The 50,338-nt window shown below is 40.7% G+C and carries 48 protein-coding genes; 39 read left to right on the forward strand and 9 right to left on the reverse strand.

All coding sequences use genetic code 11. The features are described 5' to 3' along the window. The 19 genes from HMPREF2758_RS07525 to HMPREF2758_RS07615 all read left to right on the forward strand — a co-directional run. Nucleotides 1-381, forward strand: a 381-nt coding sequence (locus HMPREF2758_RS07525; RefSeq protein ID WP_148128896.1) for an LPXTG cell wall anchor domain-containing protein, incomplete at its 5' end; no start/stop codon positions are given. 333 nt (nucleotides 382-714) lie between these two features. Beyond that, the gene (locus HMPREF2758_RS07530; RefSeq protein WP_246823288.1) at nucleotides 715-1,713 is read left to right on the forward strand and encodes a transglutaminase-like domain-containing protein; all 999 of its coding nucleotides are present in this window, start codon (nucleotides 715-717) and stop codon (nucleotides 1,711-1,713) included. A 216-nt stretch (nucleotides 1,714-1,929) separates the two neighbouring features. Beyond that, entirely contained in the window at nucleotides 1,930-3,141 is a 1,212-nt protein-coding gene (locus HMPREF2758_RS07535) for a DUF819 family protein (RefSeq protein ID WP_070609813.1), read from the forward strand. Between the two features lie 139 nt (nucleotides 3,142-3,280). Further along, nucleotides 3,281-7,603 carry a Spy0128 family protein gene (locus HMPREF2758_RS07540; RefSeq protein WP_070609814.1) on the forward strand — a complete coding sequence of 1,441 codons (4,323 nt, stop codon included), beginning with the start codon at nucleotides 3,281-3,283 and terminating at the stop codon, nucleotides 7,601-7,603. Between the two features lie 146 nt (nucleotides 7,604-7,749). Next, nucleotides 7,750-9,096, forward strand: coding sequence for an NADP-specific glutamate dehydrogenase (gene gdhA / locus HMPREF2758_RS07545; protein WP_371440329.1), 1,347 nt, complete (start codon nucleotides 7,750-7,752; stop codon nucleotides 9,094-9,096). Nucleotides 9,097-9,112: 16 nt separating this feature from the next. Then, nucleotides 9,113-9,748, forward strand: coding sequence for a hypothetical protein (locus tag HMPREF2758_RS07550; RefSeq protein ID WP_070609816.1), 636 nt, complete (start codon nucleotides 9,113-9,115; stop codon nucleotides 9,746-9,748). Nucleotides 9,749-9,892: 144 nt separating this feature from the next. Continuing rightward, entirely contained in the window at nucleotides 9,893-10,438 is a 546-nt protein-coding gene (locus tag HMPREF2758_RS07555; RefSeq protein ID WP_070609817.1) for a LemA family protein, read from the forward strand. Then, the gene (locus HMPREF2758_RS07560) at nucleotides 10,432-12,246 is read left to right on the forward strand and encodes a DUF2207 family protein (protein ID WP_070609818.1); all 1,815 of its coding nucleotides are present in this window, start codon (nucleotides 10,432-10,434) and stop codon (nucleotides 12,244-12,246) included. The genes HMPREF2758_RS07555 and HMPREF2758_RS07560 overlap by 7 nt, the downstream gene beginning before the upstream one ends. A gap of 153 nt (nucleotides 12,247-12,399) precedes the next feature. Next, nucleotides 12,400-13,008 carry a 50S ribosomal protein L25 gene (locus tag HMPREF2758_RS07565; RefSeq protein ID WP_070609819.1) on the forward strand — a complete coding sequence of 203 codons (609 nt, stop codon included), beginning with the start codon at nucleotides 12,400-12,402 and terminating at the stop codon, nucleotides 13,006-13,008. A gap of 83 nt (nucleotides 13,009-13,091) precedes the next feature. After that, on the forward strand, nucleotides 13,092-14,249 hold the full coding sequence (queG, locus tag HMPREF2758_RS07570; protein ID WP_070609820.1) for a tRNA epoxyqueuosine(34) reductase QueG: 1,158 nt from the start codon (nucleotides 13,092-13,094) through the stop codon (nucleotides 14,247-14,249). Between the two features lie 17 nt (nucleotides 14,250-14,266). Next, the gene (locus HMPREF2758_RS07575; protein WP_070609822.1) at nucleotides 14,267-14,794 is read left to right on the forward strand and encodes a tRNA (cytidine(34)-2'-O)-methyltransferase; all 528 of its coding nucleotides are present in this window, start codon (nucleotides 14,267-14,269) and stop codon (nucleotides 14,792-14,794) included. Between the two features lie 310 nt (nucleotides 14,795-15,104). Continuing rightward, nucleotides 15,105-16,385: a serine--tRNA ligase gene (serS, locus tag HMPREF2758_RS07580; protein ID WP_070609824.1), complete on the forward strand. Its 1,281-nt coding sequence runs from the start codon at nucleotides 15,105-15,107 to the stop codon at nucleotides 16,383-16,385. Between the two features lie 281 nt (nucleotides 16,386-16,666). Next, nucleotides 16,667-18,154, forward strand: coding sequence for an ABC transporter substrate-binding protein (locus tag HMPREF2758_RS07585; RefSeq protein WP_371440330.1), 1,488 nt, complete (start codon nucleotides 16,667-16,669; stop codon nucleotides 18,152-18,154). Nucleotides 18,155-18,221: 67 nt separating this feature from the next. Next, on the forward strand, nucleotides 18,222-19,184 hold the full coding sequence (locus HMPREF2758_RS07590; protein WP_016648202.1) for an ABC transporter permease: 963 nt from the start codon (nucleotides 18,222-18,224) through the stop codon (nucleotides 19,182-19,184). Then, nucleotides 19,181-20,023, forward strand: coding sequence for an ABC transporter permease (locus HMPREF2758_RS07595; RefSeq protein ID WP_016648201.1), 843 nt, complete (start codon nucleotides 19,181-19,183; stop codon nucleotides 20,021-20,023). Before HMPREF2758_RS07590 ends, HMPREF2758_RS07595 begins: the two co-directional genes overlap by 4 nt. Then, entirely contained in the window at nucleotides 20,007-20,882 is an 876-nt protein-coding gene (locus HMPREF2758_RS07600) for an ABC transporter ATP-binding protein (RefSeq protein WP_070609826.1), read from the forward strand. The genes HMPREF2758_RS07595 and HMPREF2758_RS07600 overlap by 17 nt, the downstream gene beginning before the upstream one ends. A 1-nt stretch (nucleotide 20,883) precedes the next feature. Continuing rightward, nucleotides 20,884-21,759, forward strand: coding sequence for an ATP-binding cassette domain-containing protein (locus tag HMPREF2758_RS07605; RefSeq protein ID WP_016648200.1), 876 nt, complete (start codon nucleotides 20,884-20,886; stop codon nucleotides 21,757-21,759). Nucleotides 21,760-21,867: 108 nt separating this feature from the next. After that, entirely contained in the window at nucleotides 21,868-22,788 is a 921-nt protein-coding gene (locus tag HMPREF2758_RS07610; RefSeq protein ID WP_016648199.1) for a peptidase U32 family protein, read from the forward strand. A gap of 23 nt (nucleotides 22,789-22,811) precedes the next feature. Further along, nucleotides 22,812-24,047 (forward strand): peptidase U32 family protein, encoded by a 1,236-nt coding sequence (locus tag HMPREF2758_RS07615; protein ID WP_016648198.1) that lies wholly within the window; start codon nucleotides 22,812-22,814, stop codon nucleotides 24,045-24,047. Nucleotides 24,048-24,173: 126 nt separating this feature from the next. Here the strand turns inward: HMPREF2758_RS07615 and HMPREF2758_RS07620 are convergent, their stop codons facing one another. After that, complete coding sequence (locus HMPREF2758_RS07620) at nucleotides 24,174-24,446, reverse strand: chorismate mutase (RefSeq protein WP_016648197.1); 273 nt, start codon at nucleotides 24,444-24,446, stop codon at nucleotides 24,174-24,176. 15 nt (nucleotides 24,447-24,461) lie between these two features. After that, the gene (locus tag HMPREF2758_RS07625) at nucleotides 24,462-25,940 is read right to left on the reverse strand and encodes an SLC13 family permease (protein WP_070609829.1); all 1,479 of its coding nucleotides are present in this window, start codon (nucleotides 25,938-25,940) and stop codon (nucleotides 24,462-24,464) included. A gap of 197 nt (nucleotides 25,941-26,137) precedes the next feature. On the opposite strand from HMPREF2758_RS07625, the gene secG reads away from it, so the two are divergent. From secG to smpB, 4 genes are all read left to right on the forward strand, one after another. Beyond that, a complete protein-coding gene (gene secG / locus HMPREF2758_RS07630) occupies nucleotides 26,138-26,371 on the forward strand; it encodes a preprotein translocase subunit SecG (RefSeq protein WP_006908971.1) in 234 nt (77 codons plus the stop codon). A gap of 99 nt (nucleotides 26,372-26,470) precedes the next feature. Next, nucleotides 26,471-27,238 (forward strand): alpha/beta hydrolase, encoded by a 768-nt coding sequence (locus tag HMPREF2758_RS07635; RefSeq protein WP_070609830.1) that lies wholly within the window; start codon nucleotides 26,471-26,473, stop codon nucleotides 27,236-27,238. 29 nt (nucleotides 27,239-27,267) lie between these two features. Then, nucleotides 27,268-29,655, forward strand: coding sequence for a ribonuclease R (gene rnr / locus HMPREF2758_RS07640; RefSeq protein WP_070609832.1), 2,388 nt, complete (start codon nucleotides 27,268-27,270; stop codon nucleotides 29,653-29,655). A 17-nt stretch (nucleotides 29,656-29,672) separates the two neighbouring features. Next, nucleotides 29,673-30,143, forward strand: coding sequence for an SsrA-binding protein SmpB (gene smpB, locus HMPREF2758_RS07645; protein ID WP_070609834.1), 471 nt, complete (start codon nucleotides 29,673-29,675; stop codon nucleotides 30,141-30,143). A gap of 184 nt (nucleotides 30,144-30,327) precedes the next feature. On the opposite strand, the gene HMPREF2758_RS07650 is transcribed toward smpB, so the two are convergent. From HMPREF2758_RS07650 to comGA, 7 genes are read right to left on the reverse strand one after another with little or no spacing between them, the layout of a single operon-like run. After that, the gene (locus HMPREF2758_RS07650; RefSeq protein WP_070609836.1) at nucleotides 30,328-31,089 is read right to left on the reverse strand and encodes a hypothetical protein; all 762 of its coding nucleotides are present in this window, start codon (nucleotides 31,087-31,089) and stop codon (nucleotides 30,328-30,330) included. Further along, on the reverse strand, nucleotides 31,086-31,547 hold the full coding sequence (locus HMPREF2758_RS07655) for a competence type IV pilus minor pilin ComGF (RefSeq protein ID WP_070609838.1): 462 nt from the start codon (nucleotides 31,545-31,547) through the stop codon (nucleotides 31,086-31,088). Before HMPREF2758_RS07655 ends, HMPREF2758_RS07650 begins: the two co-directional genes overlap by 4 nt. Continuing rightward, on the reverse strand, nucleotides 31,510-31,827 hold the full coding sequence (locus HMPREF2758_RS07660; RefSeq protein WP_070609871.1) for a hypothetical protein: 318 nt from the start codon (nucleotides 31,825-31,827) through the stop codon (nucleotides 31,510-31,512). Before HMPREF2758_RS07660 ends, HMPREF2758_RS07655 begins: the two co-directional genes overlap by 38 nt. Nucleotides 31,828-31,843: 16 nt before the next feature. Next, nucleotides 31,844-32,275, reverse strand: a complete 432-nt coding sequence (gene comGD, locus HMPREF2758_RS07665; protein WP_016648189.1) for a competence type IV pilus minor pilin ComGD — start codon at nucleotides 32,273-32,275, stop codon at nucleotides 31,844-31,846. After that, entirely contained in the window at nucleotides 32,265-32,636 is a 372-nt protein-coding gene (gene comGC / locus HMPREF2758_RS07670; RefSeq protein ID WP_006908979.1) for a competence type IV pilus major pilin ComGC, read from the reverse strand. Before comGC ends, comGD begins: the two co-directional genes overlap by 11 nt. Before the next feature lie 10 nt (nucleotides 32,637-32,646). Further along, the gene (comGB, locus tag HMPREF2758_RS07675) at nucleotides 32,647-33,717 is read right to left on the reverse strand and encodes a competence type IV pilus assembly protein ComGB (RefSeq protein ID WP_070609841.1); all 1,071 of its coding nucleotides are present in this window, start codon (nucleotides 33,715-33,717) and stop codon (nucleotides 32,647-32,649) included. After that, nucleotides 33,671-34,744: a competence type IV pilus ATPase ComGA gene (gene comGA / locus HMPREF2758_RS07680; RefSeq protein ID WP_070609843.1), complete on the reverse strand. Its 1,074-nt coding sequence runs from the start codon at nucleotides 34,742-34,744 to the stop codon at nucleotides 33,671-33,673. Before comGA ends, comGB begins: the two co-directional genes overlap by 47 nt. Before the next feature lie 177 nt (nucleotides 34,745-34,921). On the opposite strand from comGA, the gene HMPREF2758_RS07685 reads away from it, so the two are divergent. The 16 genes from HMPREF2758_RS07685 (at nucleotide 34,922) to efp (ending at nucleotide 50,148) form a co-directional block, all read left to right on the forward strand. Further along, nucleotides 34,922-35,137, forward strand: a complete 216-nt coding sequence (locus HMPREF2758_RS07685) for a DNA-directed RNA polymerase subunit epsilon (protein WP_006908982.1) — start codon at nucleotides 34,922-34,924, stop codon at nucleotides 35,135-35,137. A gap of 2 nt (nucleotides 35,138-35,139) precedes the next feature. Further along, nucleotides 35,140-36,855: a ribonuclease J1 gene (gene rnjA, locus HMPREF2758_RS07690; protein ID WP_070609845.1), complete on the forward strand. Its 1,716-nt coding sequence runs from the start codon at nucleotides 35,140-35,142 to the stop codon at nucleotides 36,853-36,855. 11 nt (nucleotides 36,856-36,866) lie between these two features. After that, nucleotides 36,867-37,928 carry a M24 family metallopeptidase gene (locus HMPREF2758_RS07695; protein WP_070609846.1) on the forward strand — a complete coding sequence of 354 codons (1,062 nt, stop codon included), beginning with the start codon at nucleotides 36,867-36,869 and terminating at the stop codon, nucleotides 37,926-37,928. A gap of 14 nt (nucleotides 37,929-37,942) precedes the next feature. Further along, nucleotides 37,943-38,380 (forward strand): Asp23/Gls24 family envelope stress response protein, encoded by a 438-nt coding sequence (locus tag HMPREF2758_RS07700; protein WP_070609848.1) that lies wholly within the window; start codon nucleotides 37,943-37,945, stop codon nucleotides 38,378-38,380. A gap of 1 nt (nucleotide 38,381) precedes the next feature. Next, nucleotides 38,382-38,831 (forward strand): transcription antitermination factor NusB, encoded by a 450-nt coding sequence (gene nusB, locus HMPREF2758_RS07705; RefSeq protein ID WP_070609850.1) that lies wholly within the window; start codon nucleotides 38,382-38,384, stop codon nucleotides 38,829-38,831. A gap of 195 nt (nucleotides 38,832-39,026) precedes the next feature. Next, nucleotides 39,027-40,694 (forward strand): DUF1002 domain-containing protein, encoded by a 1,668-nt coding sequence (locus tag HMPREF2758_RS07710; protein WP_070609853.1) that lies wholly within the window; start codon nucleotides 39,027-39,029, stop codon nucleotides 40,692-40,694. Nucleotides 40,695-40,857: 163 nt separating this feature from the next. Next, nucleotides 40,858-42,210 (forward strand): exodeoxyribonuclease VII large subunit, encoded by a 1,353-nt coding sequence (gene xseA / locus HMPREF2758_RS07715; protein WP_070609854.1) that lies wholly within the window; start codon nucleotides 40,858-40,860, stop codon nucleotides 42,208-42,210. A gap of 2 nt (nucleotides 42,211-42,212) precedes the next feature. Then, entirely contained in the window at nucleotides 42,213-42,449 is a 237-nt protein-coding gene (xseB, locus tag HMPREF2758_RS07720; RefSeq protein WP_070609856.1) for an exodeoxyribonuclease VII small subunit, read from the forward strand. Beyond that, a complete protein-coding gene (locus HMPREF2758_RS07725) occupies nucleotides 42,449-43,336 on the forward strand; it encodes a polyprenyl synthetase family protein (RefSeq protein ID WP_070609859.1) in 888 nt (295 codons plus the stop codon). The genes xseB and HMPREF2758_RS07725 overlap by 1 nt, the downstream gene beginning before the upstream one ends. A 10-nt stretch (nucleotides 43,337-43,346) precedes the next feature. After that, nucleotides 43,347-44,168, forward strand: coding sequence for a TlyA family RNA methyltransferase (locus HMPREF2758_RS07730; RefSeq protein WP_070609861.1), 822 nt, complete (start codon nucleotides 43,347-43,349; stop codon nucleotides 44,166-44,168). 10 nt (nucleotides 44,169-44,178) lie between these two features. After that, a complete protein-coding gene (recN, locus tag HMPREF2758_RS07735) occupies nucleotides 44,179-45,906 on the forward strand; it encodes a DNA repair protein RecN (protein WP_070609863.1) in 1,728 nt (575 codons plus the stop codon). 8 nt (nucleotides 45,907-45,914) lie between these two features. Further along, entirely contained in the window at nucleotides 45,915-46,859 is a 945-nt protein-coding gene (gene miaA, locus HMPREF2758_RS07740) for a tRNA (adenosine(37)-N6)-dimethylallyltransferase MiaA (RefSeq protein ID WP_070609864.1), read from the forward strand. Between the two features lie 9 nt (nucleotides 46,860-46,868). Then, nucleotides 46,869-48,107 (forward strand): GTPase HflX, encoded by a 1,239-nt coding sequence (gene hflX / locus HMPREF2758_RS07745; protein WP_070609866.1) that lies wholly within the window; start codon nucleotides 46,869-46,871, stop codon nucleotides 48,105-48,107. Between the two features lie 12 nt (nucleotides 48,108-48,119). Next, nucleotides 48,120-48,686 (forward strand): peptide deformylase, encoded by a 567-nt coding sequence (def, locus tag HMPREF2758_RS07750; RefSeq protein ID WP_070609868.1) that lies wholly within the window; start codon nucleotides 48,120-48,122, stop codon nucleotides 48,684-48,686. A gap of 7 nt (nucleotides 48,687-48,693) precedes the next feature. Continuing rightward, a complete protein-coding gene (locus HMPREF2758_RS07755) occupies nucleotides 48,694-49,515 on the forward strand; it encodes a pyridoxamine kinase (RefSeq protein WP_070609869.1) in 822 nt (273 codons plus the stop codon). A gap of 69 nt (nucleotides 49,516-49,584) precedes the next feature. Next, a complete protein-coding gene (gene efp / locus HMPREF2758_RS07760; protein ID WP_016648179.1) occupies nucleotides 49,585-50,148 on the forward strand; it encodes an elongation factor P in 564 nt (187 codons plus the stop codon). Nucleotides 50,149-50,338 lie beyond the last annotated feature (190 nt).

The raw sequence follows: 50,338 nt of genomic DNA on the forward strand, positions 1-50,338 counted from the left end.
AAACCGGAAGATCCGAAGCCAGAAGATCCGAAGCCAGAAGATCCAAAACCGAAAGATCCGAAACCAGAGGATCCAAAACCGGAAGATCCAAAACCGGAAGATCCAAAACCGGAAGATCCAGAAAAACCAGGTAAACCAAGCGAACCAGGTACTCCAGGAGAAACTCCTGAAAAACCAGAAGATCCAGGAAAACCAGGTGAAGAAGATCCAAAAGCTCCAACCAATCCCGCTAATGATCCATCAACAGGAGAAGTTGAAAAAGCAACGACATTGCCTCAAACTGGTGAGGTATCTGGTCATCTCTTTGGAGCGGCTGCCCTATCCATTCTTTCTGGATTAGGTCTTATCGCAAGTCAACGCCGTAAAAAAGAAGAAGAATAATTGTCGGATTAAAATGGACTAACAATGGGTCTAGCAATGAGCTAAGCAACAATGGTTGCTTGGCTCATTTTTTTGTTCAAGTAAAGTGATGAATTATAGGGGATCATCAGACTATCTAATAAAGGGAGATGTTTTTTATTAATTTCTAATATTTATAGTATTAAATTCAAACGAATGTTAGACTAACTATATACATTATTATTAAAGGAGCGGACTATGAAGAAAAAATTAATGACCTCAATCTTAATTGCCAGCTTATTGATGACGGGAGCATCCAATCCCTTAATCTATGGATAAGAAGAATCGTCCAACGAAGCAGAATCTAGCCAAGAGATGTCAACCGAATCGGCAGAGGCGGATACAGCTTCCCTAGTGGATTTCCCGGAAGAACATTCTGGACATTTTGTGCAAGAGTTTGATCTGTCCCATCATGAAGCTAAGGATAAGGTGCGTCTATGGATTCCTTATGCAGAATCGAATGATTATCAAGAAATCTCTAATGTGAAGATCGAAGTATCGGATGAATCCGTTGAATATCAAGTGACGGAAGATGAGTTAGGCAATAAGATGATCTATGTGGAATGGCCAGCCGACCAAAAAGATCGTAAGTTAACTTACTCTTTCGATGTTACTCGCAAACGCGTAGACAAGCCTGAATTTAATGAAGAAGAAGCGATTGATAAGGATGAGTTCGCTCAATATCTAACGGGATCTAAATTAGTTCCAATTGGCGATGAAATGAAAGAATTATCCGACGAAATCTCTCAAGAGGATGCCACAGTAGAAGATAAGGTAAGAGCTATCTACAAATGGATCTTTGACAATATGGTCCGTAACGACGATGTAGTGGGTTGTGGTACAGGAGATGCCCTTGATTCGATTGCTAGTTTAGATGGTAAATGTACCGATATTCACTCTGTCTTTATTGGTTTAACGAGAGCTCAAGGAATTCCTTCACGGGAAGTCTTCGGCGTTCGGATGAAGGATGAAGATGGCGATGTAACGGGAAGCCAACACTGTTGGGTAGAATACTATCAACCAGGCACAGGATGGGTAGCAATTGACGTTGCCGATGTGCTTAAGATGGTCCTAAATAAAGAATTAGATAAGTCTAGTCCAGAAGCTCAGACTTACTATGATTATTATTATGGTAACTTAGATCCAATGCGGGTTGCCTTCTCAACGGGTCGTGACTTAACCTTAAATCCAGAACAAGAAGCTGGTCCAGTTAACCAATTTGGTTATCCTTATGCCGAAGTGGATGGTCAAGCACTAGATTGCTATCAAGCAGAAGACTTTGGTTATCATTTTGACTATCAATTAGCAGAATAATGAATGACCGCCAGCCGCAAGGCTGGCTTTTTTATATGCTATTTTGGGGCTTTTCTAGGGGGAGTTTTTGTTATAGAATGTTTAGAGTGCATCGGTGTTTATAAGAGCAAAGCTTTTAAAGGATAAGCCGCTGATAGGATTGATAATGATTCAGAGATCGGGTCTGAAGCGAATTGGCTGAGGGCTCGATTTTGTTAATTTAGGGAGAGGATATTAGTGAATTCATTGATTCATGCCGATAATATATGGGCATTGTGGGCAATCATTGCAGGCTGTGCAACGATTGCGATTGTTTTGGAACAAAAATACGACTGGGCCAGTAAGGTCACTGGGGCTATCATCGCCTTAGTGATGATGTTAGTACTGTCAAATGTAGGAGTGATTCCAACTAGTTCACCAGTTTATGATGCGGTCTGGGATTATATTGTCCCCTTGGCCTTACCCATGTTATTATTTACTGCTGATCTGAAGTCTATTAAGCAAGGAGCGGGGCGCTTAATGTTGATCTTCCTTTTGTCAAGTCTGGGGACGATTGTAGGGGGGGTGTTGGCTTATTTTTTGCTTCGAGACCTGATTCCACAATTGAACGATATTGTGCCTATGTTTATTGGAACTTATATTGGGGGTGGAGTGAACTTTGTGGCTTTATCGACGGCCTATAAAGTTCCGGCTGCTACTACCTCAGCTGCCATGGTGGCGGATAATCTCTTGATGGCTCTATATTTCTTTGTACTTATTACCTTACCTGGATTGAAGTGGATTCAGTACCATTATTCCCATCCGCATATGGATAAGCTCACAGAAATGACTACCGAAGATCGGTCAGCAAGTGATACGATGGCCGCAAAATATTGGAGTCCTAAGGATATTTCTTTGAAGGATATTGCTTTAACAGTCAGCTTGTCCTTAGTGATTGTGGCCTTATCTTCAGCCTTAGCTAATTTCATGAGTGATTCCTTTAGCGGTCAAGACCTCTTGTCAGTAGTGCTTAGAAGTTTCTTTGGAAATAAGTATCTATTAATAACGACCTTTACCATCTTATTAGCCTCTTTATGCCCCAATTGGATGCAGTCTATTCATGGTAGTCAAGAATTAGGGACTTTTTTAATCTATCTCTTTTTTGCGGTGATTGGGGCTCCTGCATCGGTACCCTTGATTCTTTCAGAGTCGCCACTCTTACTCTTATTTGCTGCGATCATGGTCTTTACCAATCTTCTATGGACGCTCCTTTGTGGCAAGCTGTTTAAGTTCAGCATTGAGGAGATTGTGGTTTCTTCCAATGCCAATATCGGTGGACCGACCACAGCGGCAGCCATGGCTGTCTCCAAGGGTTGGGGGGATCTCATCGTACCATCTCTCTTGGTTGGAACACTCGGTTATGTGGTAGGTAATTATTTAGGCGTCTTGATTGGTATTCTATTGCATTAGTAAATAATGGACGATTGCTTAGCAATCGTTTTTTTGATTAATACTATTAATAACTATTATAGACTATCTTTTTTACATGAAAGGAGTATACTTGATCCAAAGAATACTGATAGATGCTATAAATTTATAGGAGGTCATCATGAAGATCAAAAAAATGGGTCGTTGGTTACTGGCGACCGTAATATTAGCAGGATCCAGTGGAGCGAGTTCGCTTGAACCTGGACAGGTCATAACAGAAGTTACACAGCCCTTTGGAATCTCAAGGGTCTATGCTTCTGATGCGTCAGATGAACTGTCTTCTTGGGGAGATTTAGTTAAGAAAGTCAGTGAAAGTACTGAAGGTTCAGAGGTAACATTGACTGTCGGTTCTCAAGGTATTGATGGGTCACAAGCCAGTGATAAGCTAGTGGTTCGAAAGGGACAAACCCTCCATCTAGTCGGAACAGGGACTTTAAAAGGAAAAGGTCTTGATTCGATTGTGGTAGAAGAAGGAGGGACGCTGACAATTGATGGACCGACTGTCAGCAATGCGCAAGTCCAGGTTAAAGGACAATTGAACATCGTCAACGGTGGGATTAAAGATACTAAGTTACCGGGATCGATTATTTCTGTAGAGGGTGGAAGCTTGCATTTATCTGGAGGAGAGATCTCTAGTAATGAGGCACAAGCTTTAACCGATAGTGATAATACAGAATATTCAGTAGTGACGATCAAAAAAGGATCCATGGTGATGGATGGTGGGAGAGTCAGTCAGAATAAGAGTCTGCAATTTGGTGGAGCCATAAGTTCTTGGGATAAAGATTCAACGATAACCATCAATGACGGCGAGATTAGTAACAATCAAGCCATTCATCCCACGAGGTACGCTTATGGGGGTGCCATTTACACTAGAGGTGGAACCATCTCGATGAACAAAGGAATGGTCAAGGCTAATTCAGCTGAGCGCGGCGGAGCAGTGGCGATTGATAATGGGATATTCCAAATGAAAGATGGAAGCTTTGAGGATAATTCAAATGGTGAATATAGTGGCCAAGGTGGTGCACTTTATGCTTTAAGTCAGTCTAAGTTAACGATCGATGGTGGTCAGTTTAACCATAACAAAGCAAATGGAGCAGGGGGTGCTCTCTATATTGCAGATAGTTATACTAAAATTAATGGTGGTAGCTATACCAATAACGAATCGTCAAAATCTGGTGGTGCACTAGCGCTAATTAAAAGTAAAGATGCCGCAGAAGACGTTGGAATTACGGAGATTCATGCCGGAGAATTTAAGGGTAATGAGGCAACAGGATTCTGGGGTGGTGGCGCAATTTATAATGATACTTTTTCGACTTTAAGAATGTATAATACATTGATTAAGGATAACCGCGTTGAAAAACCTTTCTTAATTGGAATTGGTGTTGGCGGTAAATCAAAACCAGCGAGCATGCAAGGTGGGGGTGTTTGGAATTGCCCAACGGGTCAGACAATCACCCATATTGATAAAGGAGTTGCCATCTATGACAATGAGGCTGGTAATGCTAACCAAGGCAAATACTTAGGGGCTGGAGATGACTTTGTTAATATTCAAAAAGATATTAAGAATCCAGGCCTTGAGATTACTTCTAGACTCTTAGGTGGCGGTCATCGTTTATGGTATAAGGATGGTTCGATTCAAAATATCCATGTGAATTATGAAGTCGGTCAACAAGATCCTCGATTTGATCCGAATAACCCTGGAGAACCGCTTGAATATAATAAAGTGATGGAGGGGCATCTTGGTTATAAGTCGGTGCCATCAGAAGATTCGAAGTTTCTAGCAGAGAGATTGGCTAAAGTATTCATTATGGGTAATAAGGCGAGTCACTTAGGAATATCAGGTGGTGGAATTACCAATAATGGGAAATTAATCTTTGGTCAAGAAGGAAGCTTCCAATTGAAATTGGTTAAAAAGTGGGTGGACCAAGATGGGAATTCACTCGATTCCAATCAACTTCCTGAAGGAGTCAACATTCCTTATCAAATTACGATCAAAGTATTGATTAATGGTCGACAAACAGATACTGTCGTTCTCAAGAAATCAGAAGGATGGACGGCCACGATTGATGATTTCCCAAATCCAGAATACTTAGAAAACTCCGAAATTTCATTTGTTGAAGAAGAGGTTCCAGGATTTAAATTAGAAGTACGTGAGGCTAATTTAACAGAAGCTAGCTTAGAATATGAATTAGTGAATAAGATTAAGTCCGCGGATTATACACCGGTCGTGTCTAAGGTGTTGACTGGTAGAGAGTTGAAGGATAACGAGTTTACTTTCCAATTGTTGCAAGACGGTCAAGTAATTGATACAGTCACAAATACGGCTTCAGGACAGGTATCCTTTAGAACGCTTAAGTATACGAAGCCTGGGACATATAACTATCAAATCAAAGAAGTTAAGCCTGAAGAATTGACCGAATTAGGCTTGACGTATGATGAGCGTATTTATACCTTAACGGTGGAAGTAACAGATAATCTTGATTTACAAGCTACTTACAAGGTTGATAATGAAGCAGCTGACCAGGCTACTTTTGAGAATAAATTTGAGCCAGTGAAAGCTAATTTTGTTCCTCAAGCCATGAAGACCTTGAGTGGTCGCGAGTTAAAAGAAGGCGAGTTTACTTTCCAATTATTGGAAGATGACAAAGTTATTGATACCGCAACAAATACGGCGGCTGGTCAAGTGACCTTCAAGGAAATAGAATATTCCCAACCAGGAACTTATCACTATACAATTCGTGAGCGTTCAGGTAGGGAAATAGGTATGTCTTATGATCAATCGGTTTATCAATTGACAGTGACTGTCGATGATAAGATGGAACTAACCGCTATTTATTCTAAAGAAGGACAAACAGTAGAAGAACCTAATTTTGTCAATACGGTAGGAGACTCACCTAAAGGCTTAGTAACCTTATATAAGGTAGATGCGGACACCAATGCAGCCTTAAAAGGGGCTCAGTTTAAGTTGGTTCAGGATAAAGCAGCGATCCCATTCTATTTAGATGATCCAACCGGACAAGTTCAATCAGTTTCGGGTATTCAAGTGATTGGATCAGAAAGTCAAACAGTGGATCCTATTTTAAATGATGGTCAGATTGCTTTTGATGAATCTAAGCGTACAAAAGTGTATTTAGGAGCGGGTTCATATCAGTTGGATCTCACGAATGCTAAGGTGGAACCGACTATTGAAGAATCAAAAGACTTTGAATTAATCGCTCATTATCTAAAAGATGAAGCAGGAAATGTTTCGGGTATTATGATTGAAGTTAAAATAACCGATTCAAAAGAAACGAGTGAAGAGACAACAAGTTCAAGTACTGATTCGACTACTACAACGACCACTTCGGTCGAAGTTGATTCAGAGACTAATGCAGAACTTGTTCAGATTGAACAAGAAATTAAAGAATTAGAAGCTCAAATGGAAGCGGCAAAACAGGTCCAACCAATTATTGAACAACGCTTGGTATCGACTACGAGTCAAGAACCAGCGTCAGAACCAGTGGGAGAAATGGAAACTAATGGAGACGGTCAAGCAGCCTCTCCAGCCTATGAAGAGGTTGTTGTTAATCAGGATGAATTGGATCAAAGTCGGGCTCGAGTGAAGGAATTAGAAGCACAAATTTCTGAGCTTAAAATTCAATTAGCCCAACTTCAAGCCGCTTCAACTACAAGTACTACGAGGGTCACTACGGTAACATCCAGTGAAACAAGCGTGACTTCTGTAGAAGACGAATCGACAATTGAGACTTCAGTGGAACAGAGTAATTTATCGAGTTCCTTTAACGTGACTTTGATGGAACCTGTTATTCGTACAACAGGTGATCAAGGTGAAATTATCTTTGATCGTTTACCTCTAGGAATCTATCATTTTGAAGAGGTTCAAGCTCCTTCAGGTTATCAAATGAATGATCAACCAATTCCTCCATTTGAGATTATGCTAGCGGCAAATCAAGGTGTAGGAGTTAAGTATAAACCAGTCGATCCAATAACTGTTAAAAATGCAAAGGTTCCAGAAGAAACAACCACAGAAACAACAGTTACGACGGAGTCAACTTCGACAACCGAGTCAACGACGACAAGTGAGTCAACTTCGACAACCGAGTCAACAACGACAAGTGAATCGACTTCGACGACGGAGTCAACTTCGACAACCGAGTCAACGACGACAAGTGAATCAACAACGACAAGTGAATCGACTTCGACGACGGAATCAACAACGACAAGTGAATCGACCACTAGTACAGAAGAAAGGACGACAACACCCACGACGCTTGAATCAACTCAATCAACGCCGACACCGCCTAAACCGGGTCAGCCTAAACAAGGGTTACCTGGAACTGGGGAAGATGTTTCACGAACTTTATCAGCGATTGCTGGTATGATCTTCTTGGTAGGTCTTGTCTTATTGATTCGTTCCAAAGATTCATCCGATGAAAAAGATTAATTAGTAATCATCAATTGATGACTATTTCCCCCAAATGATTTGCCCATTAAGGACATTATTTGGGGGCTTTTTCATTTATAACTTGCTTGTTAAGATTGTAAAAAATATAATAAATAGTAGATTGAGTGAATCTGAAAAGAAAGAGGATTTTAATGAAAAATACCTATCTTAATAAATCTTATCGAGACTTAAGTCAAAAATATCCCCATGAAAAGGAATTTCTTCAAGCGGTACACTTGTTTTTTAATGAGATTGAACCGGTGATCGATCTCCATCCTGAGTATCAAGACCAAGCAGTCTTGGAGCGTCTAGTGGAACCAGAGCGAGCAATTAGTTTTCGGGTGCCTTGGGTGAATGACCAAGGAAAGGTTAAAGTGAACACCGGCTATCGGGTCCAATTTTCCTCGGTTTTAGGACCTTATAAAGGAGGAATCCGCTTTGATCCTTCGGTAAATCTATCGATATTGAAGTTTCTAGGCTTTGAACAGACCTTTAAGAATGCCTTGACAGGTCTTCCTATGGGAGGTGGTAAAGGTGGGGCTGATTTTGATCCACGAGGCAAGTCAGATCAGGAGATCATGCGCTTTTGTCAAAGCTTTATGACGGAATTATACCGTCATATTGGTCCAGACCTTGATGTTCCTGCTGGGGACATTGGTGTGGCAGGACGTGAGATCGGCTATCTTTATGGTCAGTACAAGCGTCTGCAAGGACCTCAACCAGGAGTGTTAACGGGTAAGCCGGTTGTCTTAGGAGGGAATGAATCGCGTCCGCCTGCTACTGGCTACGGCTTAATCTATTTCTTAAAACAGATGTTAGCTGAAGCAAGACAAGACCTAGCAGGAAAGACGATAATGATTTCAGGTGCAGGAAATGTCGCTTCTCATGCATGTCGTAAGGCTCAAGAATTAGGGGCAAACGTGGTAACCTTATCGGATATTGATTATGCTATCTATGATCCTAAGGGGATTGATTTAGAGCTTGTGATTCAATTGCGAGATGATCCGCAGGCAAACTTGGTTGATTATTCTAAGCGGCACCCTCAAGCCCAGGTACGAGCACAATCAGTCTGGGACTGGGCGATTGAAGCGGATATAGCCCTTCCATGTGCGACTCAAAATGAGATGAATCATGTGCAAGTTAAGCGATTGTTGGATAAGGGGCTTAGCTTTATAGCTGAAGGAGCGAATATGCCTTTAACGGCAGAGGCTTGCCAAGTGGTTAAAGAAGCAGAGATTCCTTATGCTCCAGGTAAGGCAAGTAATGCGGGTGGGGTAGCTGTTTCAGGCTTGGAAATGTGCCAAAATGCGGCTCGACTGCCTATGAAGCCGGACCAGGTGGATCAAAGACTTCAAGAAATTATGACTCATATCTTTAATCAATGTAAAGAAGCAAGTTTGCGTCATGGTCGCGGACTGAATTATGCCTTTGGCGCTGATATTGCCTCTTTTGAGAAGGTAGTGGAAGGTTTGTTACAATTAGGCGTGGTATAGAAGGGAGAATGATTCAATGCAAAGCAAGCATCATTGGTTAAAGCATACCTTGTTATTTACTTCTATGTGGGTCTTAGCAGCTTGTTCCCAAGAAGCTAAGTCGGATCAGTCGTCTAAGTCTCCGAAAGATTCGACCGAGCTGACTAGTTCGATTGAGACATCTAAAGATACTCAAGCTCAATCACTCGAAACAACAACTACCAGCCAGTCTGACTTTCCAAGGATCGAAGAGGCCGTGGAGACGACCCAAAGCCCGATTAAACCACTGGATAAGGATACTCCCTTGAAGGATGGACGTTATCAGGCCTTATCGCCAGAAAATGAGCAAGGCAATCAGCTTTATCATGTGATTGTCGTCAAAGATGGCAAAGTTCAATCATCTGACTTTGATTATTTTAATCAAAAGCACAATAAAATCAGTAAGAGTGAAGAATATAATCTTCAAATGAAGCAGGCGACGGGAGTAGATCTCGAGGAAGTGATTGAGGCTTTAGATAGTGATTTTTTAGCTAATCCTTACCAAGAAGTAGACGCCATAGCAGGGGCTAGTCAAACGGTTATGGATTATAAGGGGTCGGCCCAAGTTTTAATGGCTGCTGCTTCACGAGGTGACCAGTCTGTTCAAAAAGTATCGATCAGTTCCCAAAAGTAAGCTTTTTATCAGAGGTAACCTTTCAAGTTATTGGACTTGAAGGGTTATTTTTTTAATAAGTAACTAGATGATTAGGCTTTTTTCTAGCACCTGGGATTAATTTCCAGTAAAATAAAGATAGCTTAAAAAATGAGGAGGAATTGTATGATAGCATTATTTGTTGTTTTAGGAATCATTGTATTGATCGCTTTGTGGGGTGTGGGTGTTTATAATGGCTTTATCAAGCAACATGAGATGGTCGACAACGCCATGGCTCAAATTGCAGCCCAAGTTGAATCGCGTTGGGATGCCTTATCCAACTTGATGCAAGCCACTAAAAATTACCAAAGTCATGAAGCAGAAACGCTCACTCAAATTGTAAAGGCAAGATCAGGAATTGATCGTCATTCCTCAGTACAAGATGTCGTTAAGGACGATCAGGCATTCCAACAGGCTTTACGGTCGATTGATGTCGTAGTTGAACAATATCCTGATTTGAAGGCGTCTCAAGTCTATCAAACGACCATGAATTCGGTGAATCAATATGAGAATAATGTTCGACAATCTCGGATGGTCTTCAATGATACGGTCACTCGTTTTAATCGAATGATTAAGGTCTTTCCTCAATCCATTATTGCGGGAATGGCGGGCTTCCAAGCGGAAGAATACTTCAAGGCAAGCCCAGAAAAAACGGAGATGCCCCAATGGTAGGCCGTCTTAGACCTTCGTTATCAGTTCGTTCTAAGCTTCTTTGGCCGCTGGTGTTACTGACGTTTTTTTGCCTGTGGACGGTTCAGACAGTTTATGCTGCTGATCTGGATATTAAAAGGATTGAGGTCCAAGTCGAACTTCAATCGGACGGGTCGGCTGATATCCAAGAGACTTGGCAAGTTCGAACGGAGGGCTATACAGAGCTTTATAAGGCGATTGAATTAGCTTCTAATCAAGCAGTAGAAGATTTTCAGGTGAGTCTCAATGGACGAACTTTTGATTCTCTTGGGACCGATTGGGACCTCGATGCTTCCTTTGAAGAGAAGGCCTTTAAGAGCGGTCAAAACGGTAATGAGCTCAACTGGGGGATTAGTCAGGAAGGCAACCAGACTTATCAGTTAAGCTACCGAATTAAGAATTTTGTGATGCAGACTCAGACGGATCAGATGATCTACTGGCAGTTTGTGAGTCCTGATCTAGCAGATTCTCCGGAGAACTTCTCAGTGACGATCGCCAGTGCTGACCATCCCTTGAGTTTGGAGACTAATCGAATCTGGGCCTTTGGCTATTCAGGCCGAGTTGACTTCAAAGAAGGTCGGGTTGAAGCTAGGAATGATCAGCCCTTGCAGCAAGGCGATGCTTGCATCTTATTGGTAAGAATTCCTAGTGAGACTTATGCCACTCAACAAGATCTCGATGAGACCTTTGATGATTATGTCCAACGAGCTTTCCAAGGGTCGGATTATAATTATGAGGACTATGATCCGAATGCGACGTATGATGATATTAAAAAGATGCAGGCCTCAGAGGAAGATTCCTCAGCTTCTTGGATGATTGGGGGAGTGGTCTTGTTGGCAGGGGTCACGGCTATTTATACGGTTATTAATAGTATTAATAATCGTCGTGCCCTGAGGAAGTACTATCCAGACCTAGAGATGCGCTCAAGGGAACTTGAAGGACAATATGAACGCCAAGCTCCGGGAGAAGATGTCTTTATGGGTTATGAATTATTGGATAACCTATCCGTTGCTGACTTGGAGGAGAATTACACAACAGCCTGTATTTTAACTTTAGTGAAGGCTGGAGCTTTAAGCCTGGAAGAAGTCGAAGAGGGCTTGTTTAATAAGAAGCAATTGGCCTTTGTCTTGGATCCCAATCAGGCAAATTTTACCGCGAAACCTTTAATAGCGTTCTGGGATTTATTAATGTCTGCCAGTGATGACCAAGGCCGTCTCAGACAGAAAGACTTAAAGAATTACATCCGTAAAAATTACCAAGACTATGAATCTTTTCTAAAGTTATGCCAGACGGATTCAAAAGCCAGACTTCAAGTTGGAGGTTATCTCGAGGGACTGCGCTTAAAGACAGTTAAGTCAGCGGATTTTCAAAGAGCCAGTCAACAAGTGGGCTATCAACTCACTGAGTCTGGTTTTGAGATGCGGGATCAATGGGTGAAATTCTACAATTATCTGAAGGACTTCTCCTTGATTAATGAACGACATGCTTTAGAGGTCGGCTTATGGGATCAGCTTTTGATCTATGCCAGCGCATTAGGAATTGCTGACCAAGTGGAGCAAGAATTTGTTAAGTTGAACCCTGATTATGTGAAGGAATCAACCTATAGTTATAACGGGCGTCAATTTACTTATGCAGACTACTACTTAATGAGTCGTTTAATGAATAATTCTTACCATCAAGCAACCAGTAGCCATACCATCACTCAGTCCATGTCATCAGGGGGCGGTGGCTTCTCAAGTATGGGAGGCGGTGGCGGTTCTTTTGGAGGCGGTGGCGGAGGTGCCAGATAGCTTTAGAGCCGGCCATTTACCCTTTTATACAAGAAAAAAGGCTTTATTTTCATTATAGACTAGCATTCTTCAGTGATTTTTGGTAGAATAGCTGGTGTGCAAAAAATTAAGAATTAGCATTCTACTAGACTAAGAGACAAAGGAGTTTTATATATGTCAATTAAAGCAGAATTAAGAACAAAAACAGGTACAGGTGCATCCAAGCAAGCACGTCGTGAAGGTAAGATTCCGGCAACGCTTTATGGTAAAGAAGTAGAAGCCACTTCTCTATTAGTATCTGCACGTGAATTTGAAGCTTTATTAAAAGCTGAAGGATCTAATGCCGTATTTGATGTGGAGTTTGATGGCAAAACTCAACAAGTAATCTTAAAAGACTTTGAAAAAGCAAGTCTTAAAGATCATTTCTACTCAATCGACTTAGAAGCGATCTCAGCGAACCAAAAATTACAAGTTGAAGTGCCATTGGTTCTTCTCAACGAAGAAACCGTTAAGGTGGGTATTGTAGCACAAGTCTTCAATACGATTGAAATTGAAACAACACCAGCAAATATTCCAAATGCGTTTGAAATTGATGTTAAAGGCATGGAAATTGGTGATACTAAGTCAATCTGTGATTTAGAAGTACCTGCTGGAGTTGAAATCTTAGAAGATGCTGAAGAAACCATCGTTTCTGTCATTGCACCAACCGAAGAACCAGCTGAAGATGAAGAATCAGAAGCAGCTGAACCAGAAGTAATTGGTGAAAAAGAAGACGAAGAATAAGCATCATCAAAATGTAAATTAAAGCTGTGACTTGGGTCACGGCTTTTTTGTTAAGTAGAAGATGCAAAGGAAGGGGCAAAAGGATGGAGTCAAAGCAATTGAAGCAAGCCATTAAAGCCAAGGCTCAGGCTATTGGTATCGATAAGATCGGCTTTACAGATGCCGCTCCTTTTTTGTCGATTGAGGCTAAATATCAAGAGCAGATAGATCGAGGATATTCTACCGGTTTTGAGCACCCTATTTTAGAGGAACGAATATATCCTGATCGGATCTTTGACCAACCAAGGTCGATCATTGCGATATGTTTGGCCTATCCTTCTGCCGTACCGGTAGTTGAAGAAGAACGAAAGGGGCCAAGACGGGGGTTATTTGCGAGGGCTTCCTGGGGGATTGACTATCATACAATTCTAAGAGATAAGATGTCGCAGTTAATTGCCTATTTGGAAGAATTAGTGCCCGATGCACGCTTTAAGTCCATGGTGGATACCGGTGAATTGTCAGATGTTGCGGTGGCTGAACGAGCAGGGATTGGTTTTGTGGGGCGTAATACGCTCTTAATTACCCCAGAATTTGGTTCTTATGTTTATCTGGGAGAGATTGTGACTGACTTGGTGATCGATCCGGATGATCCGATACCTAACGGTTGTGGGGATTGTTATCGCTGTATCAAGGCTTGTCCAACTCAAGCCCTCCTAGGGGAGGGGCAGATCAATGGTCGACGGTGTTTGTCTTATCAGACCCAGACTAAGGACTTAATGCCTTTAGAATTTCGCCGTAAAATGACTCATGTCATCTATGGCTGTGATATCTGTCAGATGGCTTGTCCCTATAATCGGGGCGTGGATAGTCATCTGCATCCAGAGATGGAGCCGGATGCGGAAGTGGTTCGGCCAGTGCTCCAGGACCTCTTGTTTTTGACGAATAAGGAATTTAAGACGAAGTATGGCCATCTCTCAGGCGCTTGGCGGGGTAAAAAGCCCATTCAACGAAATGCCATTATTGCTTTAGCTAATTATCGTGACCGTACCAGTATGCCCTTGTTGATGCAAGTATTAGAAGAGGATCCGCGTCCAGTCATTCGCGCGACAGCAGCCTATGCTTTAAGTCTTATTGAAGGTCAGCAAAACCCAGCTTTGTTACAATTGATTGAAGATCAACGAGCTAAAGAAGATCAACCAGAGATTATCGATGAGATGACTCAAGCGATTCAACGTTTACAAGATAAGCGTCCTGCAAGATAAAGAAAAGGAGATGGATCATGAAGAACCATATCGCATTATTTGAACCCTTGATGCCAGCCAATACGGGGAATATCGCTCGGACTTGTGCGGCAACCAATACCAGTCTGCATTTGATTGAACCTCTTGGTTTTTCCACGTCCGACAAAATGTTAAAACGTGCAGGTCTGGACTATTGGGATAAGGTGGATATTATTTATCATGAGAACTTAGCTGCCTTTATGGATTATGTGGGTTCACACCCCTTGTTTTTAATTTCTAAGTTTGCTAGGCAGGTCTATTCTCAAGCAAATTTAGCGGACCCCTCAGTGTCTGAACAATTTTTCCTTTTTGGTAAGGAAACGACGGGACTTCCGGAAGAATTTATGGAAGCTCATAAGGATCAGTGCCTAAGGATACCCATGAACGACGAGCATGTTCGGTCCTTGAACCTTTCCAATACGGCTAATATCATTATTTATGAAGCCTTGCGCCAACAGGACTTTCAAGGCTTAGATTCCTTGCACCATTACCGTGATACGGAAAAATCACGCCGCATGGCTTGGTAGCTTGATAAATGAGCGGATCAGGACTTGATTTTTTCATCAAACTCTAATATAATATCGATAATAGTGATTTGACTAGTATTTAAGCGCGCTTGTTGAAGAAAGTTGGCGGTTGATGAAAGCCATCCAAGCTCCTTGAGGAATCCACAAATCTTAACTGCTTTATGAAATCAACTTAAGTAAAGCCGGTCGTCGCCGTTATGATCAGAGTGTAAAAGCAAGGCTTTTAAAATAGGGTGGCACCGCGGAATCAGAGACCTTTCGTCCCAAATATCGGGAGGGTCTCTTTTTTGATTAAAAAGGAGGAAGTAGGATGTTAGATCGTAAATATTTAAGAGCAAATCTAGAAGAAGTGAGTCAGAAGTTAAGTTTAAGAGGGGTAAAGCAAGAAACTTTAGTTGAGTTTAAAGATTTAGACCAAAAAAGGCGTCAGATCCTGGTCGACTTGGAAGCGATGAAGCAGGAACGGAACCAAGTTTCACAAGAAATCGCACAGATCAAACGGCAAAAGGGAGATGCTGATCAACAGATTAGTCAGATGCAAGCGTTAGGTAAAGAAATTTCAGGCTTAGAGGGTCAATTAAATGAAGTGGAAGACCAATTGACCTATATTGAACATCGCTTGCCAAATATAGCTCATGAGTCGGTTCCACAAGGGGCTGATGAGGCAGACAATCAAGAAGTACGGCGCTGGGGTCAACAACCTGAGTTCGACTTTGAACCCTTGAATCACTGGGATATTGGTGAAAAATTGGGTATTTTAGATTTTGATCGGGCAAGTAAGGTCACTGGGGCACGTTTTGTGTATTACAAGGGCTTAGGTGCTAGATTGGAGCGGGCCTTATACAACTTCATGTTAGACCGGCACTTGGCTGAAGGGTATACTGAAGTAATTCCTCCTTATATTGTCAATCAAGATTCTATGTTTGGAACGGGACAATATCCTAAGTTCAAGGAAGATACCTTTGAATTGGTGAACGATGACCGTCATTATGTCTTAATTCCAACGGCGGAAGTGCCTTTAACTAATTACTACCGCGATGAAATCTTAAGTGAGGATGACTTACCGATTAAGTTCACTGCTATGTCACCTTCATTCCGTTCTGAAGCTGGATCAGCCGGACGGGATACTCGAGGATTAATCCGGATGCATCAATTCCATAAGGTTGAGATGGTTAAATTCGCGCATCCTGATCACTCTTATGATGAGTTAGAAGCGATGGTTGCGAATGCTGAGGGAATTCTTCAAGCATTGAATCTACCTTATCGGGTAGTAAATCTTTGTACTGGGGATCTTGGTTTCTCAGCGGCTAAGACTTATGACTTAGAAGTTTGGGTACCGGGTCAAGCAACTTACCGAGAGATTTCTTCTTGCTCGAATATTGAAGCCTTCCAAGCTCGTCGCGCCATGATTCGTTACCGTGACCATCAAGATAAGCTGCATTATGTCCATACCTTAAATGGTTCTGGTCTTGCTGTAGGACGGACTGTGGTAGCCATCTTAGAAAATTATCAACAAGCAGACGGCAGTGTCAAAATCCCAGAAGTGCTTGTACCATATATGGGCGGTATTACAGAAATTACTCCCGCTTAATTCATGGTATAGGGGGATTGTTTGCACATGTTGCAATCGATCAATAAAGTATGCTACTTAGGAGCTAGACCTCAAGAGGAAGAGTTAAAGAGGCATGACCAATCGGTCATTGCCTCTTTTTAAATTTTGTCTGTAATTTAAGATCTTTTATTTGACCCATGGACGGATTCTATGTACAATAAAACCACTGCTTGAATGATTGCTTATTCAAGTGTATCGAAAAGTATAAGGAGGCTATTATGAAGAAAAATAAATTAATACTTTTATTGGGGCTATTGTTAATGGTATTGGCACCTATGATGCCGGTAAGCGCTCAGGAAGACACCTTTACATATGCCATTGATGGAGATCCAATGTCACTCAATCCGGTTACCGTTTCAGATCGTTGGGGTTTAACAACGGTAAATATGATCTATTCACCCTTAATCCGCGTCGAAGGGGATGGAAGTCAAAAATATGAGTTAGCCAAGGATTTAGAAGTGTCTGAGGATGGCAAGACGATTACGGTTAGCTTGAGAGATGATGTTAAGTGGTCGGATGGTCAAGCATTTACAGCTGAGGATGTTGTCTTCACCTATGAGAAAAAGGCAGATAAAGCTAATGGAAATGCCGATTCACTCTGGATTGGTGATCAAGCCATTGAAGTTGAAGCCAAGGATGATCATACAGTGGTCTTCCACTTACCAGAAGCTAATGCGGCAGCGGTTAATAATATCGCCACAGAGACTTACATCATGCCTAAGCATGTTTTTGAACAGGAAGCAGATTTTTCAGTGAATGAATTAAAGGCTGCACCGGTAGGAACAGGCCCTTATCAATTGAAAGAATATCGTCGTGGCGAATACCTTTCCTTTGAAGCCAACGAATCTTATTACGGAGGACCTGCTAACATCAAGAATATCGTTTTCCGAATTATTTCTAATGCAGACACTAAGAAAGTTGCCTTGCAAAAAGGGGAAGTTGATGCAGCGATTATTATGCCAAAGGAAATCGCAGATTTTGATGAAGACCAGATTGCTAGCTATCCCTATTCAGAAAACCGTGTAGGTTACATTGGGGTCAACGCAAATACAGTTAAGGATCAAAAATTACGTCAAGCTATTTTCTTTGCGCTGAACCGGGATGAATTAAATCAAGCAATCTATTTAGATTCTAAATACTACAATAATGTATATTCTTTCCTACCTCCTCACAATCCTTACTACACGGATGAGGTAGAACAGTACCAACAAGATCTTGAAAAAGCCAAGAGCTTGTTAAACGAATCGGATGCCGGTCAAGTTAATCTAACTCTCGGTTATACTGCAGATGATCCAAATCAAACCATTCAAGCAACTTTGATTCAACAGTATCTGCAACAAGCAGGGATTCCGGTAGAATTGAAGGGTGTGGATGGAGCCAGCCTCTATTCAACCTTGGCTAAAGATGATCAAACAGATTATGATCTCTTTATCGGAGGCTATATTATGGGGACCGATCCAGACTTCTATGCCGCTTTATATAAGTCAGATGGTTCTTATAACACCTTTAATCTAGCCAATGAGAAGGTAGACCAACTCTTCGAACAAGGGGCAAAAGAATTAGACGACAACAAGCGTCAAGAGATCTATCACCAATTGCAAAAAGAGGTGGCTGATTCTGCGGTTATCTTCCCAATGGTTGATAATCAACGGATTTTTGCGGTCAATAAGCGCATTGGTAATGTCGAAGCAGCGAAGTTTGTTCCGATTTATACCATGGAAGATATGTCTAAGTTAACCTTCAATTAATGATAATCAGTGATAAGCGCATGTGGCTCTATTCCTCATGCGCTTGTCCATTTCAAAGGAGTATCTTATGTTTCGATATATTCTAAAGCGGATTTTACAGATCATCCCTTTATTGATTGTAATTTCCTTTATTGTTTTTTCATTGATTTATTTAGCGCCTTTTGACGCCATTGATGCGATAACGACGCCAAATATGTCACCTCATCAAGTGGAATTGCTTAAAGCCAAACATGGATTAGATAAGCCATTTTTGATGCAGTATCTTTATTGGGTTAAGAATATTTTACAAGGGGATTTTGGGGTATCAATTATTAGTCAAAAGCCCATTGCTCAGGAATTAGCCCAGCGTATTCCAAATACAATTTCACTGGTTTTGCCGGCCTATGTGACAGCTTTTATTCTGGCAATTATATTAGGTTTATGGGCAGCAAGTCATCGAGGAACTTGGCTAGATCATCTGTTGGATAATATTAATACCTTAGGGATTTCCATGCCGCCTTTCTGGTTTGCTATGTTGATGATCTACTTCTTGGGTTATCGTTTAGACTTATTTCCGATTGTGGGAATGCACTCGGTAGGCCAGGAAGATTCTTGGGTTGATTTTTTGCAACACTTTGCTATGCCATATTTGGTTTTAGTGGTGGCTATTTTCCCGGATTTAGCTCGGTATATCCGGTCGTCGGCCTTAGGCCAATTGGATGAAGATTATGTTCAAGTGCAAAAGTCTCTCGGTGCTTCAAAGTCGGGCATTTTTCGGCGACATATTAGTCGAAATGTCCTCTTGCCTTTAGTGACTCAGATTGGTTTTGCATTGCCGATGTTAGTTACAGGGGCGATCATTTCTGAAACGATCTTTCAGTGGCCAGGCGTGGGGCCTTATTTCATGAGTGCGACCAAGCAGTTGGACTATCCTGTCATCATGGCTGTGATGCTCTTATCGGCAAGCTTGGTGATTATTGGAAATCTATTGGCAGATATTCTTTATACGATTGTTGATCCGCGTATTCGCCAAGGAGGTCAGTCTGCATGATGAAAAAAATTAAACGAGCGCTTCGTTTGAATCCAAGATATGGTCTGGCTTTAGTTCTATTAACTTTGCTGATTTTATTGGCGGTCTTGGCACCCTTTCTTGGGATCGATCCGAATCAAACAGATGTTACTTCAATGATGCAAGGGCCTTCGGCAGACCATTGGTTTGGAACGGATGAGTTAGGGCGCGATTATTTTATTCGAGTGCTCTATGGTGGTCGTGTGTCCTTATTTGTAGGGTTTGTGTCGATGATCGCGACGAGTTTAATTGGGTTGATTGTAGGTTTAGTCTCGGGTTATTATGGAGGTTGGATTGATTCGCTCCTGATGCGATTGGTTGATATTCTGTCATCGATTCCATGGTTAGTGCTGGTTATCGTATTAAGTGTATTTATGAAGCCTGGATTAACTTCTATCATTATTGTGATTGGCGGATTTTCCTGGATGGGAATTGCTCGTTTGATGCGGGCAGAGACACTGGCTATGCGGGAGCGTGATTATGTGATCTATGCTCAATTTATTAAGGTGCCAGCATGGAAGATTATGGTCAAGCATATCGTGCCGGGAATTTTTCCAACGCTTCTGGTCGCAGCAACTGCAAGTATTGCATCGGCTATTATGACAGAATCTTCTTTAAGCTTTCTAGGTGTTGGGCTACAACCACCGCATGCATCTTGGGGCTCTTTATTGCAAAATGCTCAGAGTTCCTTGCAAAGTGCCCCTCATATGGCCATTATTCCCGGTCTACTGATTATGTTGACGATCTATGCTTTTAATCAGTTAGGCCAATTGATTCAAACAGTCTATGAAATGGAGGAAATCCATGACGAAGATTATTGATATTGAAAATTTAACCATTCATTTAAATAAAAAGGCCATGGCCAAGCGTGAGTTGGTTCATGGTATTTCGACGCATTTTTCAAAAAATAAGATCACCGGAGTGGTGGGTGAATCTGGCTCGGGGAAGAGTATTACGATGCGGTCTCTAATGGGGTTATTACCTGAATCTTTGCAGGCTCATTATTCGAGTTACCAGTTTGATGGTCAAGCGGTGACGGGAAACTTATTGAAGTTGCCGATCTCGATGATTTTTCAAGATTCGATGACTTCACTTAACCCACTTCGTAAGATTGATTATCATTTATTAGAAGTGATTGATCGCTACCATCCCATGGATAAAGATCAAGCCTACCAACGTGTCATTGAGGAATTAGCGGCGGTGGGTATTAACCATCCTGAACAGGTGGCCAAGCAATTTCCTTTTGAATTGTCAGGTGGGATGCGTCAACGGGTTATGATCGCCTTAGCTCTCTTAAAAGATCCGCAGCTCTTAATTGCCGATGAGCCAACAACTGCTTTAGATGTAACGATTCAAAAGCAGATTTTGGATTTGATTCAAAAGAAACAAGCGACACAAGATCTGAGTGTTATTTTAGTCACTCACGATTTGGCGGTGGTGGCGGAAGTTTGTGATGAGGTCAAAGTTCTATTCGATGGGGTCATTGTTGAAGAAGCTAGTGTGGAAGATCTCTTCTATCGTCCGGCCCATCCTTATACTCAGGAATTAATTAAGGCGATTCCTCGCGGTGTGAATGGCGAAGAATTATATAGTATGACCTCTTTTGGTCTGTCAGAAGCAGAAAAAGCCGGTCGCCTTATTGAGATAGAACCCGGTCATCGGGTATTGAAGGAGGGGTAAGATGTTAAGATTAGAGAAGATTTCAAAGACTTATCAAAAAAAGAATCTTTTTGGTCAGTTACAAGCCCAAGTTCATGCCCTAAAAGATGTTAATTTGACCATTCAAACTGGAGAATGTCTAGGTCTAGTGGGCGAGTCGGGATCGGGTAAGTCGACTTTGGGGAAGGTCATTCTAGGATTGGAGCAAGCGACTGACGGTAAGCTTTATTATAAAGAACAAGAAGTAGATGATAAATTGCGTGAAGAATTGAGTCGGCGTCGAGCTTTTCAGATAATTTTTCAAGATCCTTCGTCAGCTATGAATCCCCATTTGTCTGCTCTCTCGATTGTGGCTGAGCCTTTGTTGTTAGTCTATCCCAAAGCGGAGGCTCTAAAGCGAGCAAGAGCTATCTTACAAGAAATGGGCTTTAGATCTGCTGATCTTTCGAAAAAGCCTAATGAATTCTCTGGCGGTCAAAAACAACGAATTGTGATTGCCCGAGCGATTGCCTTGGATCCCGAGTTTGTGGTCTGTGATGAACCTGTGTCAGCGCTAGATGTATCAATTCAAGCTCAGATTATTAATTTATTAATGCGACTGCAAAAAGATAAGCATTTAACCTATTTATTTATTTCTCATGATTTAGCCATGGTACGGTCAATCTCTCAGCGAGTGGCTGTTATGTATCAGGGACAACTTGTTGAATTGGCACCTACTGAAGCTATTTTTTCGAATCCGCAACATGCTTATACTAAGCGACTTTTGAGTGCGATTCCGATTGCTGATCCTAAACGGGCTAAACAACGTCGTTTGAATGGGGATGGCGCTGAATTAACCCCGATTCAACTTGGAACAAAGTGGCTAGAAGTAGAGCCAGGTCATGGCGTCTTAGTCTAATATAGCTTGGAGTTGTGGAGAAGGTTTTGCATATCAATGAGGTCATGATATAATGTCTTTGTTTTGTCTTAGTGGATGAAGAATCACAATGAAAGAAAGAAGAGTCTTATGATTGAATTAATTACCAGTGCCGAGTCGCTTGAACAAGCCTATGCCCTAGTGGATTTGGGTGTTTCACAAGTGATTATCGGTGAAGCTGAATTTGGCCTTCGGATTCCTGGCCATTTTACCTTTGAAGAGATGAAGCAAGTATGTGACTATGCCCATCAAAAAGGGACACAAGTAGTGGTTGCTGCCAATGCGATTCTCCATAATGAAAAAATTAAAAAGGCCCGTCCTTTCTTGGCTGCTGTTAAAAAAACGGGAGCTGACAAGTTGTTAGTGGGAGATACCGGCTTAATTCAGATTTTAAAAGAAGACGCCTATCGTATGCCTTATATTTATGATGCAGCGGTCTTGGTGACTTCCTCTGGGCAGGTTAATTTTTGGGCTAAGTATGGGGCCGTTGCTTCCATGGTAGCCCACGAAGTTCCTTTGTTTGAATTGCAAGAAATGGTCCAAGGGGCTGAGATTCCATTGATTTATCAAGTCTATGGATCCGCCTGTATTCATCAAAGTCGTCGTGAATTATTAACCAATTATTTTTCCTATGTGGGCCATGATGCTGCGACCTTTGAAGGTCGGCATCTATTCCTTTCGGAACCGAATAAGCCAGAAACCCATTATTCCATCTATCAGGATGATCATGGCACACATATTTTTGCCAATGATGACCTGAATTTATTGGCTTATTTACCGCAATTGCAGCAAGCTTCGGTTGATCACTGGTTCTTAGACGGTTTGTATTGTCCAGGATCGGATTTTGTGGCGATTGTTGAAGTCTATCAAAAGGCTGCTCGAGCGCTTGAATCCGGTGAATGGGATCAAGCATTGCTAGATCAATGGCAAGCAAGTATCCAAGCTCATCACCCAGCTAACCGTAGTTTAGGGACAGGCTTCTTCCTGCATGAGCCTGGCCTAGTGAAATAACCATTTGAAAGGAAGTGAGTCGAATGAAAGGTCAAAAACCTGAACTTTTAGCTCCAGCAGGGACGCTTGAAAAATTAAAAATCGCGATTCATTATGGAGCGGATGCCTGCTATATTGGAGGCGAAGCATATGGCTTGCGTAGTCGCGCAGGAAACTTTACTTATGAAGAAATGGAAGAGGCCGTAGCTTTTGCTCATGAACGTGGTCGTAAAGTCTATGTAGCAGCGAATATGGTGACCCATGAGGGAAATGAACAAGGGGCTGGCGATTTCTTTAAACGCTTGAGAGATATTGGCATCGATGCCGTCATTATTTCAGACCCAGCCTTGATGCAGATTTGTGCGAGTCAAGCACCAGGCTTAGAGATGCATTTGTCAACGCAACAGTCAGCTGTCAATTATGAAACCTTAAACTTCTGGCAGGATGCTGGCTTAACACGCTGTGTATTAGGTCGGGAAGTCTCGATGGATGAAGTGAAAGAAATCCGAGCCAATACGGATGTTGAGATTGAAGCTTTTATTCATGGTGCTATGTGTATCTCTTATTCGGGTCGCTGCACATTATCTAATCATATGGCTCATCGGGACGCTAACCGAGGGGGCTGTTGTCAATCTTGCCGTTGGAAGTATGGGCTTTATGATTTGCCAATTTATGGTGATAAAGAAATGCTAGATTCCGATAGTCAAGGTCAAGAAGTACCCTTTGCCATGTCAGCGGTGGATCTATCGATGATTAATTATATCCCAGATATTATTGATGCCGGGATTGACTCCTTAAAGATTGAAGGTCGAATGAAGTCCATTCATTATGTTTCAACAGTTGTCAATGTCTATCGTAAGGCGATCGATACCTATTTTGAGGATCCAGATAATTATCAAGTAGATCCTGAATGGATTGAGGAATTATGGAAGACGGCTCAACGAGAGTTGGCGACGGGATTTTATTACGGTCGTCCTACGGAGAATGAACAAATTTTTGGTCCTCCTCGTCAGATTGCTCAGTATCGGTTTGTTGCCGAGGTGTTGGATTATGATCCTGCAACACAATTAGCGAAGATTCAACAACGGTATAAGTTTGCGACTGGCGATGAGATCGAATTTTATGGTCCGGGATTCCGTCATCATTATAGTCAAGTGGGACCCTTGTGGAATGATCAAGGGGAGCCGGTTCCTGACGCACCTCATCCCATGGAGATTTTAACCATGAAGGTGGACTTCCCGGTTAAGCCTCATGATATGATTCGCAAAGCGGTTGACTGATGAATAATAGAAGATTTGTTTAAATGAGTTAGAATACGATTATTGTGTGATAAGCTAGCGGTCAATGAATGAAAAAGAGTGCGATGAGAGTGGTTGTTACCACTTTTGTCGCACTCTTTTGTGTTATTATTTTTGATGCTTGATCCAGTCTGCTTGATGGCGACGGGATAGACGCATGAGTTCTATGTATAATTCAGCCAGGTCTTCTTTGAGTGAAGGATCTGTCAGGTAAGACTGGACTTTTTTTATGACTTGGTCTTCACGAGAGGCATCAAGAATTGGTAATTGATTGGTGAATTTAATCGCCGCTACTTTTTCGACAGTTCGGGTTCGTTGTTCAAAGAGAGCAACGATTTGACGGTCGATGTGATCAATGGTCTTTCTTTCTTGGTCGAACATAAAAACTTCCTTTCATTAAGGGATTTGACTTAGAATTTGGCTTCCTAGCGGGTAGGCGATGAAGCAACTTATTAGGATGCTGAGGATCAAAATCCATCCCCCGTATTTTAGGGTGTCGGTATTGGTGGTCCATCCGGATCCAATCGATATGGCGACATAGGGCATGGCAGGAGGAGTCATTAATGCTAAGGAGGCCATAAAGCCGATCAAGCAAGCGATGACAGCAGCATTAATGGTTAGGTCTGGGTTGGCCGTTACTAAGGTTGTTAAGAGCGTGGTAACCATGGTGGTAGTTACTAAATTCGATGAAAAATTCGTTTGAAGCCCTGCCCAGATAATGAAGACACCAACCACCATCCATGGACTTAATTGAGATAGTACTGGACCTAGGGCATCTTGGATCAGCTGAGTGACCGCGAATTGTGGATTAGTCAGCAAGGAACCTAGGCTTAGGGTTGCGGCAACAATTAAAAGGCTTGGCCAATAGACCCCTTGTGCAATGGCTGTTTGCAAGGAAATTAAGGCTTTCCCCTTTGGTCGCAGGGTTGCTAATAGGAACACGCCTAGCATTGGCGGAAAGGCAATCCCAGCATTTTTGAAGAAGGTGCCGATACTTGGAAATAGTGGTGCCAGCAATTCAGGTAGGATCCATAGTGCTACGACTAAGCTAAAAATAGCCATGACCCACTTTTCATGGGAATCACTATCAGGAAGTGCCTGCAAACTCTTGATTTTTTGAATTTGCCAATCGGAGACATCTAGCCGCCAGATAAAGACTAAGGATAGCCAAAGCAAAGTATATAGAATAAGTCCACTCGGAATAGCAAAGGTCATATATTGAGCGTTTGTAATAGCTTGACCAAAGGCAGATTGATAAATTCCCATAGCAGTGATGGCAAAGACATGGTTGATGGGCGTCATAGCTGTTCCAATAGCAAGCGTACTAAAGAGAGCTACTAGGAGCTTAGATGCTTGAGGGTCCCCTTTTTTAACTCGGAATTGCTCAACCATCTCTTCATACAGCGAAAAGGCGATCATAAAGAGGATCGTCGGAGAGATAAAACAAGCTAGCAAGAGTAAAGCCGTTAGAAAGGCAAAAATAAAACGAAGGGTAGAGGCCTGTGCCCAATGACTATTGAGGGCTTTAGCTAAAATTCGCTTTAAACAGGGGGTATCCTGGAGGGCAAAAGTCAGAATAAAGGTAAAGAATAAAAAAACGAAGGTGGTATTGCCAAAGGATAGTTGGAAGACTTCAGTAAAAGAGCTTCCTGGTAATAGGCCTAGACAGATTAAACAGAGTAGCGAAGGCCAGTCAATAGCCACAAAGAGCCAAAGAATGAGACTAGCCAAAAAAATAGCAATCAGAGAAAAAGTGGGACTGGCTAAGCCTAATAATTGCCAATGCAGGCTGTCGTTTAACAGGCTGGTCGCTAATAAGGCAAAAGCTATAAGGCAAGCGGATCTTTTGATCCAGGTAGAGGGAGAATCGGTCACGTGAATCGCTCCTTTATGGTAAAATTAAGTCGGTTTTATGATAACGTATTTTCAGTAAATTATCCATTCAAGAGATATTTTGGGTATCCTTACGATTGAGAGTGTTGCTTTGAAAGATATCGTATTAAAAGATAAACATCTGGCTTTTTTTATGTTATAATTAGACAGATAGCCAAACTGTGTGAGGAGGACTAAAAGTGATCAAGGCTTTAACAATCGCCCTAGTGGTGGTGTCTATTTTAATTATACTATTTGTTATTATGCAACCGTCAAAAAGTAATGCCGCTTCAACCTTAACCGGGGGTGGCGATGACGGGACCGTTAAACAAAAAGCGCGCGGCTTCGAGGCATTCTTGATTCGTTCAACAACGGTTTTAGGAATAGCCTTTTTCGTAATTGCGATTGCGCTGGCTTATTTCTCAGCCAAATAGTTGGAATAATAGACGTACAAGCCCTATAATTGGCGACTTGTACGTTTTTTCATTATAATAATTGGAGTGCATTAGTTAGTTTAAGCAGGAGGGTTTTTCTTGGTTCAAGACAATCAACAGGAGCTTCCATTTAAGGGGGCAAAATATTTTGCAGGTTCTGATCATCAAGTAGGGATCTTATTGTTACATGCTTATACCGGATCTACTCGGGATATGAATCTACTGGGACGTTTATTAAATCGCCAAGGTTATTCTGTATTGATCCCTCTTTTTTCAGGTCATGACACTCAAGACATTCGTAACGTTTTAAACTATTCTCCAAGAATCTGGCAACAAGAAGCCCACAGTGCCCTGGAATGGCTATTGCAACAGGGTTTTAAACAGGTGTTTGTTTTTGGTCTATCAATGGGTGGTGTTTTAGCGGGGGATCTTTTGAGCCTGCATCGCTATCCTCTGGCAGGAGGCGGTGTGTTTAATGCCCCCTTAGTGACTAAGGAGCCCATTGATATTTCACAGGCTTTTATGAACTTAGGTGAAAAATTAGCACGGATTCGTGGAGAGCAAGCAGACTATATGGAAGAGTATGATCATATTCTTGCAGGTCATTGGCAACAAATGGCTGAGTTAGAACAGATCAAGCAGGAGATTCAACCTCGCTTGCCCCAAGTCAACTTGCCCTTTTATATTGGACAATCGGGTCAGGATGAATTGATCGATCCGCAGGATGCTTATTTATTAAAGGCTCATTTAAGTCAGGCTGAGGTGGATTTCCACTATTTCCCTTATAATACGCACAGCATACCCACTAACCCCAAACGGCATGATTTTGATCAATCGGTTTTGGCATTTCTTCAAGCTCTGACTTAAAAATATTCCTAAAGAAAGGAGGTTTTTAGATGAATTTATCAAAAATTGAATTACGGATATTGGATTTTTTACAAAAGAGTCCTGAAAAAGCCTATTCTAGTCAAGAATTAGCTCAGGCTCTGAATTATCAAGGAACCAAAAATTATAAAAAGTTGATTAAAGCTTTAGCATTTTTGGAAAGAATTAATCAGCTACAACTAACTAAACAGGGCCATTTTAAGTTGGTTAATAATAAATCGACGGTGGAAGGTCTATATCGAGCCAATGATAAGGGGTATGGTTTTATCTCTTATGATGAGCAAGAGAGCGATCTTTTTGTACCCAAGGGGAAAAATGGGGGTGCTATGGATGGAGACCGGGTGATTGCTCGTATTCTTCGAACTGTGGATCCTACTACGGGTAAGGGGTCGGAAGCGGAAATTATTGAAATCCTTGAACGAAAAGCAAGCCAAGTAGTAGGCGAGTTTTTTGCCTATGATCAAGACCAACGTAAAAGGACTGGGTATCTAGGTTATGTTAAACCTCAAGGAGCCTTTAATGAACATGTTCAAGTACTTATTGATGATCAAGGAATTCGACCTGTTGATCATATGATCTGTATTGTCAAGATTCGTGAATACCCGAGTCCAGACCAACCAAATCGGATGGTAGGTCTGGTGGCTAAGGAGATTGGTCACCGTGATGAACCGGGAGTTGATATTCTATCCATATTGTTCCAATTTAATATTCCTCACGAATTCCCTGAAACGGTTTTGGAGGAGGCCGCTGCAGTCCCTCAAGAGATTGATCAAAAGGAACTTAAAGGACGGGAAGATCTTCGGTCAGAATTGATTATGACCATCGATGGGGCAGATGCTAAGGATTTAGATGATGCGATTTCATTGACTAAATTGAGTAATGGTCACTATTTATTAGGGGTACATATTGCGGATGTCTCGCACTATGTAAGGGAAAATTCTCCACTAGATCGAGAAGCTTGCGAGCGCGGGACCTCTGTCTACCTAACCGACCGAGTCGTTCCAATGCTGCCTCAACGTTTATCAAATGGAATTTGTTCCTTGCATCCACATGAAGACCGCTTGTGCCTTTCTTGCCAGATGGAAATTGATCAAAAGGGGCACGTTGTTAAACATCGTTTGTTTAAGTCAGTCATCAATTCTTCTTATCGGATGACCTATGATGCGGTTAACCAGATCTTAACGGGGGATACTCATTTACGGACCCAGTATGAGGAAATTGTTCCTATGTTGGAGGAAATGACAGATTTGCATCATATTTTAGTTAAGATGCGTCAAGAACGGGGTGCTTTGGACTTTGATGCACCAGAAGCGCAGGTTATTGTGGATGAATCAGGTCATCCGCTTGATATTAAGTTGCGCCAAAGACAAACAGGCGAGCGCTTGATTGAATCCTTTATGCTAGCAGCTAACGAAACGGTCGCTCGTCATTATTTATTGAAACAATTTCCATTTATTTATCGAATTCACGAACAACCGGACGCGAGTAAAATGGACCGCTTTGCGGAATTTTTGACAACTTTTGGATTAATTTTAAGAGGAGATACGGCTAAGATTCGACCTAAAGCGTTACAAACGGCACTTAATAAGATTAAGGATCAACCTTATGAACAAGCCGTTTCAACGATGATGCTGCGTTCGATGCAGCAAGCTAAGTACTCTGAACAGCCTTTGGGGCATTATGGTTTGGCAGCGGAAGATTACACGCATTTCACTTCTCCAATTCGTCGCTATCCTGATTTAATTGTTCATCGTTTGGTATCCAATTACTTAGATCATCAGCCAAGCCAAAAGGAGCGGGATCGGTGGGAAGATAAGTTGCCAGGAATTGCGATTCATTCTTCGCAGATGGAGCGGCGAGCCGTTGAGGCGGAGCGGGAGACCGACGCCCTGAAAAAAGCGGAATTCATGGTGGACAAGGTGGGTGAGACCTACTGGGGAACTATTTCATCTGTGACTTCTTTTGGTATCTTTGTCGCCTTAGAAAATACGGTGGAAGGTCTTGTAAAGTTGACCAGTTTAACGGATGATTATTATCAGTATAACCCTCAGCACCTTTTATTGATTGGTGAGCGAACCCATAAGATCTATCGGATTGGTCAAAAAGTTCAAGTAGAGGTAGCTTCGGTTAGTGTTGAAGACCGAGAGATTGATTTTACCCTACTTGATGCTCAACCTGTTGAAGGTCTTGATTCAACTGCTTTGATTAAAGCAAGTCGTAAAAAAAGAAAACCAAAGGGGAAAGCGGATGCTTCTTCGACCTCTAAAATGACAGGATCCAAGGCGAGACGATCTAGACATTCACAAAGAAAAGGTCACAAAAATAAGCAAAATAAATCTTTTGTAATCAAGCAAGGCCGCAAACATAAAAAATCATCGAAGCGACACCGATCATCATAAAAAAGAAGGAGGATTTGATGGCGAAAGAAAATAAAGCGTTGACTAAGCCATTGGCTCAAAATCGTAAGGCACGGCATGACTATGAAATTATCGACACCTATGAAGCCGGTATGGTCTTAAAAGGAACGGAGATTAAGTCGATCCGCCGTGGGAAAATGAATATCCAAGATGGTTTTATTTCGATTTATGGTGGACAGGCTTGGTTAAAAAATGTTCATATCAGTCTTTATGATCATGGTAATTTATTTAATCATGATCCTTTAAGAGAGCGTAAATTATTACTTCATAAAAAACAAATTAATGATTTGCAACAAGCCATAAAGGAGCGAGGAATGACCCTAGTTCCTTTAAAAGTCTATCTTGTAAGAGGCCGGGCTAAGATTCTGATTGGTTTGGCTCGAGGAAAAAATCTGTACGATAAACGGCATGCTTTAAAAGAAAAGCAAGCTAATCGAGATATTGAACGAGCCTTGAAAAATTATCGTTAATCACTGTTGACCACTAAATGTCATCCTATTAAAAACCGTCCATCATGAATTGATGGGCGGTTTAATGTTTGTTGGTCTGAATTAAGTATGATATACCTCTGTTTGTATCGTGATCGATGTTTTGGTAAATAGTCAGTGATTATTGGCTAAGCCATATTTGTTTGACATAAGAAAAAGGAGACGTTCATTCTTTGACAGATATGTCGTCTAGGCTCATTTTTTCTGCTCGCCAATAGAGAATATAGGAGTTCGTTCTTAAAGGGTATTCTTCTTTTCGAGTCAAGTGAGGATGGTTAACTTGAAAGTGGATGATTTGACGCTTGTTGGTTGGATTCGTTTCTAAGAGACATTGGCCAGTATTAAAGCTAAAATATCCCTGCAATCCACTTTCTTGGTATTGATAGCGTCGTCTTAAGCCATATTCTTGAACACTCTGGTAGCCTGCTTCTTGTAAGCTGTGTTTGAGGGATTGATAATCACTTTCTTCTTCAAGCGGTTTTTCATCAATAAATCCTTTGTTTGAAACTATGCCTGCAAAGTTATAGGGGCATTCAGGATTGAGTGTATCAGGCAACCATTCTGGGTAGATTTGGATACAATAGATAAGAACCTGATCAGGCTCTGTTAAAGAGAGAAAGCCAATTTGTACAGAAGGGGACTTAGCCAGAGTGGAGATCTGATAGCGTCTTAGACTGGTTTGATGGATATTCTGGATGTTTTTTGTGAGGTCTTGAATAAAGCCTTGTTGAAATGATTGGTCTTGTTCTTGGACAAGTTTTTCACTCAAGAGTTCATTTTGGAGTTGACTTTGATAATAGGCTTTAAATTGTGTGATTCGTTGGTGCTGCAATTGATTAAGTTGGCAGAGACTAAGGTAGATTAAATGGCTGATAACCATAAAAACCAGTACACAAGGTAAAACCATGCCTTTTTGATGAGATTTCATAGGGTCTCCTTGAAGAGTTGAATCTTGAAGATACAAGTATACGATTCACCGCTGACTAGCTGTAAGTTGATTAATAGTTGTTGTTCATTTAATGGAATTAACTGCCAGGCATTGACCTGATAAAGATAAGGTTGGTGGCCGGGAGTTTGATAGATTTTTTGGTGATGAAGAATGATTTGTGAGCGTTGAAAGTTTTTTTCTGGATTCGCTAAAACTAATCGCTGATCATGTACTTGGACAACTTGGTAGTGTTTCAGTTCTTCTTCAAACAATAATTCAAAATGATGGAGGTCGTTTTGGCGATTTTGCCGCATTCGCTGATCACTGGTTTTATAATAGTCAACCGCTGTTAGTAGACCATGTAACACCAGTGAAAAGATCATTAGGCTAATCAAGCACTCTAGCAAGGTAAAAGCTTGTTTAAGGGGATAATTCCCAGTCTTCCAAAATAACTTCATAATGCTGACCTCCTTGAAATGTGATTTGGTAGAAATCAGATTCTAGCGATATAGATTGGATTTGGCAATTGGCGTTTCTTTCAAAAAGTTGTTTGATTAATTGGGCGTCGCTCCTATCTAGACTTTGCTCGTGAGAATATAACTTACTTAAATTATAAAAAACTTGCCAATATTGTAGCTGACGGCGGGCTTGTTCTAGACGTTGCCATTCTTGGCTTAATGCCGGAACGTAAAGAGCAAGCATGGCTGAAAAGAGCAGGAGTCCAACTAAAGCTTCCATGAATGAAAATCCTTTTTTATGGTTGAAATTCAAATTGACCACTTCCTAATTGAAAAACAAGATAAAAATTTTCGCCGGATTGGTCCTGGAAAGTAATGGATTTAAAACCGGAGACATGTCCATTATCTAGAAAGTAAAATTGATAAGGGGTTAAAAGATCTAAATGATCGGGTAGGTTAATTTGATGGATGATTTGATGGTTATTATAGTAATAGAAGCTAACGGGCCCTCCTACTTGAAAATTGACAAAGATAGGCTTTTTCTCGATGACGGCCTGTTCTTGAGCGAGATGAAGTTGATTTTTTATCTGATCTTTAAAGCTTTTACTGTGATATCGAGAGATTAACTGCTGATTGAATAGTCGACTTGATAGAATAAAGAGTAAGCTGACCACCATTAAGGTGATCAGCATTTCAATTAGGGTGAAGGCGTTAGACTTATTGACCATTGTCTGGGCCGGATGCAGGTTGGTTATTGGCAATAGCGCTTAAGTTGGTTGTATTGAATAGCTCTTCTGCCTTTTTACTTTGTTTTTGTGTAATGTAGCCTTTGGTCAGTAAATCGTCCAAGGTGGTTGGAGCAGCCCCTTCGGCTAATTCATAGGTGGTCATCTGAGTCTGGATGACTTCAGACATGTTTGACATGGCTTGTTGATTAATACGATCTCTCTGTCCAGAGATGTTTGGAATAATGATGGCCATTAATAGCGCCACAACTACTAGAACAACAAGCATTTCGATGAGGGTGAAAGCTTTCTTGTGCTCTTTATTCATCAGCGCTTGTTTAATCATTTGTAATTTTTTCTTCATAGTTATCCTCCTAAATTTCCATACTTAACATAGGTAACATTAAAATTAAATAGACTGCCATTACAACTAAAGCAATTAAGATAAATAAAAAGGGTTGAATTAATTGAATCTTTTGATTGAAATTTTCTAAAAGATCGTTAAAGGTCTTTTTTGCATAGAGTTGGCATTTTAATCCTGTTTGACTGGTGATTTCTCCTTGGTAGATAACGAGGGGTAAGGAAGGATTGAATAAACCGATAGCTTCCAAAGACTCTGGAAGAGGAATGCCTTGAATATAGTTTTTTTGGAGCAATTTAGCGATTTCGCTTAGAAAAGGATCGATTGGAAAACGAATTAATAGTTCTAAGATCTGTTGAATGGAAAAACCTGCACTGAGAAAATAACCCAATTCCTCTGCAATGCGATAGGAATAGTAGTTTTTGATTAATTTCTTTAGAAGGGGTATTTTTATTAAACGTTGTAACCGGTCCATTAGTTCAAGTTTCAAAAGATAAAAATCCAAACACAGATAGATTAATAACAGAAGCCCCACCCCACCTAAAAAGAGTTGGGGTAAATAAGTAAAAAATAGAATCAGTAAACGAGCAAATACTTGTTTTTCAAAGGTTTCTGCTGAGATAAAACTTAAAATTTGCGGCAACATGAAAGCTCGAATACCGAAAAGTAGTGCTATCAAAAAGATAAAAAGGATAATTGGATAGATGAGGGCTTTAATTAATTTATTGCGGTAGTCGTTAAGCAGTTTAAGATAGTTTGCAATCGACCAAAGCGCAGTTTGAAAACGTCCTTGTTTTTGGGAAAAAAATAACTGAGCAACCACTTTGCTGGAGTAACCTAGTTGCTTAAGGGCATATTCAAAAGGCCTACCCTGGTTTAGTTCTTCTAGGATGTAGTCCAGACTGAGATGATAATTTGGCATAAGAATTTTCAAAAATTGTAAACTTTGATGGATGGAGAAGCCTTGTTCATACATTTCCGCAAGTGTTTTTATTAAAAAATAACGTTGCTTGGCGGGTAGCTTCAGCGGATTCCTGTTAAAGGACTTCAAATTGATGGTAGCTTTCTTGATGAATATAGCCATATGCCCATGCCTTTCTTAATTGATGGTTCAATGTTAATTTTGGCCCGACTGGTTGATCGATTACTTGTTTTTGGCCTTGTAAAATCACCTCCTTTAAGGTGGGTCCAGTTAAAAGTTCAAAGAGTGCGGCTCTTTTTTGAGTAGCTGGGATATGAGGACAATGGTTAGTGCTTATCTTGTGACAACATAGACAGTAGCGGGGGACTAGTCGTTGTGAAACGACACCGATTAATGTTTGACTGAGTTGCTGTGGAGATATTTGAAGTTCCATGAGTCGGCCGATGACTCCTAAGGTGTTTGTGGCGTGTAGGGTAGCGATCATTAAGTGACCGGTCAAGGCTCCTCGGATGGTCATTCGAGCTGTTTCTTCGTCTCGAATTTCACCAATAAATAAAATATCAGGGTGGTGTCTAAGGGCAGATTTAATTAATAGGTCATAGGAAATCGCTGCTTTTTCATTAATTTGAGTTTGAAGGAAGCTTTCTTCGCGTATTTCAACGGGGTCTTCCATAGTAATGATTTGTAATTGCTCATGGGCCATTCGCTCACGTAATAATTGATAAATGGTGGTTGTTTTGCCAGAGCCTACTGGTCCTGAGATAAGAATAAGGCCACTTTTGCGCTGAACGAGGCTTTTTAATAGTTGTAAATCGGAAGGAAAGTAACAATTAACCGCTTGAGCTTGATGGATTCTAGAATAAATGACTCGAATGACTAATGATTCTTTGAGATTGACATCGGTAATCGTGGAGAGACGGAGTTCGATGGGGGGCATCTCTTCCTCAATCTCAAATTCACAAGCGCCCGATTGGGGGCGTCTTTTTTCTCCGACATCAAGATCGGCTAAAAATTTAAGTTGGGCGATCATACGTTTGGCATCTTTGTCTGTTAATTCTTTTAAAAAATTTAGTTGACCGTGAACACTTAATAAGAGTTCATAGTGACTACTCTTTGGCATCAAATGAATATCGGAGGCTTGTTGTTGAATGGCTATTTGTAATATGTTCTTGACTTCCTCTTCAATCATGGATAAACCTCCTTTTGGTCGTTGGTATAATTAAATAGTTCGTGAATCGATAGATGCGCTTTAAAAGTTTTAAGGTCAAGTCCTAAACTATACTTGCATTTGAAAGTATGCTAGAATAAGAAAGAAAAGGGCCTATTATAAGGTCACAACAGTTTTTAAAAATAAGGAGATGGAACGATGATTTTTAAGGTTATTTACCAAGAAACAAAAGACCAAGTTCCTCAAAGAGAGCTTTCTAAATCGTTATATATCGAAGGAGAAAGTCGTAATGAGGTTATTGAAAAGTTGACTCAAAAAACACCATACAATGTTGAGTTCATTCAAGAGCTAGATGGCGAACATTTGGCTTATGAGCAAGAACATAATCCTGACTATCAAGTGGTGGAACTTTAAAGATGTCGATTAATTTAAAGAATAATGAGGTCGGCGTTTTTGCACTGGGTGGTCTCAATGAAGTTGGAAAGAATATGTATGGTGTCCAATTTCAAGATGAAATAATTATTTTAGACTCTGGTGTGATGTTTCCAGAGGATGAACTATTGGGAATTGATTATGTGATTCCGGATTATCAATATTTAATTCAAAATCAAAGTAAAATTAAAGGTCTCTTCATTTCACATGGTCACGAAGACCACATTGGAGGCATTCCTTTTTTACTTAAGCAAATCAATGTGCCGATTTATGCTAGTCCTTTGGCAGCAGCACTTATTCGGCGAAAATTACAAGAACATGGGCTTTTGCGTGATGCAGTGATTCATGAAATTAATGAAGATTCGGTCATTCGTTTCCGTAAGACCAGTGTATCTTACTATTTAACCTCTCATTCAATTCCAGAGGCATTTGGAATCGTGGTTAAGACACCCCCTGGTAATATTGTTTTCACTGGTGACTATAAATTTGATTTTACACCGGTTGGTAAACCAGCCAACATTCAACGTATGGCTCAGATTGGAGCCGAAGGTGTTCTATTAATGTTAGGGGATTCAACCAATGCGGAAGTGCCTACTTTTACTGATTCAGAGCGTCTAGTAGGACGATCGATTCGTAATATTATTCAACGTGAAGAAGGTCGAGTTATATTTGCGACTTTTGCTTCCAATGTCTATCGTCTGCAGCAAGTTGTCTTAACGGCTAAAGAAACTGGCCGTAAAGTAGCGGTTTTTGGACGGTCCATGGAGTCTGCGATTAAAGTGGGTATTGAATTGGGTTATATTGATGACCATGGCGGTGATGTGTTTATTGATGGTCGGGATGTGGATAAATATCCTGCCAATAAAGTGATCATTTTATGTACAGGGTCTCAAGGTGAGCCGCTGGCGGCATTAAGCCGAATTGCCAATGGGACTCACCGTCAAATCAGTCTACACCCAGACGATACTGTCATCTTTTCTTCTTCGGCCATCCCTGGGAACACGACCTCGATTAATCATTTGATTAATCAGTTGAGTGAACAAGGAGCTAAGGTTATCCATGGAAAGGTCAATAATGTTCATACTTCAGGACACGGGGGTCAACAAGAACAATTATTAATGCATCGATTGATGCAACCAAAGTACTTGATGCCTGTTCATGGAGAGTACCGGATGTTATCGATCCAAGCCAAGTTAGCTCAAATGACAGGAATTCCAAAAGATCATTGTTTTGTTCTTTCAAATGGCGATATGTTAGCTTTAACGAGTGACTCAGCTAGACTAGCGGGTCATTTCCCAGCTTCAGATGTTTATGTTGATGGAAATGGGATTGGCGACATTGGAAATATTGTTCTTAAGGATCGACGTGTCCTTTCAGAAGATGGATTGATTGTGATAGCAGCTAGTATTGATTATAAGAATCAAGCCATTGTTTCTGGTCCAGATATTATGTCGCGCGGTTTTATTTATATGCGTGAATCGGGGGATCTAATCGCCGAGATTCAAAGTCAGACTCGTTCTATTATTAATCGGACTTTGAATCAAAATGGTAAGAATATCAATGAACGTGCAGTTAGAGATGCTCTATTTGATGAGTTGCAGCCCATTATTTATAAAAAAACACAAAGAAGTCCGATGTTAATGCCGGTGTTGTTAGACATTAATAAAGGAGTACGTAAACGCCAAAACAAGAAAAGCTAAGGAGTGGTCTCATGAACCGTATTCAACGTCTACAAGATGTTCTTATTGAATCGAATTTAGCGGCACTTTTAGTAACTGATTTATTGAATGTTCGTTATCTGGTTGGCTTTACTGGGACAGCGGGAGCAGTGCTAGTGACTCAAGATGAAGCTTTCTTTATCACTGACTTCCGTTATCAAGATCAAGCTGCTAACCAAGTGCAAGATGCCCAAATCCGAATTCATCAATCCGGTGTTTATCAAGAAGTTCAAGCGATTATTGTTGATCGTAATATAAAGCAAGTAGGGATCGAGGCAGACAATCTAACGGTCGCTCAATTCCAAATGGTTCAAGAGACCCTATCAGCTTTAGTAAAGACGACAAGCCAAATTGTAGAAGAGCTACGCCAAGTAAAAGATCAATCCGAGTTGGATCTGATTCAAAAGGCGTGTGAGATCACTGATGAGGCTTATCAACATATTTTAGGTTTTGCTAAGCCTGGCCTGACTGAGATTCAAATTGCGAATGAATTAGAAGCCTTTCTAAAAAACAAGGGTGCTTCAGGCATGTCCTTTACAACAATTGTTGCTTCAGGTGCTCGTGGTGCATTACCGCATGGCGTGGCGAGTGAAAAACAATTAGCTAAAGGAGAGTTAGTCACGCTGGATTTTGGCTGTTTTTATCAAGGCTATGCATCAGATATGACTCGGACTTTTGCGATTGGAACTGTCGACGACCAGTTGCGGAAGATTTATGATATTGTTTTAGAGGCTCAATTACGAGTAATTGAGCATACTAAGGCTGGAATGACCGGGCGTGAGATTGATGCACTAGCTAGAGATTATATTAGCGAAAAGGGCTATGGTGATTATTTTGGTCATTCTAATGGTCATGGTGTGGGATTAGCCATCCATGAAGCACCTGCTATTTCAACCAGATCTAATGATGTGATGGTTGAAAATATGGTGATTACCGATGAACCAGGTATCTATTTACCGGGAATCGGCGGTGTGCGAATTGAGGATGATTTAGTCATTCAAAAAGAGGGCGTGCATGTCATTAATCAAAGTCCTAAAGAATTTATTACTATCTAGGAGGGAAACCAAGTATGCCAATGAAATCAAAGAATCAAGCTGTTGCTTTTGAACGTCAAGAAGGTTTTGACTTGGGAGAAATCAACATTACAACAGGAGTTTTAGAAGATATTGCCGCTAAGGCTGCTTCTGAGGTGGATGGGGTTATTCGTCCAACTGCTAAAGGAGAAGGAAATAATTTTTTCCGTTTTGAGTCTTCGAGTTTGAATGCCAAGTTGAAACAAGAAGCTGATAAAATGCGGATTGATGTTTATATAAAACTCCATTATGGGTATTCGGTCCCTCAGGTTGCTATGCAGGTTCAAGATCGAATTAAAGAACAAATTTTGTTTATGACCGACTTAGTGATTGATCAAGTGAATGTTCATGTCACAGCGATTGAGACCGATTCAAGTAGTGAAGCTAGCTTTTTCCAGTTAGATGATGAGATCATTGAGGAAGTTGAGGGTTAAGATGGCTAGATTAAGTAGACGAATTATTCGTGAAAAAGCCATTCAGACTTTGTATCCCTTAAGTGATTCTCAAGTAAATTTTGATTTAGACCAATCGCTTCGATTTGCCCTTGAAGCGGGTAATGATCCTGAAGAGGGATGGAGTATCGAGGAAGTTGATCCTTATTTAAGCCAGTTAGTAGCAGGAGTAGCTGAACATTATCAGGAATTGGATTCTGAGATTGCCCATTATCTTAGTGGTGAGTGGACATTAGATCGTATTGCTCGGATTGATCTAACGATTCTGCGTTTGGCCTTTTATGAATTAATCGATGTTTGCCCGAAAGATCCAGACTTAGTGCCTTCGGTTGTGGCGGATGAAGCAATCGAACTTGCTAAGACCTTCTCAGATGATCGTTCGCGTAAGTTTATTTCTGGTGTGTTGGCTCATTATATTCAGAATAATTGCTAATTATAATAAAAGATAAGTCCTAGTTAAGAAAGTTTGAAGAAACTATTTCTTTTCTGGGGCTTTTTAGCTAAATGATTTGAAAATCTGGTCATTTGCTTGAGCGTGTTTATCGGATTGATATATAATAGAAGTAGTTGGAGGAGTTTTATCTTAAAGGTAGGAACTCGCTCAACGGATAAATAGGAGTGATAAAGAATGAAAAAATCAAAAATTTTATTTGCGGCTTTGGCTGCTTTAACGGTATCGCCAAATGTGATGCCACTCGTTTTAAATTCAAATCAAGTCTTGCATGCTGTGGAACAAGGACAATCCCAATCTTTAATGGCTTTGGGTGCCAGTCTTAACCAACAACAAATGCAAGACACGATTCAATTATTAGGTGCCAGTCAAGTTGCAGCTAATAATACGATTACGGTTGATGGTAATATGATTAATAAATACCTTCAAATTGGAGCTGATAGTTCTGTCGATGTTTATTCTTCAGTTTATGTGGAAGCTCAAGCTCCAGGCTCAGGCGTTCAAGTTCAAATAGTAACTCCTCAGAATATTACTTTGGTCTCGAACACCACCTATCAAAATGCGGCGATTACCGCTGGAGCAAAGGATGCCCTAGTGCGGGTTGCTTCAACGATTCCAGTAACAGGTGAAGGAGCCTTGACTGGTCTATACGCTCTCTTAGAAAAACAAGGAGTTAAAGTAAACCAAAATGATGTGAAAGTAGCTCAAACCGAAATAACCATTGTTGATAAAATTAAGCAGGATACTGGATTAACCGATGATCAGGTTAACAAAATTATGGCTGAAATAAAAAAAGCTGTTGCTAAAAAAGTTCAAGCGGGTGAAACTGTCGATGGGCAAGCCATTGTTAAAGCAGTGTTAGAGTCCATGAATCTTCAGGTCAGTGATGATGCCTTTAAGATCTTAGTTCAATTTGCTAATGATTTTGCGAAAACGCAAGCAGCTGCGAATAAAGAGACTGAAAATCAAATTGATCAGTCTATTAATGATCCGGACTGGGCTTCAGTATTAGCTAATGCGAAAGCAACCATGTCCGTAGAAGATATCAAGAGTATTGGTAAACCTGATTTTTCAGATACACAAAAATATCATGCCATTTTACCAGCTATGTATGATAAATTCTTTGAATATGTCGCAGAAGGTAAACGCATCGATGACCTCTATTCACATACTTTTATTTTAGAAGCGATGGATTCAAATCTTCCAGTAGAAACAAAAGCGGCGCTCGACCAATTGCGTGAATTGATGTATCAATATACGGCAGCTATTTTTGAAGCTGATGTAAAGGATGAGTGGATGAATAAACTGCAAGCAATTGATTCAATTCGTAAGGATAACCCAGCCTTAGCTGAAATAATTCAAGAAACAGCGATTAAAACAGGTTATGCACCTGAAGCCTATACTTACGAAAACTTCCAACAAGTTGATAATCTGATTAGTTTTGATGTTGCAGATAGTACACCTGATAAGAACACCGTGTTGGCTCATTTCCAATATGATGTATCAAATGGGGAACTATTTATTATGGATGTTACTAGTGGAGAATATGTTCCACTAAGTCAATTTGATTTAGGCGCTTTATATAATGTTCAAGTTGATAATAATTATGCGCCAAAAGTGATTGTTCCTGCTGACTTTAAGCTAGCTAATGCAACGGAGTCTGATGAAAGCTCCCAAGAAGAGAGCAGTCAAGAAGCTGAAAGTGCAGCTAGTGATGAGAGTCAAGCTGGAAGCAATGAAGGACAAATGAGTGAAGAATCAGCGGTTGAAAATTCCTTGGACCAACCAACGGCTAACCAAACGCCTGAGGAAGCTGGAAATACGAATAACGAAGTTAGTGAATAAACGCTAACTATTGAGAGCTTCCCGTAATAAAGCTGCAGCTTCTAGCTGCAGCCTTTTTTATGTTTAGAAAGTAGTCTAGACCACTAAATCCGCGATCAGAAATAGTTTAAGTTGCTAACTTATGCTAAAATAAATGCTAGAAGTAGATTAAGGGGGTGACTCAATGCCAAATGAGAATGTACTGACTGTCAGTGCACTTTCCCAATATATTAATCAAAAGTTTGAAAGGGATCCGCATTTACAAAAAATAAGGGTTGTGGGGGAAGTATCTAATTACCGCTATCGCGCGAATAGTCATCAATATTTTGCTTTAAAAGAAGATAAATATGTGATAAATGCGATTGTTTTTAAACAGAAATTTGCCCAAATAAAATTTCAACTTGAAGAGGGCATGCGAGTGATCGTCAGCGCCCGTGTTGGTGTATATCCTGGTGCAGGACGTTATCAACTCTATGTAGATGCTATTGAGCCAGATGGGATCGGCTCTTTATATTTAGCCTTGGAACAATTAAAGGAAAAAATGCGTAAAGCGGGTTACTTTGATCGGCCTAAAAAAGCAATACCCGCTTTTCCAAGAAAAATTGCGGTAATCACAAGTCCGAGTGGAGCAGTGATTCGAGATATAATGACGACAGTTAAACGGCGCTTTCCGCTTGCTCAAATTATTGTCTTCCCAGCTCGGGTACAAGGGCAAGAAGCGGTCCAGGATCTGATGGAAGCCTTTGATCAAGTGAAGGTCCATCAAAATGAAATGGATGTTGTGATCCTAGCCAGAGGTGGAGGATCGATTGAGGATTTATGGTGTTTCAATGATGAGGAGCTTGCTCATCGAATCCTAGATTGTCCTTTACCGGTTATTTCATCCATTGGGCATGAAACGGATATAACGATTGCAGATTTAGTAGCGGATCTCAGAGCAGCTACACCTACAGCTGCTGCTGAATTAGCGGTCCCGGTCTTAACGGATTTATACACTAGGCTTGATCAGGCAAAGCGGCGACTTATTTATGCTTTTGGTCAGACTTTGAAAGCTAAGCGGGATAATCTACAGCGTTTATCCTCATCCTATACATTGTCGCAACCTCAGCGGATTTATCAGGCCTACGATCAGACTTTAGATTATTTAAAAGTAAAACTAACGACACAAGCTAACGCTTATTTTAAAGAAAAATATTATTTACAGGCAGGCATGACTGCACGACTCATTCAAATGCAGCCAAGTCACCGTATTGAATTAGCCAAAGAACAACTTAGCAATTATAAACGTCAATTGAATAAAGCAATTAATTCAATGCAGGTCGATAAACAAAAATCGCTTCAAAACTTAATGGGGCTATTGGATGCATATAGCCCATTGAAGATAATGGATCGAGGCTACGCAATTGTAAGTCGCGATGATCAGATAATTAATGATGCCCGTTTATTAAAGACGGAAGATCTGTTAAAAATTCGAATGCGACATGGTGTGGTATATAGTCGAGTTGAATCAGTCGATTCGAAAATTGAGGAGGAATAGTTATGATCCAAGTGGAAAAAGAGGATAATTTAACATTTGAAACTGGCATTCAAGAATTGGAACAAATTGTGCAGCAACTGGAAAAAGGTTCACTTCCTTTACAGGAAGCCTTGACGGCATTTAAGCGAGGGGTTGAGCTTAGTCAATTTTGTCAAGCAGAACTAACTCAAGCAGAAGAAACTGTTACTTTAATGATGACTCAATCCGGTCTAAAAGAATTGGATGAGGATCAGGCTTAATGAACGTGGATGAATCTTTAAAGGAGTATTTTGAGCAGGCCCTGTCCTCTTTAATGAAAAACTATGTAACAGAGAGTAGCTTAAGTGATGCCATGAGGTATGCATTAGAATCGGGCGGTAAGCGAATTCGCCCCTTACTGTTATTATCTATTCTTAAGGCATTAGATGGCGCAAGCTTAGATCGAGGGCTTCGAACGGCTATGGCGCTAGAATTTATTCATACATATTCTTTGATCCATGACGATTTACCGGCTATGGATGATGATGCGGTCCGAAGAGGAAGAGCGAGTTCTCATGTTAAATTCGGTGAAGCATTAGCGATCCTTTCTGGAGATGCTTTGTTGACGGAAGCCTTTGGCCTCATTGCTGATGATCCCAAACTGCCATCAGCTGTCAAATTAGATTTGATTGCTGATTTAAGCAGGGCAAGTGGTGCTTTTGGAATGGTCGAAGGGCAAGCACTTGATATTGAAGGGGAAAATCGGTCCTTAACTTTGAACCAATTGAAAAATATTCATTCTCTCAAAACAGGGGCTCTATTTTTATTTGCGGGCCGGGCTGCCGGGATGATTGCTAATGCCGATTCTAAAGTTCGAGAAAATTTAGAAGTCTTTGCTCAGTTTTTCGGCTTGGCCTTTCAAATTCATAATGATTTAAAAAATAGACTGCAGATTGGACAAGAAGATCAAGCACGTTTTCAGTCAGATATAGACCACCATAAAGCGACTTATCCTGCTATTTTAGGATTAGAAGCAGCTATTGATGAATTATACCAAGTTTTAGATAGCGCTCAAGCTAGTCTGAATCAACTCAAGCAGTCCAGTCAGGATCCAAGCTCTTTGGATCAAATATCCGTCTGGATTGATCAACTTCGAATTAAGCTGTAAGGAGAAGGCTATGAAAAAAGAACGCTTAGATAAATTAATAGTTCAACGGGGTATTGCAAAATCGCGTGAAGAAGCCAAACGACTTATTATGGCTGGGCAAATTTATGACCAAAATAATCAACGTTATGATAAATCAGGAGAAAAAGTTGGTCTTGATTTGGAATTTCATTCCAAGGGAAAACCCTTGCCCTATGTGAGTCGCGGGGGGTTAAAATTAAAGAAGGCCATCGATGCCTTTAACTTAGATTTATCGGATCGAATTGTGTTAGATATTGGGGCGTCTACTGGGGGATTTACGGATGTTGCTCTTCAAGAGGGGGCTAAACGTGTTTATGCTCTAGATGTGGGTTATAATCAATTGGATTATCGTCTACGGACTCACCCTCAAGTAGAGGTAATGGAAAGGCAGAATTTTCGTTATTCTAAGTTGGAAGATTTTGCTAAGGGACAGCCAAATTTTGCGACAACCGATGTTTCCTTTATTTCTCTAGCGCTCATACTTCCTCCTTTACAGTCTATTCTTGTGGATCATGGACCAGTTGTGGCCCTTATCAAACCTCAGTTTGAGGCTGGACCCGAACGCCTCGGTAAAAAAGGCGTGATTAAAGATCCAAAAGTTCATCTTCAGGTATTAGAGGAAGTCTTGGGCTTTATTTGTGAGATTGGTTATCAAATAGAAGGGCTGACCTATTCTCCGATTACTGGTGGCGAAGGGAATATTGAATATTTAGTATATTTAACGAATGCCAAACAGGTGAATAATGATAGTGGCTTAGCTTTTGATCTTGAGAAAATAGTCGATCAAAGTCATCAACAATTTGAATCAATCTAAGGAGGGTACCATGTTAGAATCACTGAGTATTGAGAATTTTGCGATTATAGATTGGGTATCGATTGATTTTTCATCGGGGATGACGGTTTTATCTGGAGAAACAGGGGCCGGTAAATCAATTATTATCGACGCCTTAGCTTTATTATGTGGGGGTAGAGGGTCGGTTGATTTTATTCGAAAAGGAGCTGACCGCTTGCGTATACGGGGCTTATTTTCGCTCGATGATCAGCAGGCTTTAAGAGATTTCTTGAAGACGATTCCTATCGAGATTACAAACGAGGAAGATCTGCTTCTGATTGAACGGGAATTACAAAGCTCGGGTAAGAATATTGTTCGAATTAATCGACAGCTGGTTAATGTATCAACTTTGAAGCAATTAGGTCAGTATTTAGTAGATATCCATGGGCAAAATGAACATCAAGCTTTACTCGATTCTAATAGTCATTTAAAGTTGCTTGATCGCTATGCTAAGGATACACAGTCTGATTTATTGTTAGAATATCAAGCAGCTTTCGAGCGTTACCATGTTCATCGAAAAAGCTTATTGGAAAGTCACCAGGATGAAAGTCAACAGCAGCAACGGTTACAATTTTTAGAATTTCAGTTGCAGGAAATTGAGGATCTAGATTTACACGGTGGGGAATATGAATACTTGTTCCAGCAAACTCGCCGTCTAGCTGCTGCCCAAGAAATAAGTCAATTGGTCGGTGGTATCAATCTATTGATGACCGATCAAGAAGGAGCTGTGGATCAACTATTAGATCAAGTTTATCAATCATTAAAATCATTAGAAAAATATACACCAGAATTCAAAGGCTTGAGTGATCAATTGCGTTCCACCCAATTGGATCTACAAGAGATGGCAAGAACGATTGCTTTAAAAGGTGACTTCCCGGATTTTGATAGTCAAGAAATTGATCGCCTGCAGGAGCGGTTGAGTCAATTGGAGCAGGTTCAGAAGAAATATGCATTATCGATCGATGAACTGATTACTTATCGTGATCAAATTGCTGAAGAGATTTATCAGATTAAACATCGCGAGGCTTATCTGGTGCGGATTCAGTCTGAGTTTGAAGCTGCCTACCAAGAAGCTTTAAAATTAGCCCAAGAACTATCAAGCCAACGCCAACGGATCAGTCATTCACTTGAAGCAGCCATTGAGCAAGAATTAAAAGAGCTTTATATGCCGCAAGCTCGTTTTGAAGTGAAGTTTAAATTGCTTGACAGTGATGAGACTTTGGCTAAAGCAGGTTATCCGTCTTCTTATCAGCTTTTAAATAATACAGGTATGGATCAGGTGGAGTTTTATGTTGCAACAAATGTGGGTGAAGAAAGTAAGCCCTTGATCAAAGTTGCAAGTGGGGGAGAACTTTCTCGGTTGATGTTGGCTTTAAAGGCGATTTTTGCTAGGGGTCAAGAAGTTGGGAGCTTGGTATTTGACGAAATTGATACCGGTGTATCTGGTCGAGTGGCCACAGCGATTGCTCATAAAATGAAAGAAATCGCTCGGTATAAACAAGTACTATGTATTAGTCATTTGGCTCAGGTCGCAGCTTCTGGTGATCAGCAATTGATGATAAGGAAGTTGGTTGCTTCAGAACGTACTATTACCCAAGTAGAGCCTTTGTCGTTAGATCAACGGGTAGAAGTGATTAGCCATATGATTGCTGGAAATAAAGATACTCCGGCTGCTCTTGATCTAGCTCAAGAAATGCTTCAATCGTATCAAAATGAATAGGAGGGATCATGATCGATCGAGCGATTAATTTAGTGGTTTTAGCGGGTCCAACTGGGGTAGGAAAAACAGATTTATCAATCGAATTAGCAAAGAGATTTAATGGTGAGGTGGTTTCAGCCGACTCGATGCAAGTCTATCGAAACTTAGATATTGGAACCGGAAAGATTATGCCTCATGAAATGCAAGGCGTACCCCATTATTTGATTGATATTCAAGACCCTGATCAAACCTACGACGCCGCTCGTTTTAAGGAAGCTGGCCAGGAGGCTATCCGAAAAATTCATCGATCAGGACATTTGCCCATCCTTGTTGGAGGAACAGGGCTTTATTTAGAAGGACTGTTGTATGATTTAGAGTTTGGTGGTAAAAACTCTACCGATTTCCTTGTTCAACAAAAATTAAAAGTTGAGTTAGAAGAAAACGGGATCGAAGCTTTGTGGCAACGCTTGAACCAGTTGGATCCAATCGCAGCTGATAAGATTAGCTTGCAGAATCCAAGACGAATTATACGTGCATTAGAGGTGATTGAAACAACGGGTCAGCGTTTTTCTGATCAAATGAGCCATCAAGAAAAGCAATCGCGCTTTCGAGAATACCTCTTTGTATTGAACCGTCCCCGCCAACAACTCTATGATCGTATCAATCAACGAGTCCTAAAGATGATTGAGCAGGGCCTGGAGGATGAGGTACGATCCCTTTATCAAAGGAATATGGACCCGAACTTACCTGCTATGAAGGGGATTGGTTACAAGGAGTGGCGCCCTTACTTTGAAGGAAAGGTGTCCTTGCAAACGGTCATTGAACAAATTCAACAAAATTCTAGGCGTTATGCAAAAAGACAGTTGACTTGGTATCGGAACCGAATGAAGAACGTGCATTGGTTGGATGTGAGTCAGCCGGATTACATTGACAATGCAATTCGACAAGTTGCTCAATTTATTGAGGAAGGTTAGGGTGAGCGAATGATTGAAATAGAAAGTGGACCTGAACGGGTTCTAATCGTGGGAGTAGAAACAGGTGATTACACTGCTGAAAAATTTGACGAGTTGATGCAAGAAATGCGATCTCTCACCCAAACTGCTAAGGGACAGGTTGTTCAAGTGATTCGGCAAAAATTGGATCATTTGGATCATCGTACGGCGGTTGGTACTGGTAAATTGGAAGAGATTAAGGCTTGCCTTGAACTGGAAGAGATTGATCTAGTGATTTTCTTTAATGCGCTCAGTCCGAGTATGAATCGTAATCTAGAAGAAGCATTGTCGGTGAGGGTGATCGATCGGATTCAACTGATTTTAGCAATTTTTGCAATGCGAGCAAAAAGTCGTGAGGGGAAGTTACAGGTCTCCTTAGCTCAATATGAGTATCTACTACCTAGGATGACCGGGTCCAATAAGCACTTATCTCGACTAGCAGGAGGTATTGGGACTCGTGGTCCCGGTGAAAGTAAGTTAGAGTCGGATCGGCGTCATATTCGCTCGCGCATTAATCAAATTAAAGAATCCCTCAAAGAGGTGACTCAGCACCGGGAGCGGACCCGGTCACGCCGTCAATCAGGGCGTGATTTTAATATTGGTTTAATTGGGTATACCAATGCAGGTAAGTCAACACTATTACAAGCGTTAACTCACCAGGAGACATATATACAGGATCAGCTTTTTGCGACCTTGGATCCTTTAACACGTAAATTAACGATTCGGGGATATCCTGTATTTACAATAACGGATACAGTGGGTTTTATTGAGGCTCTACCGACAGAATTGATTGAAGCCTTTAAATCAACTTTGGAGGAAATTCGTTATATGGATCTACTACTTCATGTGGTGGATGCTTCGAGTCCGGCCCGGCACATGCATGAAGAATCTGTTATGAACTTGATGAAACAGTTGGATTTGGATCATTTACCGATGCTAACGGTATATAATAAGTCGGATCAAGCTAAATCTAGTTTTCAGCCGGTTTTGACTCCTCATATAACGCTCTCCGCTAAAAATCCTGATGATATTGAACGTTTGAAGGAAGCGATTTGGGATCAATGCATTCAACACGCTGAGTCATATTCGGTTCAAGTTTTTCCAGGAGAAGCTGATTTATTGGCACTTTACCAACAAAATACATTGGTAGAAGCGATCGATTTTGATGATGAGAAGCAAGTTTATCAAGTAAGAGGCTATCGACGTCATTTGAATTCACAACAAAATTAAGGAGGATGATCTATGTTAACTATGAAAGATATTATTTTAGAGGGGCATCCAACATTAAGAATGAAAGCGGAACGGGTTGAATTTCCAATGGATCCGAAATTAAAGGAAACAGCCCTATCTATGATGGAGTTCTTAAGAAATAGTCAGGATGAAGAGTTAGCTGAAAAGTATGGGTTAAGAGCTGGGGTAGGGATTGCCGCACCTCAAATTAATATATCGAAACAGATTTTTGCCATGTTATTGTACCGATATAATGATGAAGGGGAAGTGATCGGAGAAGAATTTAGTGAAATCTTTGTCAATCCAAAAATTAGACGTCATTCTGTCGTGCAAGCGGCTTTAAAAACTGGGGAAGGTTGTTTGTCAGTGGATAGGGAGGTCCCTGGATTTGTTCCTCGCCCTAAGACATGTACCATCGATTATCAAGACCTTGAAGGTCAAGACAAAACTGTTAAATTAAGAGATTACCCAGCGATCGTAGCTCAACATGAAATTGATCATTTAAATGGGATTATGTTCTACGATCATATTGATGCCGACCATCCTTGGAAACAAGACGATGGGTTAGTATTAATTTAATGAAGCTATGAAAAATATTCTCGTTATTCAAGATATTTCGTGTTTTGGTAAATGTTCGTCAACGGTAGCTCTTCCTATACTAAGCCAGTTTAAATTAACAGCAACTTTACTACCGACTGCCATCTTGTCTACCCATACGGGGCCTCAATTTCCAGGATATGTCATGACTGATTTAAGAGAGCATATGAATAAAACAATGGCACATTGGCAGCAATTGGCTATTCGATTTGATGCCTTGTATATTGGTTATTTGGGAATGGTGGAACATGTTGCTATTGTTGAGCAAGCGATCGATTCTTTACTTAAGCCAGGGGCTAAGATTATTTTGGATCCTGCTTTTGCAGATCATGGACAGTTTTATAGTGGCTTGGACCTTTCTTATGTGAAGGCTTTGAAGCGATTGGTCAAACGGTCAGATTATTTGTTACCGAATTATTCGGAGGCCTGTTTTTTATTAGGTAAATCTTATATGGATTTAGAATATAATCGCGGTGAAACTCAAGTATTATTAAAAGAACTTCAAGGACTAGGGACAAAGAACAGTTTGCTTACGGGTTATCATAGAAAGAATAAGATTGGTGCTGGTCTTATGCTTGAAAATGGACAGTTTTTTCTAGAAAAATCAACCTTTTATCACCAACATTTCGCAGGCACTGGTGATGTCTTCGCTTCAGTATTCGTGGGAGACTTATTACTGTCTAATAGACCGGACCAAGCTTTAAAGAAAGCAGTCGACTTTGTTGCGACGGCCATTCAAGCAACCTTGGAGGATGAAGACCCGATTGATTATGCGGTGCATTTTGAAAAGGTCTTAGACCAACTTCATTAAAAAATAGGTCAAAATAAAAAAAATATGCTATACTAATTAGGTAATGCCAAAAATGAAGGAGTAGATAAGATGATTTCGGCAACTGATTTAAGAGCAGGAATGACTTTCTTGCAAAATGATGATTTAATTCGTGTCCTTGAAGCAAGTCACCACAAACCTGGTAAGGGTAATACGGTTATGCGGATGAAGTTACGTAATGTGCGTACTGGGTCTACTTACGATACAACTTTTAGACCTGATGAAAAATTTGAGCAAGCTTACCTTGAAACAAAGGAAGTACAATATCTCTATCAAATGGATGCAACTGCAGTCTTTATGGACTTAGAAACCTATGAACAATATGAGATTCCAGTTGATTCGATTACCAATGAGTTACTTTACTTATTGAGTAATATGAATTGTAAAATTCAATTCTTTGGTAGTGAAGTTATTGGAGTTGAATTACCATCAACCGTTGTATTGACCGTAGAAGAGACACAGCCTTCTATTAAGGGCGCAACGGTAACTGGATCTGGAAAACCAGCTACAATGGAAACAGGACTGGTTGTTAACGTACCAGATTTTATTGAAGCAGGAGAAAAATTAGAAATTGGAACAGCGGATGGTTCATATAAAGGACGCGCTAGTAAATAATATGCGATAAGTATAGGATTAATAAAATCGGCAGGTTCGTTGAAATTTCAATGAGCCTGCCAGTTTTTATAGCTTAAAAATAGAGAGTTTATTATATGTACTTTTAGGTTTGTTGAGTTATGATATCTGGATGATTAGTCTGGAAAAGTTTATCGTATATGAGGCTGTGACATAAGTCCACCAAAAAAAC

This window comes from Facklamia sp. HMSC062C11, assembly GCF_001810675.1.
GTDB lineage: Bacteria > Bacillota > Bacilli > Lactobacillales > Aerococcaceae > Facklamia > Facklamia hominis.

Bases quoted from the DNA above. Each gene is read 5' to 3' on its own strand.
- HMPREF2758_RS07530 (WP_246823288.1), top strand. From the start codon at position 715: ATGTCAACCGAATCGGCAGAGGCGGATACAGCTTCCCTAGTGGATTTC.
- HMPREF2758_RS07540 (WP_070609814.1), top strand. From the start codon at position 3,281: ATGAAGATCAAAAAAATGGGTCGTTGGTTACTGGCGACCGTAATATTA.
- HMPREF2758_RS07550 (WP_070609816.1), top strand. From the start codon at position 9,113: ATGCAAAGCAAGCATCATTGGTTAAAGCATACCTTGTTATTTACTTCT.
- HMPREF2758_RS07555 (WP_070609817.1), top strand. From the start codon at position 9,893: ATGATAGCATTATTTGTTGTTTTAGGAATCATTGTATTGATCGCTTTG.
- HMPREF2758_RS07560 (WP_070609818.1), top strand. From the start codon at position 10,432: ATGGTAGGCCGTCTTAGACCTTCGTTATCAGTTCGTTCTAAGCTTCTT.
- HMPREF2758_RS07565 (WP_070609819.1), top strand. From the start codon at position 12,400: ATGTCAATTAAAGCAGAATTAAGAACAAAAACAGGTACAGGTGCATCC.
- queG (WP_070609820.1), top strand. From the start codon at position 13,092: ATGGAGTCAAAGCAATTGAAGCAAGCCATTAAAGCCAAGGCTCAGGCT.
- HMPREF2758_RS07575 (WP_070609822.1), top strand. From the start codon at position 14,267: ATGAAGAACCATATCGCATTATTTGAACCCTTGATGCCAGCCAATACG.
- serS (WP_070609824.1), top strand. From the start codon at position 15,105: ATGTTAGATCGTAAATATTTAAGAGCAAATCTAGAAGAAGTGAGTCAG.
- HMPREF2758_RS07585 (WP_371440330.1), top strand. From the start codon at position 16,667: ATGGTATTGGCACCTATGATGCCGGTAAGCGCTCAGGAAGACACCTTT.
- HMPREF2758_RS07590 (WP_016648202.1), top strand. From the start codon at position 18,222: ATGTTTCGATATATTCTAAAGCGGATTTTACAGATCATCCCTTTATTG.
- HMPREF2758_RS07595 (WP_016648201.1), top strand. From the start codon at position 19,181: ATGATGAAAAAAATTAAACGAGCGCTTCGTTTGAATCCAAGATATGGT.
- HMPREF2758_RS07600 (WP_070609826.1), top strand. From the start codon at position 20,007: ATGACGAAGATTATTGATATTGAAAATTTAACCATTCATTTAAATAAA.
- HMPREF2758_RS07605 (WP_016648200.1), top strand. From the start codon at position 20,884: ATGTTAAGATTAGAGAAGATTTCAAAGACTTATCAAAAAAAGAATCTT.
- HMPREF2758_RS07610 (WP_016648199.1), top strand. From the start codon at position 21,868: ATGATTGAATTAATTACCAGTGCCGAGTCGCTTGAACAAGCCTATGCC.
- HMPREF2758_RS07615 (WP_016648198.1), top strand. From the start codon at position 22,812: ATGAAAGGTCAAAAACCTGAACTTTTAGCTCCAGCAGGGACGCTTGAA.
- HMPREF2758_RS07620 (WP_016648197.1), bottom strand. From the start codon at position 24,446: ATGTTCGACCAAGAAAGAAAGACCATTGATCACATCGACCGTCAAATC.
- rnr (WP_070609832.1), top strand. From the start codon at position 27,268: ATGAATTTATCAAAAATTGAATTACGGATATTGGATTTTTTACAAAAG.
- smpB (WP_070609834.1), top strand. From the start codon at position 29,673: ATGGCGAAAGAAAATAAAGCGTTGACTAAGCCATTGGCTCAAAATCGT.
- HMPREF2758_RS07650 (WP_070609836.1), bottom strand. From the start codon at position 31,089: ATGAAATCTCATCAAAAAGGCATGGTTTTACCTTGTGTACTGGTTTTT.
- HMPREF2758_RS07655 (WP_070609838.1), bottom strand. From the start codon at position 31,547: ATGAAGTTATTTTGGAAGACTGGGAATTATCCCCTTAAACAAGCTTTT.
- HMPREF2758_RS07660 (WP_070609871.1), bottom strand. From the start codon at position 31,827: ATGGAAGCTTTAGTTGGACTCCTGCTCTTTTCAGCCATGCTTGCTCTT.
- comGD (WP_016648189.1), bottom strand. From the start codon at position 32,275: ATGGTCAATAAGTCTAACGCCTTCACCCTAATTGAAATGCTGATCACC.
- comGC (WP_006908979.1), bottom strand. From the start codon at position 32,636: ATGAAGAAAAAATTACAAATGATTAAACAAGCGCTGATGAATAAAGAG.
- comGB (WP_070609841.1), bottom strand. From the start codon at position 33,717: ATGGCTATATTCATCAAGAAAGCTACCATCAATTTGAAGTCCTTTAAC.
- comGA (WP_070609843.1), bottom strand. From the start codon at position 34,744: ATGATTGAAGAGGAAGTCAAGAACATATTACAAATAGCCATTCAACAA.
- HMPREF2758_RS07685 (WP_006908982.1), top strand. From the start codon at position 34,922: ATGATTTTTAAGGTTATTTACCAAGAAACAAAAGACCAAGTTCCTCAA.
- rnjA (WP_070609845.1), top strand. From the start codon at position 35,140: ATGTCGATTAATTTAAAGAATAATGAGGTCGGCGTTTTTGCACTGGGT.
- HMPREF2758_RS07695 (WP_070609846.1), top strand. From the start codon at position 36,867: ATGAACCGTATTCAACGTCTACAAGATGTTCTTATTGAATCGAATTTA.
- HMPREF2758_RS07700 (WP_070609848.1), top strand. From the start codon at position 37,943: ATGCCAATGAAATCAAAGAATCAAGCTGTTGCTTTTGAACGTCAAGAA.
- nusB (WP_070609850.1), top strand. From the start codon at position 38,382: ATGGCTAGATTAAGTAGACGAATTATTCGTGAAAAAGCCATTCAGACT.
- HMPREF2758_RS07710 (WP_070609853.1), top strand. From the start codon at position 39,027: ATGAAAAAATCAAAAATTTTATTTGCGGCTTTGGCTGCTTTAACGGTA.
- xseA (WP_070609854.1), top strand. From the start codon at position 40,858: ATGCCAAATGAGAATGTACTGACTGTCAGTGCACTTTCCCAATATATT.
- xseB (WP_070609856.1), top strand. From the start codon at position 42,213: ATGATCCAAGTGGAAAAAGAGGATAATTTAACATTTGAAACTGGCATT.
- HMPREF2758_RS07725 (WP_070609859.1), top strand. From the start codon at position 42,449: ATGAACGTGGATGAATCTTTAAAGGAGTATTTTGAGCAGGCCCTGTCC.
- HMPREF2758_RS07730 (WP_070609861.1), top strand. From the start codon at position 43,347: ATGAAAAAAGAACGCTTAGATAAATTAATAGTTCAACGGGGTATTGCA.
- recN (WP_070609863.1), top strand. From the start codon at position 44,179: ATGTTAGAATCACTGAGTATTGAGAATTTTGCGATTATAGATTGGGTA.
- miaA (WP_070609864.1), top strand. From the start codon at position 45,915: ATGATCGATCGAGCGATTAATTTAGTGGTTTTAGCGGGTCCAACTGGG.
- hflX (WP_070609866.1), top strand. From the start codon at position 46,869: ATGATTGAAATAGAAAGTGGACCTGAACGGGTTCTAATCGTGGGAGTA.
- def (WP_070609868.1), top strand. From the start codon at position 48,120: ATGTTAACTATGAAAGATATTATTTTAGAGGGGCATCCAACATTAAGA.
- HMPREF2758_RS07755 (WP_070609869.1), top strand. From the start codon at position 48,694: ATGAAAAATATTCTCGTTATTCAAGATATTTCGTGTTTTGGTAAATGT.
- efp (WP_016648179.1), top strand. From the start codon at position 49,585: ATGATTTCGGCAACTGATTTAAGAGCAGGAATGACTTTCTTGCAAAAT.